General features: G+C 61.2%; 39 protein-coding genes, 3 tRNA genes and 1 pseudogene (2 of these 43 running past the window's edge). 9 read left to right on the forward strand and 34 right to left on the reverse strand.

The features are described from left to right. Together HMPREF2712_RS08450 and HMPREF2712_RS08455 are read left to right on the forward strand one after the other, a co-directional pair. Positions 1–5, forward strand: partial view of an NADP-dependent oxidoreductase gene (locus tag HMPREF2712_RS08450; RefSeq protein WP_070819743.1) — the final stretch only. 943 nt of this gene lie to the left of the window's left edge; only the last 5 of its 948 coding nucleotides appear in the window; its start codon lies off the left edge, out of view; it ends in the stop codon at positions 3–5. A gap of 14 nt (positions 6–19) precedes the next feature. Then, the gene (locus tag HMPREF2712_RS08455) at positions 20–1,144 is read left to right on the forward strand and encodes an alpha/beta hydrolase (RefSeq protein WP_070819744.1); all 1,125 of its coding nucleotides are present in this window, start codon (positions 20–22) and stop codon (positions 1,142–1,144) included. 91 nt (positions 1,145–1,235) lie between these two features. On the opposite strand, the gene HMPREF2712_RS08460 is transcribed toward HMPREF2712_RS08455, so the two are convergent. Beyond that, positions 1,236–1,697 carry a helix-turn-helix domain-containing protein gene (locus HMPREF2712_RS08460; RefSeq protein WP_070629507.1) on the reverse strand — a complete coding sequence of 154 codons (462 nt, stop codon included), beginning with the start codon at positions 1,695–1,697 and terminating at the stop codon, positions 1,236–1,238. A 285-nt stretch (positions 1,698–1,982) separates the two neighbouring features. Between HMPREF2712_RS08460 and hrpA the strand changes: the two genes are divergently transcribed. Beyond that, complete coding sequence (gene hrpA / locus HMPREF2712_RS08465) at positions 1,983–6,479, forward strand: ATP-dependent RNA helicase HrpA (protein WP_070819745.1); 4,497 nt, start codon at positions 1,983–1,985, stop codon at positions 6,477–6,479. A 375-nt stretch (positions 6,480–6,854) separates the two neighbouring features. Here hrpA and HMPREF2712_RS08470 read toward each other — a convergent pair whose 3' ends face one another. The 7 genes from HMPREF2712_RS08470 to glnA all read right to left on the reverse strand — a co-directional run bounded on the left by HMPREF2712_RS08470 (position 6,855) and on the right by glnA (position 15,698). Further along, positions 6,855–8,222 carry a hypothetical protein gene (locus HMPREF2712_RS08470; protein WP_070819746.1) on the reverse strand — a complete coding sequence of 456 codons (1,368 nt, stop codon included), beginning with the start codon at positions 8,220–8,222 and terminating at the stop codon, positions 6,855–6,857. 301 nt (positions 8,223–8,523) lie between these two features. Further along, positions 8,524–9,519, reverse strand: a complete 996-nt coding sequence (locus HMPREF2712_RS08475; protein WP_070819747.1) for an HNH endonuclease — start codon at positions 9,517–9,519, stop codon at positions 8,524–8,526. A 554-nt stretch (positions 9,520–10,073) separates the two neighbouring features. Further along, positions 10,074–10,145 (reverse strand) — tRNA-Val (locus HMPREF2712_RS08480). Between the two features lie 24 nt (positions 10,146–10,169). Further along, positions 10,170–10,240, reverse strand: a tRNA-Cys gene (locus HMPREF2712_RS08485). A gap of 47 nt (positions 10,241–10,287) precedes the next feature. Beyond that, positions 10,288–10,360 (reverse strand) — tRNA-Gly (locus tag HMPREF2712_RS08490). A gap of 402 nt (positions 10,361–10,762) precedes the next feature. Beyond that, positions 10,763–14,116 (reverse strand): bifunctional [glutamine synthetase] adenylyltransferase/[glutamine synthetase]-adenylyl-L-tyrosine phosphorylase, encoded by a 3,354-nt coding sequence (locus HMPREF2712_RS08495; RefSeq protein ID WP_210401026.1) that lies wholly within the window; start codon positions 14,114–14,116, stop codon positions 10,763–10,765. Between the two features lie 241 nt (positions 14,117–14,357). Then, on the reverse strand, positions 14,358–15,698 hold the full coding sequence (gene glnA / locus HMPREF2712_RS08500) for a type I glutamate--ammonia ligase (RefSeq protein ID WP_005507778.1): 1,341 nt from the start codon (positions 15,696–15,698) through the stop codon (positions 14,358–14,360). A 444-nt stretch (positions 15,699–16,142) separates the two neighbouring features. Here glnA and HMPREF2712_RS08505 point away from each other — a divergent pair, with 444 nt between their 5' ends. After that, positions 16,143–17,972, forward strand: coding sequence for a geranylgeranyl pyrophosphate synthase (locus HMPREF2712_RS08505; protein ID WP_070819748.1), 1,830 nt, complete (start codon positions 16,143–16,145; stop codon positions 17,970–17,972). Between the two features lie 66 nt (positions 17,973–18,038). After that, positions 18,039–18,953 carry a 3-methyl-2-oxobutanoate hydroxymethyltransferase gene (gene panB, locus HMPREF2712_RS08510; protein ID WP_070819749.1) on the forward strand — a complete coding sequence of 305 codons (915 nt, stop codon included), beginning with the start codon at positions 18,039–18,041 and terminating at the stop codon, positions 18,951–18,953. Positions 18,954–19,104: 151 nt separating this feature from the next. On the opposite strand, the gene HMPREF2712_RS08515 is transcribed toward panB, so the two are convergent. Next, the gene (locus HMPREF2712_RS08515; protein ID WP_083315065.1) at positions 19,105–19,362 is read right to left on the reverse strand and encodes a hypothetical protein; all 258 of its coding nucleotides are present in this window, start codon (positions 19,360–19,362) and stop codon (positions 19,105–19,107) included. Positions 19,363–19,632: 270 nt separating this feature from the next. Between HMPREF2712_RS08515 and map the strand changes: the two genes are divergently transcribed. Both map and ppgK read left to right on the forward strand, forming a co-directional pair. Beyond that, on the forward strand, positions 19,633–20,544 hold the full coding sequence (gene map / locus HMPREF2712_RS08520) for a type I methionyl aminopeptidase (RefSeq protein ID WP_070819750.1): 912 nt from the start codon (positions 19,633–19,635) through the stop codon (positions 20,542–20,544). A 136-nt stretch (positions 20,545–20,680) separates the two neighbouring features. Then, on the forward strand, positions 20,681–21,532 hold the full coding sequence (gene ppgK, locus HMPREF2712_RS08525; protein WP_070819751.1) for a polyphosphate--glucose phosphotransferase: 852 nt from the start codon (positions 20,681–20,683) through the stop codon (positions 21,530–21,532). Positions 21,533–21,763: 231 nt separating this feature from the next. Here ppgK and nrdR read toward each other — a convergent pair whose 3' ends face one another. From nrdR to dinB, 24 genes and pseudogenes are all read right to left on the reverse strand, one after another. Further along, complete coding sequence (gene nrdR, locus HMPREF2712_RS08530; RefSeq protein ID WP_005506525.1) at positions 21,764–22,219, reverse strand: transcriptional regulator NrdR; 456 nt, start codon at positions 22,217–22,219, stop codon at positions 21,764–21,766. A gap of 175 nt (positions 22,220–22,394) precedes the next feature. After that, positions 22,395–25,937, reverse strand: coding sequence for a DNA polymerase III subunit alpha (gene dnaE / locus HMPREF2712_RS08535; protein WP_070819752.1), 3,543 nt, complete (start codon positions 25,935–25,937; stop codon positions 22,395–22,397). A 109-nt stretch (positions 25,938–26,046) separates the two neighbouring features. Beyond that, positions 26,047–27,033 (reverse strand): RluA family pseudouridine synthase, encoded by a 987-nt coding sequence (locus HMPREF2712_RS08540; RefSeq protein ID WP_005507767.1) that lies wholly within the window; start codon positions 27,031–27,033, stop codon positions 26,047–26,049. A 104-nt stretch (positions 27,034–27,137) separates the two neighbouring features. Next, complete coding sequence (lspA, locus tag HMPREF2712_RS08545) at positions 27,138–27,788, reverse strand: signal peptidase II (protein ID WP_070819753.1); 651 nt, start codon at positions 27,786–27,788, stop codon at positions 27,138–27,140. A 383-nt stretch (positions 27,789–28,171) separates the two neighbouring features. Beyond that, the gene (locus HMPREF2712_RS08550; RefSeq protein WP_070819754.1) at positions 28,172–28,711 is read right to left on the reverse strand and encodes a DivIVA domain-containing protein; all 540 of its coding nucleotides are present in this window, start codon (positions 28,709–28,711) and stop codon (positions 28,172–28,174) included. A gap of 528 nt (positions 28,712–29,239) precedes the next feature. Further along, positions 29,240–29,539, reverse strand: a complete 300-nt coding sequence (locus tag HMPREF2712_RS08555) for a YggT family protein (protein WP_049326900.1) — start codon at positions 29,537–29,539, stop codon at positions 29,240–29,242. A 10-nt stretch (positions 29,540–29,549) separates the two neighbouring features. Further along, a pseudogene (locus HMPREF2712_RS09220) lies at positions 29,550–29,858 on the reverse strand (cell division protein SepF); the annotation flags it as partial. 810 nt (positions 29,859–30,668) lie between these two features. Next, complete coding sequence (locus HMPREF2712_RS08565) at positions 30,669–31,502, reverse strand: YggS family pyridoxal phosphate-dependent enzyme (RefSeq protein WP_070819756.1); 834 nt, start codon at positions 31,500–31,502, stop codon at positions 30,669–30,671. 23 nt (positions 31,503–31,525) lie between these two features. Beyond that, positions 31,526–32,374, reverse strand: a complete 849-nt coding sequence (locus tag HMPREF2712_RS08570) for a purine nucleoside phosphorylase YfiH/LACC1 family protein (RefSeq protein WP_005507756.1) — start codon at positions 32,372–32,374, stop codon at positions 31,526–31,528. A 149-nt stretch (positions 32,375–32,523) separates the two neighbouring features. Beyond that, positions 32,524–33,714, reverse strand: a complete 1,191-nt coding sequence (gene ftsZ / locus HMPREF2712_RS08575) for a cell division protein FtsZ (RefSeq protein WP_005507755.1) — start codon at positions 33,712–33,714, stop codon at positions 32,524–32,526. Between the two features lie 196 nt (positions 33,715–33,910). Then, complete coding sequence (locus HMPREF2712_RS08580) at positions 33,911–35,566, reverse strand: cell division protein FtsQ/DivIB (protein WP_246828703.1); 1,656 nt, start codon at positions 35,564–35,566, stop codon at positions 33,911–33,913. Between the two features lie 9 nt (positions 35,567–35,575). After that, positions 35,576–37,075, reverse strand: a complete 1,500-nt coding sequence (gene murC / locus HMPREF2712_RS08585; protein ID WP_070819758.1) for a UDP-N-acetylmuramate--L-alanine ligase — start codon at positions 37,073–37,075, stop codon at positions 35,576–35,578. Further along, entirely contained in the window at positions 37,075–38,175 is a 1,101-nt protein-coding gene (gene murG, locus HMPREF2712_RS08590; protein ID WP_070819759.1) for an undecaprenyldiphospho-muramoylpentapeptide beta-N-acetylglucosaminyltransferase, read from the reverse strand. The genes murC and murG overlap by 1 nt, the downstream gene beginning before the upstream one ends. A gap of 210 nt (positions 38,176–38,385) precedes the next feature. After that, the gene (locus HMPREF2712_RS08595) at positions 38,386–40,539 is read right to left on the reverse strand and encodes a peptidoglycan glycosyltransferase FtsW (RefSeq protein ID WP_070819760.1); all 2,154 of its coding nucleotides are present in this window, start codon (positions 40,537–40,539) and stop codon (positions 38,386–38,388) included. Between the two features lie 149 nt (positions 40,540–40,688). Continuing rightward, positions 40,689–42,275, reverse strand: a complete 1,587-nt coding sequence (gene murD / locus HMPREF2712_RS08600) for a UDP-N-acetylmuramoyl-L-alanine--D-glutamate ligase (RefSeq protein ID WP_070819761.1) — start codon at positions 42,273–42,275, stop codon at positions 40,689–40,691. Beyond that, entirely contained in the window at positions 42,275–43,480 is a 1,206-nt protein-coding gene (gene mraY / locus HMPREF2712_RS08605) for a phospho-N-acetylmuramoyl-pentapeptide-transferase (protein ID WP_049340736.1), read from the reverse strand. Before mraY ends, murD begins: the two co-directional genes overlap by 1 nt. A gap of 6 nt (positions 43,481–43,486) precedes the next feature. Then, complete coding sequence (murF, locus tag HMPREF2712_RS08610; protein WP_070819762.1) at positions 43,487–45,106, reverse strand: UDP-N-acetylmuramoyl-tripeptide--D-alanyl-D-alanine ligase; 1,620 nt, start codon at positions 45,104–45,106, stop codon at positions 43,487–43,489. Next, entirely contained in the window at positions 45,099–46,844 is a 1,746-nt protein-coding gene (locus HMPREF2712_RS08615) for a Mur ligase family protein (protein WP_070819763.1), read from the reverse strand. Before HMPREF2712_RS08615 ends, murF begins: the two co-directional genes overlap by 8 nt. Positions 46,845–47,012: 168 nt before the next feature. Next, positions 47,013–48,878, reverse strand: coding sequence for a peptidoglycan D,D-transpeptidase FtsI family protein (locus HMPREF2712_RS08620; RefSeq protein ID WP_070819764.1), 1,866 nt, complete (start codon positions 48,876–48,878; stop codon positions 47,013–47,015). Positions 48,879–48,940: 62 nt separating this feature from the next. Beyond that, positions 48,941–49,915: a cell division protein FtsL gene (locus tag HMPREF2712_RS08625; protein ID WP_070819765.1), complete on the reverse strand. Its 975-nt coding sequence runs from the start codon at positions 49,913–49,915 to the stop codon at positions 48,941–48,943. A 20-nt stretch (positions 49,916–49,935) separates the two neighbouring features. Then, a complete protein-coding gene (gene rsmH, locus HMPREF2712_RS08630) occupies positions 49,936–51,000 on the reverse strand; it encodes a 16S rRNA (cytosine(1402)-N(4))-methyltransferase RsmH (RefSeq protein WP_070819766.1) in 1,065 nt (354 codons plus the stop codon). 101 nt (positions 51,001–51,101) lie between these two features. Beyond that, positions 51,102–51,533, reverse strand: a complete 432-nt coding sequence (mraZ, locus tag HMPREF2712_RS08635; protein ID WP_005507741.1) for a division/cell wall cluster transcriptional repressor MraZ — start codon at positions 51,531–51,533, stop codon at positions 51,102–51,104. A gap of 544 nt (positions 51,534–52,077) precedes the next feature. Further along, positions 52,078–52,479, reverse strand: a complete 402-nt coding sequence (locus HMPREF2712_RS08640; RefSeq protein ID WP_005506566.1) for a DUF3040 domain-containing protein — start codon at positions 52,477–52,479, stop codon at positions 52,078–52,080. 172 nt (positions 52,480–52,651) lie between these two features. Further along, positions 52,652–54,046 carry a DNA polymerase IV gene (gene dinB, locus HMPREF2712_RS08645; RefSeq protein ID WP_070819767.1) on the reverse strand — a complete coding sequence of 465 codons (1,395 nt, stop codon included), beginning with the start codon at positions 54,044–54,046 and terminating at the stop codon, positions 52,652–52,654. 185 nt (positions 54,047–54,231) lie between these two features. Here dinB and HMPREF2712_RS08650 point away from each other — a divergent pair, with 185 nt between their 5' ends. Further along, a complete protein-coding gene (locus tag HMPREF2712_RS08650) occupies positions 54,232–55,464 on the forward strand; it encodes a polyprenyl synthetase family protein (protein WP_070819768.1) in 1,233 nt (410 codons plus the stop codon). 126 nt (positions 55,465–55,590) lie between these two features. Here the strand turns inward: HMPREF2712_RS08650 and HMPREF2712_RS08655 are convergent, their stop codons facing one another. Continuing rightward, positions 55,591–55,959: an Rv2175c family DNA-binding protein gene (locus tag HMPREF2712_RS08655; RefSeq protein ID WP_070616602.1), complete on the reverse strand. Its 369-nt coding sequence runs from the start codon at positions 55,957–55,959 to the stop codon at positions 55,591–55,593. Positions 55,960–56,207: 248 nt separating this feature from the next. Between HMPREF2712_RS08655 and HMPREF2712_RS08660 the strand changes: the two genes are divergently transcribed. Then, positions 56,208–57,671, forward strand: partial view of a serine/threonine protein kinase gene (locus HMPREF2712_RS08660; protein WP_246828704.1) — the 5' portion only. The gene runs 237 nt beyond the window's last position; 1,464 of the gene's 1,701 nt are visible here — the first part of the coding sequence; its start codon is at positions 56,208–56,210; its stop codon lies off the right edge, out of view.

The following is a 57,671-nucleotide window of genomic DNA, read 5'->3' on the forward strand; positions in this document are numbered from 1 at the left end:
CCTAACGAGGTGCTGATTCATGCAGATTTCTGAGAGCGCGCCGAAGGTTGAGGGCACCGAGTACTGCTCCGGTTTTTACCGCGAGGCGGGCTTTTACGATGCCCACTCACTACCCGACTACGGCGCGCAGTCACCGGTAACTCGCGAGGCGTTCGCCTACGATTTCTTCCCCAAGACCGGGGATATCTCTTCCCCCGCGCCGCTGCTGGTGTGGGTTCACGGTGGCGCCTGGCGCTTCGGCACCAACCAGGCCCTACGCGACATCATCCTGCGCACCCCTGGCGGGGAGCAGCCCAATACCCAGGCTCTCATGCGCGCCGCTTTTCAGCAGGCAGGCTGGGCGGTTGCGTCCATCAACTACCGGTATTCGCATCAGGCGCTCTTCCCAGGTGCCCTGCACGATGTGAAGGAGGCGGTGCGTTTCTTCCGCGCCCACGCGCACGAGTTCGGCATTGACCCGCAGCGCATTGCGGTAGCGGGTGGAAGCGCGGGCGGGCACCTGAGCATGCTGGTTGCGCATACGGGAGATTCCACCGCTGAGAATTCCGCCGTCGAAAATCATACGAGCGCACCCGAGCACGACGAATACTATGAGGGCAGGGCGGCGAGCGCCTACCCGTCCCATAGTTCGCAGGTGACGGCGGCGGCTTCGTTTTACGGGGTCAGCGATTTGAGGACCATCTTCACCGACCGTCCCCTGGCTGGCTACGCTCTCGACCACCCCGAGGATGACGGCGCCGAATGGCGGCTGTTGGGAAGCACCTACCCGGTCCCCGCAGACGTGTCTACTATCGACGCTTCCAAGGGTGAGCGGGCGGTTCCGAGTGTCTGCATCGAGCGCGCCCAAAAGAACTGGGAGCGTGCGCATCCTATTGATGCGGTACGCCCCCAGAAACGAGTGAATAAGGTCGAAAGTGCCTCTGCACAGGGTGCGAGCGGCGGTGCCACTGCCCTGATGCTCGTGCACGGTATTAGTGATTCGTGTGTGCCGTACCAGCAATCGGTGCGGGTGTATCAGGCGCTGCGCACGCGGCAGGTGCCTACCGATTTGGTGCTGGTTCCGGATGCCGAACACGGGGATTCGCGCTGTTTTAGCCCCGATATTGTTCAGCAGATGCTGCGGTTCTTCAACCGTACTGTTTAGTTCAACCGCGCTGTTCAGTTCAACCGTAGTGTCTGAACCATACTGTCTGATTCAGAGTGATTGACCGGACAGTAATTGACCAGATACAGGTTTAGCGAACGCGGCGGTTCACGTATTCGTGCTCAAGGCGGTAACGCTCGAGGTCATCAAAAGCAACGCGACGGTGCGTGTTAATGCGCTCGAACGGAATATCTCCGCGCTCCAGCAGGCGAACAACGGTCGGGCGGGATACGCCCAGGTAGTCTGCCGCCTCCTGCGTGGTCATGAGGCGGTCCTGGCGAACCACGCAGACATCCTTGCGGTCGGCGAATGCGCGCGCTACGGAGGTGAGGGGTCCGTACATTTCGGGGGAAATCTGTACGCGCTCGCCGTCGCCGGTGACCAGGTAGAGGGTTTCTTCGGCGCTGAGGCGGTCGAAGTGGGTGCGCAGACTCGCGTGAACGAGGGCTTGGAAGAGCTCTTCGCAGCGGTGGTGAATTTCTTCGTACTGTCCGTCTTCGCAGCAATCCAACACTGCAACACGTGTTGCCGGGTACGTCTTTGGTGATGGCATAGTCACTCCTTCGTTACTGTGTTATTCACCACTGTAGCAGTTGAACGAAACTATCGAAAGAAAGTTAAGAAGCGCAGTTAATTCGCATCTACGGTGCATAAAATTCAAATGAATAATTATTAACTCTTTAGATAGCATTTGATGTCGTTTATTGTATCTTAACTGCTCGTTCAGGGTCAGTATTCCACCACCGCCCACCCCGGGGTTCCCGCGAACAAACCCAAATATGACAAACAAAGCACACCCCAAGCCCACCGCGGGCAAGGCGAGTACACTGGATAGGATATGTCTGAGCAGAAATCCACGAAGAAACACGCAGATACTTCTAAGGCCCCCCGCACCGCCCCCACCATGGCGAGCATGGCCGCCGCAATACACGCGGCAAAGGTACGATCCTCCGAAAAAACCGCTGAAAAAGCCGCTGGCAAAACCGCAGATAAAACTACTGAGAACAACGCGGTAAAAAACGGCGCCCCGAAGAAGGGTGCACAGAAGAACAGCGCCCAGAAGAATAACGCAGACCGCAAGAACTCCTCCCGCGGCACCTCCGAACGCAACTCCAACGCCTCCCGCTCCAACCGACGCGCAGGCGCCAACAACCGCACCCGCAAGCAGAGCAACCAGCAGAACCGCCCGGTACCGCGCCGCTACGAGCCGCTCATTCCCGAGATCATCACCTACCCCGAAGAGCTGCCCGTCAGCGAACGCCGCGAAGATATCATGAACGCGATCCGCGACAACCAGGTCGTCATCATCGCGGGTGAAACTGGCTCCGGTAAAACCACCCAGATCCCCAAAATGTGCCTCGACCTGGGCCTGGGAGAGAAGGGCCTCATCGGCCACACCCAGCCGCGCCGCCTCGCCGCACGCTCCGTCGCCGAACGCATCGCCGAAGAACTTGGTCAGAAAATCGGTGAAACCGTCGGCTACCAGGTGCGATTCACCTCCGAAGTCGGCGAACACAGCGCTATCAAGCTCATGACCGACGGCATTCTGCTCGCCGAAATCCAGAACGACAAGCTGCTGCGCCGCTACTCCACCCTCATCATTGACGAAGCGCACGAACGCAGCCTGAACATTGACTTCATCCTCGGCTACCTCAAGCGCATCCTGCCGCAGCGCCCGGACCTGAAGGTCATCATCACCTCCGCGACCATCGACCCGGAGCGTTTCGCGCGCCACTTCTCCCCCAGCTACGTGCCGGGCAAGGGCATCGTCGACGAAAACCTCAGCGCCGAAGAACGCGAAATCGCCGAAGCAATCCTGCCCGACGACGCGCCGCCCATCATTGAGGTGTCCGGCCGAACCTACCCCGTGGAAATCCGCTACCGCCCGCTCGACGAGGAAGACTACCTCAGCGACGACGAAATCGAAGACGACCACGACCCCACCGACGGCATCCTCGACGCCATCAAGGAACTCTCCAAGGAAGCGCCCGGCGACATCCTCATCTTCTTCTCCGGCGAACGCGAAATCCGCGACGCCAAGGACGCCATCGAGGCAATGGTTCTCAAGTCGCCGTGCCTGAACTACGAAGTGCTGCCCCTGTACGCGCGCCTCTCGCTCGCCGAACAGCACCGCGTGTTCTCCCCCGGATCCCGCCCGCGCATCGTGCTCGCCACGAACGTTGCCGAAACCTCGCTGACCGTGCCCGGCATCAAGTACGTCATCGACACCGGCACCGCACGCATCTCCCGCTACTCGGCACGCACCAAGGTTCAGCGTCTGCCCATCGAACGCATCTCGCAGGCAAGCGCCAACCAGCGCTCCGGTCGATGCGGCCGCGTCAGCGACGGCATCGCAATCCGCCTCTACTCCGAGGAAGACTTCAACTCGCGCCCCGAGTTCACCGACCCCGAAATTCTGCGCACCAACCTCGCAGCCGTCATCCTGCAGATGATCGCAATCGGCGTGGTCCGCGAGCCCGGCGACATCTCCCGCTTCCCGTTCGTACAGCCGCCAGCATCCCGCGCCATCAACGACGGCGTGAATCTGCTCCGCGAACTCGGCGCGCTCACCGAACGCCCCCGCGGCCCCCGCAAGGGCCGCGGCAATAGCGCAACCCTCACCGCCATCGGCCGAGCCATGGCGGCATTCCCCGTGGACCCGCGCCTCGCCCGCATGATCATTGAAGGCGGCCGCCGCAACTGCGCCAAGGAAATGATGGTACTCGCCGCCGCCCTGACCATCCAGGACCCTCGCGAACGCCCCGCCGACGTGCGCGCAGAAGCCGACGCGATGCACGCCCGCTTCGTCGACGACACCTCCGACTTCTCCTCCTTCCTGCTGCTCTGGGACTACATCAACGAGCAGCAGGCGGCGCTGTCCTCCTCGCAGCTGCGCAAAATGTGCCACCGCGAGTTCATCAACTACCTGCGCATCCGCGAATGGCAGGACCTCTTCGCCCAGCTACGCGAAATGGGACGCACCGCCAACATTCACGCCAGCGGCGGCAGGGACATCAACGCCTCCGCCCACGAGGTAGACATCCACAAGAGCCTGCTCTCCGGCCTGCTCTCGCACGTAGGCGTCAAGGAAGAACGCGAAAAGGACTCCAAGGGACGCAACCGCGGCCCCCGCGAATACCTCGGCGCACGCGGCACCAAGTTCGCGATCTTCCCCGGCTCCGGCCTGTTCAAAAAGAGCCCCGACTGGGTGCTCTCCGCCGAACTCGTCGAAACCTCCCGCCTGTGGGCGCGCACCAACGCCTCCATCGACCCGCAGTGGATCGAAGAAATCGGCAAGCACCTCATCAGCGTGCAATACTCCGAACCGCACTGGTCCCTCAGCTCCGGCGCGGCAGTCGCCTACGCCAAGGGCACCCTCTTCGGCCTGACCATCTACGCCGACCGCCCCGTACAGTACGCCCGCGTAGACGCCGCCGCAGCCCGCGAACTGTTCATCCAGTCCGCCCTCGTCGAAGGCCAATGGCACACCCAGCACAAGTTCTACCTGCGCAACCAGCGCGCCCTCGCTGAGGTCGAAGAACTCGAAGCACGCCTGCGCCGCCGCGACCTGCGCGTGGACGACTCCGTACTCTTCGCCTTCTACGACGCACGCATCCCCGCCCACGTGACCGACGTGCGCGCCTTCGACAAGTGGTGGAAGCAGGCACGTCTTGAAGACGACAACTACCTGGACTTCAACCCCGAAAAGCTCATCAACGAGGAAGCCGCCGACTACGACGACTCCCAGTTCCCCCGCCAGTGGGTGCAGCGCACCGACAGCGGCGAACTGACCCTCGACCTGCGCTACGAATACGCCCCCACCGCCGGCATCGGAGGGGCCCGCACCGACGCCGCCAAGCGCGACGGCGTAGCAGTCCAGGTACCTATCCTGTTCCTCAACCAGCTGAACCCCGAACCGTTCCGCTGGCAGATCCCCGGCCTGCGCCACGAACTCGTCACCGCGCTCATCAAATCGCTCCCCAAGGCGATTCGACGCAACTTCGTACCTGCACCCGACGTAGCACGCGCCGCCTGCGCCGCACTGGAGGAGGACTACTCCCCCGCCACCGACGAGCTCATCCCCTCCCTTGCACTCGTACTACGCCGCCTGCGCGGCGTCGTTGTCGAGCCCGAAGCCTTTAACTGGGACGCCGTGCCCGAACACCTGAAAATGGGATTCCAGGTGCGCAACGCACGCAACAAAATCCTGGGTGAGGGCAAGGACCTGCGAGCCCTGCAGCAGCAGCTACACAAGGAGATTCGCAGCGCCCTCGCCGACTCGCTCGGCGCATCCGACGACACCATGGCAAAAATGGTGGCGCTCACCCAGGGTGGTTCGGGCAACTCAGGCGGTTCGGGCAACTCGGGCAACTCTGCGGCTTCTGCCAAGAAGGGCGCGAAGAGCCCGGGTACCCTTGCCAACGCGGATGCATCCGGCGGAGTACGCGAAATCAGTGGCCTCACCGAATTCCCCGCCGACCTCTTCCCCAACGGAGAAATCCCCCGCAAGGTACAGCGCATCATCGCCACCCAGGCAGTCAACGGATACCCCGCCCTCGTCGACGAAGAAACCAGCGTAGGTCTGCGCATCTTCCCCACCGAAGCCGAACAGCTCCATGCACAGCGCCGCGGCATCATCCGCCTGCTCCAGCTGCAAGTGCCCTCGCCCGTACGCTACGTGAGCGAACACCTCTCCCACAAGGAGAAAATCGTCTTCACGCAGAACCCGCACGGCTCCATCGACGAACTCATTCGCGACTGCACCGTCGCGGCACTCGACCACCTCGTGCCGCACACCCCCATCTTCACGCACGCCGAATACAGCGAACTCTATGAGCACGTGCGTGCCGAACTCATCGAAACGGTCTTCGACGTCACTAAGCTCGTCGCCGAAATCCTCTCCGAAGCCACCGCGCTGAAGAAGGCAATCAAGAAGGCAACCTCGCTGACGACCATGCACGCCGTCTCCGACGTGAAGGCACAGATGGAGAACCTCGTCTACCCCGGATTCGTGGCGAAAACCGGCTACGACCAGCTGGTTCACATCCCGCGCTACCTCAAGGCCGCCCAGGTGCGCCTGACGAAGCTCGGCCCGAACCTGCACCGCGACAACCAGCTCATGCTCACCGTGCAGGACCTGGAAGACTCCTACGATAACGCGGTCAAGTCGCTACCGGCAGGCACCATCGTGCCGGATACGCTCCGCCGCGTGAACTGGATGATTGAGGAGCTGCGCGTCAGCTTCTTCGCCCAGGAGCTTGGTACCGCCTACACGGTGTCTGAGAAGCGCATTGCAAAGGCTCAGCGTGAGGCGCTGGACGCTATCAAGCGTTAGATTTTGAGCTTGCGGACGGCGGTGTTCGTCCTCGCTCTTACTCAGGTGTAGGTGCGCCGCATGTTTCCTCCGCGCCTACGCAGGGGCACCCGTCACCCGGACGCTCCGTCCTCTCCTTGCTTCGCTGCGGAGAGCGTCCGGGTTGACACCCTGAGGGCGCTTCCGGAAAACACGGCTGCACCTGCAGCACAAGCAAAGATCCCCCACACGAGGTAATCGTGTGGGGGCTCTTTGCCGTTCACAGCGCAAGCTAAGCCGGGAACCTAGCGCGGAAAGGCGGTGTCCTCCGTAGCGACATCAGGGTGCCCGAGCTCTGCGAGGGCGGGTGCCCCTGTAGGAGCGAGGACGAACACCGCCTCTCAGCGGGAGAAGCGTTTAGGCGGCAGCCTCGCAGAAGGTCACCGTCACCGAACCGTTACCGCGGTCGTGCATCCACTGCGGCGCGTTCTCGGCCGAGGCGATGGCGCCGTCGCTCACCGACGGGGCGAGGTACGAGCCGCCCGCGCCACCTGCGCCGCCCTGCATCGTGTAGCCGATACCCTGACGCACGCCGGTCGGGCTGTTCAGCCACTTCTGAGTCAGCACAATCGAGGAGACAGACTGTGCCGCACCGGAACCGCCACCACCGTAGCCTGCACCGCCACCACCGGACACCACGGACTGGTAGCCGTTGAAGTTCTGCGCGTACGCGCCCTCGTCGTTGTAGACGTCCAGGTCCCAGCTGCGGTCCTCGTAGGTGCCCTTCTCGTGCACGCTGGCGGGGTTCTCATCCAGCTGGTAGGAGTACGCACCCGCACCGTCGCCGCCGTTGCCCGCGAAGCCGCTCGTGCCCGCGTTACCGGCGACGAACTGGCTGAATAGCACCTGGTTGTTGGTGGTTTCAAAGCCGATGATGGGGCCGCTTGCCGGCAGAGTGCCTGCCGCGCCGCCTGCACCGCCCACGCCCGCCGCGCCGCCGGAACCGGAGTTGTAGGTCAGGACCTTGGAGCGTTCAGCGTTATAGATTTCGTAGCCGGGGGTGCCGTTGGAGCCTGCCGCCGCGGAGGCGCTACCCGCCGCGTCGAACTGCGGGGATGCGTCCGAACCGAGGGGCGCCACACCGGCGTCGATCTGGCCGTTGAAGTTGGAGTACCAGGGGTCTGCGTAGGACACGCCGGAGGTGGTCATGCCCGCGCCGCCACCGCCGCCAGCCACAGCGATTACGGTGCCGTCGATGAGTAGTGCGGAGGAGCCGCCGCCGGATGCAGCGTACGCCTGAGTCTTGGAGTTTGCCGGGGCCGCGTACTTGGCGTCGACCTGCGCGGTGATGGTGGCTGGGATAGTGTAGGCGGGTACGGAGCCGCCGTTGCCGTATCCTTCACCACCGGCGGTGGGGGTGAGGGAGCCGTCACCGATACCGCCTGCCGCGGCGATGATCTGCACGGTGGAGCCGGGAGTGACGGGGATGATGCCGCTGACCTTCGCGCCGGAGCCGGCGGGGGTCATGCGGTTGTTGGTGCCGCCTGCGCCGCCGACCAGTTCGAAGCGGAGCTTGTGGACGTTGTCGGGCACGGCAAAGCTCTGCACGGTCTTGGTGCCTTCATCGGTGCCGGAGATGTTGTACGCCGGGCTAGCTGCCAGGATGCAGTCGTTCGTAGCGGCGACGGACGCTGCGTAGGAGGGGATGGTTGCGGAGGCGGCGACGACGGGTGCCGCCCAGGCTGCACCGGCGACGAGCTTGCGGCGGGTCAGGGATGTAGACATGGTATGCCCTTTATTCAGGTGGGGTGATGTGTTTGCGGTGCGACTTTATTTGAAACCAGGCGAGCCTCGATTTGCTTGCTGTGGAAAGAAAATCAGCGCCGAGGAAAAGAATACCCTGAACCTCAGCTTTAACATAAATCCCTGGCTAGCGCACGGCCTGCGAGCTTTTGGACGCCTCGCGCCGCTCCCTTCCTTCGCTCCTGCAGGGGAACCCGCCACGCCCGGACGCTCCGCCGCTCCTTGCTTCGCTGCGGAGAGCGCCCGGGCGGGCACCCTGATGTCGCTTTCGGAAGGTGCGGCTTTATGCGAGCCACAGGTTCCGTCCGCGCACGCAACGCCAGCAGAGGGTCTGCAGATTATCGGGCTCGTTATTGCCGCCTTCGGATAGCAGGACCTTGTGGACGACCTCTAGGATGAGGATTCGTTCACGCATGATGGAGTTGCCGCATCCGGGGTTTTGGCAGGTGTAGTTGTCGCGTTCTTTGATGCGTTGGCGTAGCTGGGCGGTCATGAGGGTGCGTTCGCCGCCTTCGGGCCATGCCCAGCGGATTTTGCGTTCGAGGGTTTCGGAGAGCGCGTCGAGGGTTGGGGTGTCGAGGGTGACGGTGACGGCGCGGTTTTCTTTGCCGCCGGGTGAGGTGTATTCGAAGCGGTAGATGGGGTACGGCACGGTCAGCCCCACGTGGCAGACGTTGAGTTTGTTCCAGAACTCGTCGGCGTAGATCTTGGTGATGAACTGGGGCGGGTTGATGTGTGCGATCATGTCGTCTTCGCGGCGTCGCACGTTGTCGACGGCGGTTTCGAGGCGCGCGATATCGTCGGAGAGGCGCTGCACGTCTTTGAGGGTTTGCAGGTCGGCTTCGATGTGGAAGTATTTGGTGAGGCTGCCGATGGGGTCCCGCTCGGCTTCGAGAACGACCTGTTCGGATGCCTTGTAGACGTGAGGGTGGCGTTCTTCGGGTTTCTTCTGCAGCAGCGTCTTCCAGGTTTTGGGCTGCTGAACCTCGACGGTGGCGAGGTGGCTGTACATGCCGTTGGTGGAGGTGCCGAGTTCGTAGATTCCGTGCGTGTAGATGTCGTGTACGTAGCTGGCGATTTCGTTGTATTCGCTGGCGAGTGTGGCGGTGCGTTGGCGGTGCGTCTGGAATTCGGGGGATGCGAAGTACCGGTTTTTGCGGATGGTCAGGACAATGCCCACGATGACTACGATGATGACGACGCCGAGGATGACGTACCAGAGGGAGAAGGCGAAGCATACGGCGAAGAAGACGCCGAACCCTTTGAGGAAGGATTTCACGGGTGTTCCTTTGCGATACGGCGGTGTATCTGTGAGTGTAGATTTCCTCCATTAGGGTATCGGAGGTAGGTTCGGCTGACAAAGCCGACTCGGCGGAGCCAGCAAAAGATTGAGATGGCGACAGCCCCTCCCCCTCCAGTTCGTTATACCGGTATCGCGCACCCAAGCCCGCACCTACTGACCCGAGGTCGAGTGTTTTACCTACGAGGCGGAGGGATGGTGTCCTCCGTCGTGACATCGGGGACGCGGAGCGGGGCGAGCGTCACAAAACAGGCTTGGCAGAGCCAGCAAAAGGTTGAGAAGGCGACAGCCCCCTCCCCCTCCAGTTCGTTATGCCGGTATCGCGCACCCAAGCCCTGAACTTACGAATCTGAGGCTGAGTGTCTTACATAGGAAACAGAGGGATGGTGTCCTCCGTCGTGACATCAGGGTGCCCGAAGCGAAGCGAGGGCGGGTCCCCTGTAGGAACAAGGAGGGCACCATCCCTCCGCAAACCAAGAAAATGAAAACATAAACACAAAAGCCCTTAGCTCGAAAGCTAAGGGCTTTATCTGTGCGCGATACTGGGATCGAACCAGTGACCTCTTCCGTGTCAGGGAAGCGCGCTACCGCTGCGCCAATCGCGCTCACAAAACAATTGTTTTGTTGCGAGGTGAGGACGGGATTCGAACCCGCGTACACGGCTTTGCAGGCCGCTGCCTAACCACTCGACCACCTCACCGCATACGCTCCACAAGGGAACGCGTTCGAACTCTTGGAGTCCTTACGAGCGGTTGACGAGACTTGAACTCGCGACATCCACCTTGGCAAGGTGGTGCTCTACCAACTGAGCTACAACCGCATATCAGCGTATTCAATTTGAATCATTCCGTTGGAGTTTTTCGCTCCGTCGTGCTGACAGGTAAATACTATACGGGGTTTTTGAGTGTTTGCCAAATCCTTTGTAGATCATCTTGTGTTCCGCGTGTTTCCGGGGCAGAACGGGGTATTTGGGCTCGTTTTTGAGGTGTGTGAGCAAAATTTATTTTCATGGTGCCGGTCACATTTTTGGGGTTTTGGGGTGGTTACTGTTCCCGTGAACGTGGCGGCGGGCGCACGATGTCCGCTGAGTGTCCGCAAAATTTTTCACAAGGACACGAAAAAGGAGGGGCGAGGATCCAGGCTCCCTGCCCCTCCCCTATGAAATTCGCATCAGAAATCCGCACCGGCAAATACGCCAGGCTCATATTTTTCTGGAATCTTTTTAGAGCTCTTCGAAGAAGAGGCGTTCGTAGACTTTGCGGGCGTTGCGGGTTTGGCGCAGGTAGTCCTCTTCGAGGGCGCGTGCGCTACCGGCGGGGTATCCGCACCAGCGGGCGATTGCTTCCAAGTCGGCGCGTCCCGAGGGTAGGGTGTCGGATTGGCGCACGCCGCGCAGTACGTTGCCGCCGCGAATCTTTGTGGCGAGTAGCCAGGCGCCACTGAGGATTTCAGCGTCCGCAGCTTCGACCAGCCCCGCCTCAACCGCGGCGTTCAGCGCCTTCAGGGTGGAGGTGGTGCGCAGCCCCGGCACGGCGTGCGCGTGGCGTAGCTGTACGAGCTGGACTAGCCATTCCACGTCGGAGAGTCCGCCGCGGCCGAGCTTGAGCTGGCGAGTGCGGTCGGCACCGTGCGGCATGCGTTCGTTTTCAACGCGCGCCTTCATGCGGCGAATCTGCTGCACCTGTTCGGGCGCGAAGGCTACCGGGTAGCGGTACGGGTCGATGAGCTCCACGAAAGCGCGTCCGAGCGCCTCGTCGCCGGCGATGGGGCGGGCGCGGGTGAGCGCCTGGAACTCCCAGGTTTCCGCCCAGCGTTCGTAGTAGGAGCGGTAGGAGTCCAGCGAGCGCACGATAGCGCCCTGCTTGCCTTCGGGGCGCAGGTCGGCGTCCACTTCGAGGGGCCGTTCGGCGCGAATGGCGGGTTTGACGGGCTGTTTGAGGAGCGTCAGGGTACGGTTGACGATGCGTGCCGCCTGTTCCTGTGCTGCGTCTTCGTCGGCCCCATCGAGGGGTTCGTGGACGAACATGACGTCCGCGTCGGAGCCGAAGCCGTTCTCGGCGCCGCCGAGGCGGCCCATGCCGATGACGGCGATACGGGTGAGTAGCTTCTCCCCCACTGTCGCCTCAGCTTCGGCGGGTTTGGCGCCTTCCGGTGCCGCTTGGAGTTCACGCAGGGCAATCTGCAGCGCCGCACCGATCGTACACTCGTCGATGGCGGCAAGACCGGCGCAGGTGTCCTCAACATCGACGATGCCCAGGGTCCAGCCCATGGCGGTGCGCAGGGTTTCTCGGCGGCGCAGGTAGCGTACGGCGCGCATCGCCTCTGCGGCGTCCTCATGGCGTGCCAGCAGGGAGGAAATCTCTGAGACGAGCGCTTCCTCCCCCAGCGGTTTGAGGTCGGCGACCTTGTCCAGCCAGGCGATGGAGGCGGAGGCATCCTCGAGCAGGTCGGTCATGAGGCGCGAGCTGGAGAGTAGCTGGCTGAGGCGTTCGGCGGCTGCGGGTGAGTCGCGGAGCATGCGCAGGTACCAGCTGGTGCTGCCGAGCGATTCGGAGACGATGCGGAATCCGAGCAGGCCGGCGTCCGCGTCCACGCCGCGGGCGAACCAGCCCAGTAGCACGGGCATGAGGTGCCGCTGAATGTCTGCGCTACGGGAAAGTCCCGTGGTGAGTGCCTTGATGTGGCGCATGGCGCCGCGCGGGTCGCGATAGCCGAGGGCTGCGAGGCGGTCCTGTGCCGCCTGTTCGCTGAGCACCACTTCGTCGCGGCTGAGCGTGGAGACGGCGGCGAGCAGCGGACGGAAGAAGATCCGCTCGTGCAGAGAACGGACATTCCGTTTGATTTTCTGCCACGCCTTGAGCATCTGCTCGGCGGAGAGCGTGCCGTTGCGTTCCGGGGAGAGGATTGAGCGGGCGAGGGCGCGCTGTTCGGCGTCCTTCTCGGGCATCAGATGGGTGCGGCGCAGCTGCTGCAGTTGGATGCGGTGCTCGAGCACGCGCAGCTTCTTGTAGTCGCGGCTGAACGCTTCGGCGTCGGTGCGGCTAATGTAGCTGACGGCGGTCAGCGCCGCGAGGGAATCCACGGTGGATTTGGTGCGTACGGCGGGGTCGGTTCGACCGTGCACGAGCTGCAGCAGCTGCACGGTGAACTCGATATCGCGCAGGCCGCCCGGGCCCAGCTTAATCTGGCGGTCCACCTGGTTCGAGGGAATATTGTCGGTCACCCGGGCGCGCATCGCCTGCACGGATTCCACAAAGGATTCACGGGCGGCGGACTCCCACACGAAGGGGTCAATGGCGCGGGCGTAGCGGGCACCCAGCTGCGCCGAACCGGCGATGGGGCGCGCCTTGAGCAGCGCCTGGAACTCCCAGTTTTCCGCCCAGCGCTTGTAGTACTGAACGTAGGATTCAACGGTGCGAACGAGCGGGCCGTCCTTGCCCTCGGGGCGCAGGTTCGCGTCGACCTCCCAGAGGGCGGGTTCGGGTGCGGGGCCCATGATGGCGCGGGTGAGAGCGTGCACGAGCTCCGTGCCGATGGTGGAACATTCGTTCTCGGTGAGCTTGAGCGGTGCGCTCTCCCCCTCTGCCCCGGCATGAGGCGCGGCGCCAGCGGCGGCGGGTTCCACGGGCGCAACCACGTACACCACGTCAACGTCAGAGATGTAGTTCAGCTCGCGGGCACCGCACTTGCCCATGCCGATAATTGCCAAGTCCAGGGCGTCTACGGCTTCGCCTCGGCGAGGAGCCGCCAGGCCGGGGCCCAGCCCCTCCGCCACTTCGGTGCGCGCAATGGCGAGCGCACCCTCCAGCGCGGCGGCAGCCAAATCGGCGAGGTGACGACCGATGGTGGGCATCATTTCGACCGGGTCTTCGCAGCACACGTCGAGCAGGGCGATGCGCGCCAGGGCGGCGCGGTAGGCGACGCGCAGGGTCACGTAGCCGTCTTTGCCGGTCTGTTCGGCGGTAGCGCGCGGACGCTCCGCGTGGGGGTCGGCACCGAGGGCTGTGAGTATGTCGCGGCGGTAGGGGGTGTCCAGCGGTGCGATGGGGGTCAGGAATTCCCCGTCGGTTTCCGGCAGAATCGACGCCGGGTACTGGGAGCGAATCAGCGCGCTCTCAGCCGGGTACACCTGCGTGTCGAAGAGCGGGTCAATGTGTTCGGGGCGGCGGTAGAGAAAATCGCCAATCGCCTGGGATGCGCCGAGTATGCGGTACATGCCGAATTCTTCCTCGCCGAGGTTGGCGCGTTCGGCGACCGCCGGGTGCTTCTCGATGAGGCGCACGAGGGCGGGCAGAGCAATATCCGGTGAGGGGGCGAGGCGCAGCCCGGCAAAGAGCGCATCCTGCGAGACGTGCTTCAGTTCGGGGGCGTTGAGCCAGCGTTCTGCCTTGGACGGATCGTGGAAGCCGGTGGCGATCATGCGGGTGCGCAGACGTAGCTGGGCTTTGCGTTCGGCTTCGGCGCGTTGTTCGTCGTCGAGTGCGTCGGGGGCGATGTCGGTGAGCGGTTTGGGTTCTTTGGCGGGGTCGATAATGCGGATGAGCCCGGTGGCCGGGTAGTGGGAGCTGTCAGTCATAGCATGAGAACCGTGGGTAGAGAACTAGGTTAGAGAACTGTGGGTGGAGAGTAGATCCGGGGTGGAGAGTATAAATTTCGCCAGCAAAATCGGCGGCTAAAAATCGGTGGTGAACGGTGCAGCCGATAGGTGCATTTGATAGACCTGTGGGCGGTACCCGCCGGCATGTTACCGGTAGCGGGTACCGCCCTGAGGCTGTCAGCGCTCACTCATCCTATGAGGTGGTGAGAGGGTCCAGCCGTTAGAGGATTCCGAGGTTGTGCTTGAGCTCGTACGGGGTCACCTGAGCCTGGTACTGGTCCCAGTCGGCGCGCTTATTGCGCAGGAACTGCTCGAAGACCTGCTCGCCCAGAACCTCCGCCATGAACTCGGATTCTTCGGTGATATTGATGGCTTCACGCAGGGACGCGGGTAGCGGGTTGTAGCCCATGGCGCGGCGTTCGGCGTTGGTCATGGCGGCGAGGTCTTCGGTCACGGCGGGCATGAGCGGGTATTCGTTTTCGATGCCCTTCAGACCTGCGGCGAGAATCACCGCGTAGGCGAGGTACGGGTTCGACGCCGAGTCCAGGCCGCGGTACTCGATGCGTGCGGACTGCATCTTGTTCGGCTTGTACAGGGGCACGCGCACGAGGGCGGAGCGGTTGTTGTGGCCCCAGGAGACGTAGGAGGGTGCCTCGCCGCCACCCCAGAGGCGCTTGTAGGAGTTGATGAACTGGTTGGTGACCGCGGTGAATTCGGGGGCGTGCTTGAGCACACCGGCAATGAAGTGGCGTGCGGTCTTGGACAGCTGGTATTCGGCACCGGCTTCAAAGAATGCGTTGGTGTCGCCTTCGAAGAGGGAGAAGTGGGTGTGCATGCCGCTGCCGGCGTACTTGGTGAAGGGTTTGGGCATGAAGGTTGCGTACATGCCGAGCGAGTAGGCGACTTCCTTGATGACGGTGCGGAAGGTCATGACGTTGTCGGCGGTCTGCAAGGCGTCGGCGTGGCGCAGGTCGATTTCGTTCTGTCCGGGGCCGGTTTCGTGGTGGCTGAATTCGACGGAGATGCCGACTTCTTCGAGCATGGTCACTGCCTTGCGGCGGAAGTCCTGCACGATGCCGCCGGGGGTGTGGTCGAAGTAGGATTCGTGATCCACGGGCACGGGGAATCCGTCGGCGCCGAGCTTGGAGGATTCGAGCAGGTAGAACTCAATTTCGGGCGAGGTGTAGCAGGTGAAGCCCATCTCCGCGGCCTTGTTGAGCACGCGCTTGAGCACGCCGCGGGTGTCGGATGCGCTAATCTCACCGTCGGGGGTGAGCACGTCACAGAACATGCGGGAGGTGATGTCTTCCTCACCGCGCCAGGGCAGAATCTGGAAGGTGGAGGGGTCGGGCTGCAGGAGCATGTCGGACTCGTAGACGCGGGAGAAGCCCTCGATGGAGGAGCCGTCAAATCCCAGGCCCTCGTCGAAGGCGCTTTCTACTTCAGCCGGTGCGAGCGCAACGGATTTGAGGGTGCCGACCACGTCGGTGAACCAGAGGCGGATGAAGCGGATGTCGCGCTCTTCGATGGTGCGCAGTACGAATTCCTGTTGGCGGTCCATGAGTTGCCCTCTCGGTGCGGGCGCGCATCCGCGTGGTACCCGTCTGTGGGCGGCGGAGGCGCGCTAAATTTGCTGCCGAGGTGAAGAAGACCCTGTTGTGGAAGGTCCTGCATGTCCCTTGGGGGTTCCAAGGGGTTGCGGCGGGTTGTGTACCAGCGGTGCTGGCGCCTCCTTGCCCCGGCGTGTGTCCTGTTGTTATCTAGCCTATCGGGTTCTGCTGTGCGTCGCGCGGGTGGGAGGTTTCGTTTGTGTAAATTCTCGCTTGTGTCTCGCTCGTGCGCCTCGGTAGTTCAGGTTCTGGGCGGTGCTGGGGCCGCTCCCCTGCTCTTTTCCCCTGCCCTCTGATCCCCCGTTTTTCTGCGGTGCGGGTCTAGGTTGTGCCCAGATAGTCGGCAGATGACGGTTCGCGGGGCGTGTACGGGTGCGCCTTGAGATAATGGGAGCATGCTACATTCCATTCTTCTTTCCTCGACCGTACAGCTTCCGCTGGCGCAGATTCCCCTTGCGACCAGCATCGTGGCGGCTGATCCCACCGGTTTAGAGTGGCTGCTAATCATTGCGGCACCGGTTGTTTTCTGCGTTGTGTACCTAGCGTGCATTATGGCGATTGCGGCGTTTGGTCCGCTGGTCATGAGGAACAACAAGTCTGGCGGCACGACCTACCTGCTGGACCGCCCCTCCCGCGTTGCATTTAGGACTCGCACCGTGGCGTTGTGGGCGCTGGTTGGTGCGTTTGTGGAGCTTCTTTGGCTCGGTTATACGGGCCGTGTGGGCTCTATTGCGGTCATTCCGATTCTTCTGTTTACGTGGTCGTGGAAGTTCGCGTTCTTCTTCCTGCCGCTGCAGCTGATTCGTGCCTGGTATGTGCACGCAAGCCGCGGCAAGTATGATGCGCTGTCGGCTGAGGGCGCTCAGCGCCGTGAAAAGCTGAACCGTAAGAGCGCTTACGAAGTGTCGAAGATGATGCAGCGTAACCCGCAGCAATTCGCCATGAGCAAGGAGCTGCATAATCTGGCGCGCGGTCAGAAGATCGCGGGCGTGCGTCCGTTCCAGAACCTTGATGAGGCAGGCAAGAAGCGCCGCACGAACTATACGGTGGAGTTGGCTGTGGCGCTCATGCAGGCGCGTGCCATGAACCCCGGCAAGCTTCCGTCGGAGGCGTTCGGTGAGAGCATCCTGGGTATGGGCGTTGGCATTGCTTCTGATCGGGCGGTGGAGCAGACCTGGCTGACTCTGTGCACGGAGCGTGTCAACGCGCCGGATGCACCGAATTACCCGGATTCGCTGTACCCGGTTGCGGCTCGTTTTTCGCTGTTTACCACGATGTCGCTGTTGCATCCGGTGATGGGTCGCCCCTATTCACCTTTCACAGCGCCGGATGCTCGTCGTTTCGTCCCCCGTGATTTCTCGGCGGATACTGTGCTGTTGAAGACTGAGGAGCTGGGCAAGAAGGCTCTGGCGCAGAGCGCGATTTTCCGTCAGATTCATGAGCGTCTTTTGCCGTTGCATCGGCAGCAGCCTCAGCTGGTGGATGGCCGCGCCCTGGCGTATTGCGGTGCCCTGCTGGTAAGCGTGGCGAAGGCGGAGGCGGAGAGCCAGCGGTTGACGCACCAGATTCTGGCGGCGGCGGCTTCTGAGCGTGGCATCCTGTCTTTTGGCGTGTTCTCGCAGGTGTCTGAGGATTATCAGTGCGTTCAGCGTCTGCTGAATCTGATGGTGAAGGCGACCGCCGACGTTGAGCGTTTCATCAACGCGGTGGAGGCGCTGGTGCAGATGCATTCTGGTCCGGTTCAGCCTTCCGGCATTGCGTACGAGAAGGTGCAGATGGAGTACATCGCTGCTCTTCTGGACGTTATTGTCTTCTCTTCGCACGCCCCGCTTGCCGGCTCCATTCAGGCGTCTTACGCCCTGCTGAAGGCAGACTATGAGGCGTTTACGTTCAACACCACCGATGAGCTGAGCCGTAGCTACTGGCTGCAGTACGCGAAGAACGCGGTGAACGCCTGCGATACGGGCCTGTCTCAAGGCTATGAGGGTTTCTTCGATAACGATGCGGCACTGCCGGCGTGGGAGTCCTACGCGGAGGACGTCGTGAAGGAAGTCTGCACCTATTCGATCATGCAGCTGTACTGGGATGCTCTGGTGCAGCAGGCGCTCATTCAGCGCGATTTGCCGCGTGAGTTTAGTGATGCTTCTTCCGCTGTTCCGGAGCTGATGAATAAGAACGCCGCTGCGTCGTTCCCGACCTACTACATTAACCTCATCTGGAACTAGGCATAGTTGTTCCCTCGTGGTGAGCGGTACGCCAGGTTGGAGCCGTGCAGGGTTAGAATAGTCAGCATGACTACTGAGCGTTCTTCCGAGATCTCTTCGCCCTACGCGGCACAGCCTGCCGCTACCTCTGCGGCGGCTCCCGCGACTGCTTCTGCATCGAAGCCTTTTGACCTGGACACCGTCAAGAAGGTGCGTACCGTTCACCTGGCACAGGCTAAGGCGACCGGTCAGAAGTTCTCCATGCTGACCTGTTATGACGCTCTGACGGCGCAGATTTTTGATCGCGCCGGCATCGACATGCTGCTGGTAGGCGATTCAGCGGCGAATGTGGTGCTCGGCTACGAGTCCACCCTAACCATTACCCTGGATGAGATGATTCCGCTGGTTGCGGCGGTTTCTCGCGGTGCGTCCCGCGCCATGGTGGTTGCTGATCTGCCGTTTGGTTCCTATGAGCAGTCCCCGCAGCAGGCGGTGGCGAGCGCTGTTCGCCTGATGAAGGAGGGCGGCGCGCACGCGGTCAAGATTGAGGCTGATGCGTCGATGGCTGAGTGGGTTCGTGCCCTGGTGCGTACCGGTATTCCGGTAGTGGCGCATGTTGGTTTCACCCCGCAGTCGGAGCATGCCCTGGGCGGTTTCCGTGTGCAGGGTCGCGGCGATGCGTCTGAGCGTGTTCGTGAGGATGCGGTGGCGCTGGCTGAGGCTGGCGCGTTCTGCGTGCTCATGGAGATGGTGACTACCCAGACTGCGCAGCTGGTGGATGAGGCTGTGGGCGCTGTGCCGACCATTGGTATTGGTGCCTCGAATATGACCACCGGTCAGGTGCTGGTGTGGCAGGACATGATGGGCGTTCGTTCCGGTCGCGTGCCGCGTTTTGTGAAGCAGTTTGCGCAGGTCGGCCAGGTCATGGAGGACGCTGCGCGTGCTTATCGTGAGCAGGTTCGTTCGGGTGAGTTCCCGGCGGCTGAGCACACTTTTGAGTAGGCTTTAGGCTGAGAAGAAAGCTTGAGAAGAAAGACCCCCGTATCCGGTGCTCCGGGTGCGGGGGTCTTTCGTCTCAGACTGTATATCTGTTGGGCGGCGTGCGCCTTGAACGTGGCTGAGGGCGTTGGGCAAGGCTGAGGGTGCTCGTTCTTTAGAGCCAGCCGCCGTCCTTTTCCCAGGCGTCGTTGCGTTCGCGGGCGCGGTCCATGGCGTGTGCCGCCTCCTCGTAGGTTTTGAAGGGGCCCCACAGGGAGGTGACGGCGCTCTGCTGGCCGCGTTCAACCTGACCGGTTTTGAGGTTGTACCAGTACTCTTCGGGGTGCGGGCTGGTGGCTTCGGTCGCGGAGTTCAGGGTCTTTTCAACCGCCGATTCGATGGCTTCGCTCAGGTGGTTTTTCTTCTCACTCATGGGTTCTCCTTCGACGGTGAGGGGTTGGTGTTTCTAGCTTCTCACGCGCGTAGGTTCGTGGCAATGAGGCGGGCGGAGCTTCTCACGGCGTTTCCCCTCCACGGTCTTCCGCCTCTGCCTTCCACTCCGGCTTTCCGCCCGCGCAGTTTTTGCCTCTAGCGTGCATGAAATTTTATTCACAATCTGGGAAAAAGGTACGGCTTGTGTATCCGCCGCTTTTTAGCGCCTGAGCAAGGGACACAACCCGCCCACGCCCGGTAAGATGAAACTATGTCTTCAACCAAAACGAATACTTCGCACAATCTTCCCGCAGAGCCCGGTCGAGCACCCGTGGGTTGTCTGACCCCCGGACGCATCACCCCCATGCGCCCGGTCCCCTCGCACATTGTTCGCCCCGAGTACGTGGGTAAGCCCACCGCCAACGAGGGTAACGACTCGAACATGTACACCCCCGAGGAAGTTGAGAAGGTTCGCGCAGCCGGCAAGATTGCGGCAGGCGCCATCGTTGAAGCATCCAAGATTTGCGTACCCGGCACCACCACCGACGAGATTGACGTGCTGGTCCACGAGTACATTTGCGACCACGGCGCGTACCCCTCCACCGTGGATTACCGCGGCTACCCCAAGTCCGTGTGCACCTCCCTGAACGAGGTCATCTGCCACGGTATCCCTGACTCCACCGTGCTGGAGGACGGCGACATCCTCAACCTGGACGTCACCGCATACCTGGACGGCATGCACGGCGACACCAACAAGACCCTGCTCGTCGGCAACGTGGACGAAGAGTCCCGCCTGCTGGTTGAGCGCACCGAGGAGTCACTGAACCGCGCGATTAAGGCTGTGAAGCCAGGCCGCCAGATCAACGTGATTGGTCGCGTCATTGAGAAGTATGCGGCACGTTTCGGTTACGGCGTGGTTCGCGACTACACCGGTCACGGTGTGGGTCGTGAGTTCCACTCGGGCCTCATCATCCCCCACTACGATGCGGCACCCGCCTACGACACCGAGATTCGCGAGGGTATGATCTTCACGATCGAGCCCATGCTGACCCTCGGCACCATCGAATGGGACCTGTGGGATGACGACTGGACCGTGGTCACCCGCGACCGCAAGCGCACCGCGCAGTTCGAGCACACCCTCGTGGTGACAGCTGACGGCGCGGACATCCTGACTCTGCCCTAATCCGCAGCCCTCTGGGTTTCCTGCCTGTGCAGGTACGAGCCCAGCCCCTCACTTTTTATATCAATTCACCCACTGACAAGCCCGCCCACTCCACTAGGTTACACGGCAGTAGGCGGGGCGAAAGAGAGAGAAAACCATGAGCGAATACGCAGAACCCGGCGTCATCAACGAGCTGCCCGCCCCCACCCCCAAGGACCTGCAGATTGGTGTGGACATTGGAGGCACCGGCATTAAGGGCGGCATCGTCGACCTGCGCACCGGTAACCTCGTGTCCGACCGTTTCCGCATTGACACCCCCAAGCCCGCAACCCCCGAGGCTGTGGCTGATGTTGTACGCCGCGTAGTCGACGAGCTGCAGGGCCGCGACCTGGCACCGGACCCCGAGTCCGCTGTCGGCATCGACTTCCCCGCAGTGGTGAAGAACGGCATGGTCTTCTCCGCAGCGAACGTGGACGACTCCTGGATTAACACCGACCTGGAACAGGTCATGAGCGAGGCTCTGGGCGGCCGCACCGTCTACGGCCTCAACGACGCTGACGCAGCCGGTCTGGCTGAGGCAACCTACGGCCAGGGTCGTAACCGTGACGGCCTGATCGCTGTCATCACCCTGGGCACCGGCATTGGCTCCGCCCTCATCAACGACGGCGTGCTGATCCCGAACACCGAGCTGGGCCACCTGGAGATCGACGGCCACAACGCCGAGTCTCAGGCTTCCGCTCGTGCCCGCGAGGTGCACGAGCTGTCCTGGAAGAAGTACGGCAAGCGCCTGTACCGCTACTTCGAGCACGTTCAGATGCTCTTCTCTCCCGACCTGTTCATCATCGGCGGCGGCATCTCCAAGAACCCGGAGAAGTTCATGCCCTACTTTGAGGACCAGATTCGTACCCCCATGGTCATGGCTGCCCTGCGTAACAACGCGGGTATTGTGGGTGCGGCACTGTGGGCTGGCGGCATGCTGCCCGAGCGTAAGCGCCGCGGCGAAGCGTAAGGTTTTCCTGAACCTGCTTGACCCGCGGCCGCGTAAGCGCCGCGGCGAAGCGTAAGGGCTTGCTTCCTGCTGTCCGCCTCGGATAGCGCTTCACATACGTACGAAGGGACCGCCTTCCGAATCATTCGGAAGGCGGTCCCTTCTGTATGCCGCCGCTCATGTAGCGGCGGCTGAGCTCATTAGCTACTGGGTTAGCTAGTGGCTGTGCTAGTCAGTTACTGTGCTAGCTAGTTACTGGGCGATGCGGTCCTCACGCAGACGCGCAATCGCCTCCTCAAAGTCCTCAAGGTTCTCAAACGCCTGGTACACGCTCGCAAAACGCAGGTAGGCGACCGCGTCCAGCTTCGACAGCGGCTCCAGGATGGTCAGACCCACCTCGTGCGCGTTAATCTCCGCCAGACCGCGAGCACGAATCAGCTCCTCAACCTCCTGGGCGAGCTTCGCCAAATCGTCCTCACCCACGGGGCGGCCCTGGCATGCCTTACGCACGCCCGCGGCAATCTTCGAACGGTCAAAAGGCTCGGTCACGCCGGAACGCTTAATCACCGAAATGGTGGTGGTTTCAACGGTCGTGAAGCGGCGAGCGCAGGAGGTGCACTGGCGGCGGCGGCGAATTGCGGCGCCGTCATCGGTGGTGCGGGAATCCACCACGCGCGAGTCGGTGTGCTTGCAATAGGGGCAGTACATTGTTTCTCCTTGGCTGGGCGCTAGCGCCCGCGTATACAGCGCTCAAGAATATTTATACCTATTCTACCGTGATATACAGCGGATACACCGTATGTTGTGAGTGAATATACGCTCAGGGTGGACTCTGCTATGCAGAATCCACCCTGTCATTCCCCTCAGCGGGGGTTGTGCGTTGTTAGCGTCGAATGCAGCTCGGACCGAAAATCGTCTTGATTTCACCGAAGAGGCTCGGGTTCGGTTCCACACGCACACTAGCGTCCAGAAGCACCAGTTGCTCCTTATCGCGGGTGCGGATGAGCATGCGCACATCCGCGGTGCCCTTGTGGTCGCGCAGGGTCTCCTTCAGCTCCTTCAGGTTCGCCTCGGTTACCAGGTACTCGGGTACCACGATGGTGATGGGTGCGGCGCGGCCGTCATCGCTGATTTCCAGGATCTGCAGTTCCTGCGCGCTCATGTTCACGCTGCCGTCGTCGCGGCGCTGCACGCGGCCACGAATCGAGCAGATGAGGTCGTCCGCCAGGGCGGCGCCCATCGTCTCGTAGGCGCGGGAGAAGAACATGACCGTAATGGTTGCGCCCGAGGGGTCTTCCAGCTCCACGGAGGCGTACTGGTTACCGCTGGACTTGGCGATACGGCGCGAAACGCCGGTGAGCATACCCGCAACGGTGACGGTTTCGCCGTCGCGCACGTGCGAGTCTTCACCAATGATGTCGTGCACCGAATGGCTTGCGGCATCCGAAAGCGCACGCTCCAGGCCACGCAGCGGGTGGTCCGAAACGTACAGGCCCAGCATGTCACGCTCAAAGTTCAGCTTCTCGCGGCGTTCCCAATCCGGAACCTCCGGGATGGTCACGGTCAGCTCATCACCCAGAGCATCGTCCATACCGAGGGAGCCGAAGAGGTCGAACTGACCCGCCGCTTCCTTACGCTTGACCGCCACGGCCGCGTCCACTGCCGCCTCGTGGATGAGGGACAGCGAACGGCGGGTGTGGCCCAGGTCGTCGAAAGCGCCTGCCTTAATGAGCGACTCGATGGTGCGCTTATTGCACACCTGCAGCGGCACCTTCTTCAGGAAGTCGTTGAAGGACTCGTAGCGGCCCTTCTCCTCGCGGGCGGCAATCATGCCTTCGACCACGTTCGCACCCACGTTACGAATCGCGCCCATACCGAAGCGGATATCGTCACCGACAGGGGCGAAGGTCAGGGTGGATTCGTTCACATCCGGCGCGAGCACGGTAATGCCCATGGCGCGGCACTCATTCAGGTACAGCGCGAGCTTGTCCTTGTTATCGCCCACGCTGGTCAGCAGCGCAGCCATGTACTCCTGCGGGTAATGCGCCTTCAGGTACGCCGTCCAGTACGACACCAGACCGTACGCAGCCGTGTGCGCCTTGTTGAACGCGTAGTCAGAGAACGGCAGCAGAATATCCCAGAGCGCCTTAATAGCGCCCTCAGAGTAGCCGTTAGAAATCATGCCGTCGTGGAAGGTAGCGTACTGCTTATCCAGCTCCGCCTTCTTCTTCTTACCCATCGCACGGCGCAGCAGGTCTGCCTCACCCAGAGTGTAGTTCGCGACCTTCTGAGCAATTGCCATAACCTGCTCCTGATACACAATCAGGCCGTAGGTGGTGTCCAGAATGTCCTTCAGCGGCTCTTCCAGCTCGGGGTGGATCGGCTCGATCTCCTGCTTACCGTTCTTACGCAGAGCGTAGTTGGTGTGCGAGTTCGCGCCCATCGGGCCTGGACGGTACAGCGCCAACACTGCCGAAATGTGCTCGAACTCCTCGGGCTCCATGAGCTTGAGCAGCGAGCGCATCGGGCCGCCGTCGAGTTGGAACACGCCGAGGGTGTCGCCGCGTGCCAGCAGACGGTACGATTCCGGATCGTCCAAAGACAGGGATTCCAGGTCCAGGTCGATGCCTCGGTTGACCTTAATGTTCTCCACCGCATCGGAGATGATGGTGAGGTTACGCAGACCCAGGAAGTCCATTTTGATCAGGCCCAGGCCCTCACAGGTGGGGTAATCGAACTGGGTAATGACCTGGCCGTCAGCCTCGCGGCGCATCACGGGAATCACATCCACCAGATTCTTGCTGGACATAATCACGCCCGCGGCGTGCACGCCCCACTGACGCTTCAGGCCCTCCAGGCCCTTCGCAGTCTCGAACACCTGGCCGTAAATCTTATCGACCGGGTCCTCAATGAGGGCGCGCAAATCTGCGGCCTCGGCGTAGCGCTTATCCTCTTCGTTGTACACGTTCGCCAGAGCAATGTTCTTGCCCATGACGTCCGGCGGCATCGCCTTGGTCAGGCGCTCGCCCACCGAGTACGGCTGGTCCATCACGCGGGAGGCGTCCTTGAGCGCCTGCTTCGCCTTAATGGTGCCGAAGGTGACAATCTGCGCGACCTTGTCCTCGCCGTACTTATCGGTCACGTAGTCGATGACCTCGCCGCGGCGACGATCGTCGAAGTCCACATCGAAGTCGGGCATGGAGACACGGTCGGGGTTGAGGAATCGCTCGAAAATCAGGTCGTGGTCGAGCGGGTTCAGCTCGGTAATGCGCATCGCGTACGCTACCATCGAGCCTGCACCGGAGCCACGGCCGGGGCCCACGCGAATACCGTTGCGCTTTGCCCAGTTGATGAAGTCGGCGACCACGAGGAAGTAGCCGGGGAAGCCCATGGAGGTAATAACCCCCACCTCGTACTCCGCCTGCTTGCGCACAACATCAGGGATACCCTGCGGGAAGCGATAGTGCAGGCCCTTTTCAACTTCCTTCACGAACCAGGATTCCTCGTTTTCGCCCTCGGGCACGGGGAAGTTCGGCATGTAGTTCGCCTTGGTGTTGAACTCCACGTTGCAGCGTTCAGCGATTTCGAGGGTGTTCTCGCAGGCACCGGGAATGTCACCAAAAATGGAGTACATTTCCTCGGGCGAGCGCAGGTAGAAGTTATCCGCGTCGAACTTGAAGCGCTTGGGGTCGGTCAGGGTCGAGCCGGACTGCACGCACAGCAGCGCCGCGTGGGCGGTGTGGTCTTCCTGGCGGGTGTAGTGCAGGTCGTTGGTCGCCACGTAGGGCAGGTTCAGCTGCTTGGCGAGGCGGTGCAAATCCTCCTGCACGTTGCGTTCAATGTCGAGGCCGTGGTCCATGACCTCGCAGTAGAAGTTGTCCTTGCCGAAGATATCGCGGAAGTCGCTCGCCGCCTGAATTGCTTCGTCGAACTGGCCCAGGCGCAGGCGCGTCTGGATCTCGCCGGAGGGGCAGCCGGTGGTCGCAATCAGGCCCTTCGAGTAGGTCTGCAGCACCTCGCGGTCCATACGGGGCTTGTACAGCTGACCTTCCAGCGACGCAATCGAGGAGGCGCGGAACAGGTTGTGCATGCCCTCGGTGGTTTCAGCCCACATGGTCATGTGGGTGTACGCGCCACCACCGGAGACGTCATCACGGGAGCCGTCGCCCCAGCGCACACGCGAACGGTCGGTGCGGTGCGTGCCGGGGGTCAGGTACGCCTCCACACCAATGATGGGCTTGATGTCGTGCGCTTTAGCCTGGCGCCAGAAGTCGAAGGCACCAAAGAGGAAGCCGTGGTCACTGGTCGCCATGGACTTCATGCCGAGTTCTTTAGCGTGGGTGAACAGGTCACCCAGACGCGCGGCACCGTCGAGCATGGAGTACTCGGTGTGCACATGCAGGTGCGTAAATTCTTTGGTTGCCACGGGAATCTCCTGGAGGTGTGGGTTGGAGGATGGGCGGTGAATGTGAAGCTGTGTGCGGCGGCCCGCGGGCGGCTCTACCTAGCTGGGCTGTCTAGCAGAGCCGAGCTGTCTAGCCGAGCTGAACCTTACCCTCACGCAGAGCGGTCAGCGCGTAGGACAGGTCGAGCGGGTACTCGCTGGTGAAGGTCACGCGCTCACCGGTGCCGGGGTGGTCGAAGCCCAGGCGGTGCGCGTGCAGCCACTGGCGAGTCAGACCCAGTTCGGCGCTAAAGCGCGGGTCAGCGCCGTAGGTCAGGTCACCGCAGCAGGGGTGGCGCAGCGCGGAGAAGTGCACACGAATCTGGTGAGTACGTCCGGTTTCCAGGTGCACCTCTACCAGGGATGCGGGGCCGAAGGCTTCGAGCACATCGTAGTGGGTGATGGAGTTGCGTCCGTCTTCAACCACGGCGAACTTCCATTCGTTGCCGGGGTGGCGGCCGATGGGTGCGTCGATGGTGCCGCGCAGAGGGTCGGGCAGGCCCTGCACGAGGGTGTGGTAGACCTTGTCCACGGTGCGTTCCTTGAAGGCTCGCTTGAGTTCGGTGTAGGCGCGTTCGCTGCGGGCTACGACCATCAGGCCGCTGGTGCCCACGTCCAGGCGGTGCACAATGCCCTGGCGTTCTGCCGCGCCGGAGGTAGCAACCGAAATGCCCTCGCCCATGAGCGCGGAGATGACGGTGGGGCCGTGCCAGCCGGGTGAGGGGTGTGCCGCCACGCCTGCGGGCTTGTCCACCACAACGATGTCGTCGTCCAGGTGCACGATGCGGAAGCCGTCCACCTTCTCGGGGCGGATGTCCGCCAGATCGCGCGGTGCGGGTGCATCCACGACGACCTCGTCCCCTGCGGACAGCTTGTAGGACTTGCCGATTTTCACGGTCTTGCCGTTGTTGGTCACGGTCACGTGGCCGTCACGAATCCACCCGGAGGTGCGGGTGCGCGGCGCATCGAGGGCACCGGCGAGCGCGGCGTCCAGGCGCATACCGGCGAGCGCGCCTTCAACGGTGAATTCGGCGCGGATGCGTGCCGTATCTTCGGCGGCGTTGGTGGTTTCGCTCATGCGGCTCTCCTTCGGGTGGTGTTTGCTTAGGTTTTCTGTGTGAGGGGTCGTCTGTGTGAGAATGGCTATAGGCACGTGTAATGGCGATGTAGCCGGGCAGGGAGCTACTTGGAGTTCTTCTCTGCCGCGTTCTTATCGCCAGCCGGGGCATCGCCATCAGGGGTTTCGTCAGCGGGCGCCTGCACACGGGTTCCGTTGAGGTTCAGGCCCTTGAAGTTCAGCAGAACGATGAACGCCATGCACACGCAGATTGCGGAGTCTGCAATATTGAAAATCGCGAAGTTCGGTACGGAAATAAAGTCGACCACGTGACCGGAACCGAAGCCGGGTTCACGGAAGAGACGGTCAAAAAGGTTGCCGCAGATACCGCCGAGCAGACCGCCCAGCGCGAGGGTCCAGGACAGGGCGCGGGTGCGGCGCAGCAGGTACAGCACCACGGCTGCGGCGGCAACCATGACGAGGGTGAAGACCCAGGTGACGTTCTCACCCATGCTGAATGCGGCACCGGAGTTACGGATCGAGTACCACCACAGCAGCCCGTCAATAACGGTGATGCGCTCCCCCAACTGCATCTGGGTGACGACCAGGTATTTGGTGCCCTGGTCGATAGCGAACACGACGGCGGCAAGCACGAGCGCGAGGATCCCCGCGGAGCGAGCCGAAAGGATGCGCACGCGGCGACCAGTAGATTCTTCGGCGGCGTTATCGCTAGCCTGTGCGACTGAGGATTCAGCAGTCTTGGGGGTGTTGGTCATAGCTCTCCTCTAGTCTGTGCCGGTTGCTGCGGTCTGTTCCGGTTGTGGCGCCTACGGTGCGCCGGCCCTATGGCGCGGAGGCCCCATGGTACGGAGGCCCCATGTTACGGAGGCGGAGTGCGCTCGCGTTCGATAGTGCCCCTCTAGCTTAGCAAATCGGGGTAGTGCATCGAGTATTCGGTGGTGATGTGGCGGGTGCTCTCCCCCGCTTCGCATGCTGGGTTCTTGGGGGTTCTTGGCTCCTGCCGGGCGGGCATGAGAATACCGCCCGGTTCTCTCGATCTTCCCCGGTGAATAGCGGTGGAAGAGAAAGAATCCGGGCGGCATACGCTTCAAAGCGTCGTTAACTTAGCAGCGTCGTTAGCTTATTTAAGCATGCTGATTTATGCGGAAGCCTCGATGGACTTGAGGTTCTTCAGCTCCTGAACCTGTGCGTCCAGGTGCTGCAGCAGCTTGGAGCGGTAGCGGCTCTCGAAGCCGCGCAGAGCCTCAACAGCGATCTCCAGCTCTTCCTTCTCGTCGGTGAGGCGAGAGAGAACCTCTTCGCGCTGCTGCTGAGCTTCGCTCACCATAGCGTCTGCCTTCCTCTCTGCCTCTTCGAGCAGTTCAGCCTTAGCCTTCTCGCCCTGTGCCACATAGTCGTCGTGAACCTTCTGTGCCATGGCGAGCAGTGCCGCCGCGTCCTGAGGTGCAGCTGATGCCGCCGAGGACTGTGCGGGTGCTACAGTCGCTGCCGGGGAATCGGGTGCGTTTGCAGAGAGCTGCTCAACCTGACGCTCCAGAGCGTCACGCTCGGAGTAGAGTGCGCGCAGTTCGACGACGAGCTCGTCCAGGAAGTCGTCGACCTCGTTGCGGTCGTAACCGGACTCTTCGGTTACGATCTTGAAGCTCTTAGTGATCAGGTCTTCGGGGGTGATTGCCATGGGCTTCTCCTCTGGGTATCCCTACGGTGTTTGGTGGTGAAGATGAGTGCCGCGGATTCACCAGCCAGATAGGTCGTGGCCCCAATATTTCAGGGTCCCGATGGTTCGGGGCATGGCTATTCCGCTATGCAGTCGTTGGCACCAATTCTACTATTCTTTGGTTTCTGCGCCTGGTTATACGTCGGTTGAACCGTAAAATATTCGCTCTGCGCTAGGGTGGGATTCACCACGTCTAATATCCGCCCTAGTCCCCGCTATCGCCCTTGTATTTTCTGCCCTGTGGTGCATTTTGAGAAGGTTTTCGAGAAGGCATTGTGACGCTCCCCTGGCAGAACCCAAGCACAGAGCCCAGGCAGAGCCTAAGTGCAGAACCCAGATAGATCCTAAGCGCAGAACACAGGCACAGAACACAGGTATAGAACCTAAGCACAGAAAACCCCCGCTCTGCACTCAACCCGTGAACGGGTCAGGCAGGCGGGGGTCTATCGTTTGTGCTCGTCAGCTGTCGTCTCTTAGCGAGGCAGACGTTTAAGAGAAGGCCGCGGTCATCCGCATCATGATGCTCAGCAGCAAAGACAACAGAACAATCAGAATCAGGAAGCCGGTATCCAACGCAACGTTACCCACACGAACCGGCGGAATCAGGCGGCGCAGCTGGTTCATCGGCCAGTCAGTCACCGCATACACGCCGCTGGCGAAGAGCAAAACAATGCCCTTGGGTCGCCACTCGGGAGCGAACATGCGCACCCAGTCAAAGAGCATGCGCAACAGCATCGCAATGTAGAGAACGTAGACAACGATCGTAATGAGGGCGAAAATATAACCCATCTATCAGTCCTTAGCCCTGGTCGAAGGGGAATTCGCCGTCGGTCTCAAAGCCGGCGGGAACCTCGGAGTTAGCCACGCCCAGAACCTCCAGGTTGGAGGGGGTCAGCAGGAACACCTTAGCGGTGACGCGCTCAATGCGGCCCTCCAGTGCGAATGCCAGACCGGATGCGAAGTCCACCAGGCGCTTTGCGTCTGCGTCAGGCATTTCTTCCACGTTCATAATCACGGGGATGTTCTCGCGGAATGCCTCACCAATGATCTTTGCGTCATTGTAGGAGCGGGGGTGGATAGTGGTGATGCGACGCAATTCGTCCTCTTCTTCCTCGTAACCGTAGGTGTATCCGTTGGTTTCTTCGGGCTCGTAGCCCTGGTCGTAGTAGCCGTCGTTGGAGTACGTATCGGCGTACTGCTCGGTGTATTCGGTATTCGGCACCGGGGTGTCCTCCCAATTGTCTGCGCTGGCGTCGTCCCAAGTCTGTTCGGTTTCTGCCAGATCAGCTGTGGTTTCAGGTGTATGAGCGGTGGCGTATGCCGCTGCATCTACGGTTGCTCGTCCGTCGGCAGATTCTTCTGCGTCCAGATACTCGGTTTCTGTACCGTCATCGTAGCTATCAGCCTGCAGGTACTCTTCCTGTTCAGTATAGGCGGGTTCGTCCTGCAGATGGTAGGTTTCGCTCTGCGACTCGGCATCGCTGTACTGTGCCGAGCCGGGCAGTGCTGAGAGCCTGTTGGCGCTGTCGGTCTTCTGTGCTGTAGCAGCCTGCCCTGCGGAGGCGTTTGCCTCCCGGCGGGTTTCAGCCTGCACAGCCTGCGGGGATTCTTCCGGCGTCGTCTCAGCGTCCTGGTATCGTTCCAGGCCGAGGAAACCCGCCAGACGGCTTTGTTTCGCCATGATTCTCTCGCTGTTCTTTCACGTTGGTGGTGTACAGGTTCTGCCGTAGTGCGTCATCAGAAGGTGTGTGCGTAACGGTACGCCATGCACCGGCATGTATATATTACCAGCGCCCACCCCGCGCAGGCGGTCAAGGGCACCGATGATTATGCCGCCGGTCCGTACCGAAAGTAGCTCAGCACTCGAAAGTAGCCCAGCGCTCGAAAAGGCTACGCACGGCGCGTAGCTTAAGCGAGGCTAAAGCGCCGGGCGCTTACCCATGATGTCGCTACCCACGCGCACGCAGGTCGAGCCCCAACGCACCGCCGCCTCCAAATCCCCGCTCATACCGGCGGAAATCTCGGTCGCGTGCGGCACCTGCTCACGCACCAGCGACGCCAAACCGTAGAGCTTCTCAAACGCCGCATCCGGGTTCATACCCAGCGGCGCCACCGCCATCACGCCACCGCAGCGCAGATGCTCGTGGTTCTCGATGCGTTCCACCAGCTCCAGCAGCTCGGAGGCGCTCGTACCGCCGCGTGCGCCCTCGGCAGCATGGCCAGCTGTCGCGACCTCCGCCAGGGACACCTGCACCAGGCAGGTCAGCGCGCCATACTCCGCCGCCGCGGGTGCGGGCACCTCCCCCGCCTCGAAGCGGGAGAGCTGGTTCGCGTACGCCTTCGCCAGCGCGTCCGCCAGGGAGGGGCGGTCCACCGAATGCACGCTGGAGGCGTACTTGACCACAGACTTCGCCTTGTTCGTCTGCAACTGGCCAATAAACGCCCAGTGCGGGGGCTGCACCTCACGCTGGGCGCAGTATGCGGCGAGCTCGCGAGCCTTCGCGCTCGCCTCCTGGTCGCGGTTCTCACCGAAGAGGGTCACTCCCCCATCCAGCAGCGCCGCCGCGTCGGAGGCGGGGAAGAACTTCGTGACCGTCACCAGCTGCACCGGGGCGCTCGCCTCGGTACGCACTGCGCTGTGGTCCTGCTCCGCGGTGCGGATACGCTCAAGCACACGGCGGTAGTTCTGCAACAGCTGCTCGGCGCGTTCGGGAGTGTACTGCAGGTTCTCTTCTACGTTCATTTCAGGCATCTTCTTTCCTCCAGCGGCTCTATCTAGGCGGCAGGCTCTGCCGCCTTCTCGATCCACACCAGACCCGCGATACGGCCCGGCTTCTCACCGCGGTTCGTGAACCCGCGATGCGAATACACCTCGGGCTCCTCAAACGTGCACTGCGCACAGTCCATGCTCACCTGCACGCCAGCCTCCTCCAGCACGGCGCGGGCACCGGCGGGCAGGTCCAGGCCGGGGGTCTGCTGGCTGGTCACCGAATGCACCTGCGGAATCAGTTCGGTGGATTCGGTGCGCATCGCCTCGGGCACCTCGTAACAGCTACCGCAGATGCTCGGACCCAGCCAGGCGGTAATTTTCTCCGCGCCGAGCTGACGCATCCGCTGCACGGTCTGCTGGAGCACGCCGTCAAGCAGGCCGCGGCGGCCAGCGTGAGCCACCGCCAGGATCGGTTGCCAGTTCGCGACCCGCTCACCCACCAGCACCACGGGAATGCAGTCCGCCACCATAATCGCCAGGGGCACGCCCTCACTGCTAATCGCCGCATCGGCGACCGGGGAGTTCTCCAGCACCGCGCGGGCACGCTCAACCGTACGCTCCTCGGGTGCACCGGGTGCGTAGGATTCCACTTCATAGTCTTCCGGGTAGGCAATCTGCACGCCATGCACCTGGTTCAGGTAGAAGAACGGCTCGGTACCCAGCGCCTCCTCCAGCGCGGCACGGTGGTTGAGGGTGCGCACCAGGGAGGCATCCATACCGCCGCCGAGCTCATCGTCCACATGCAGGCCCAGGTTGCCCGCTGCACGGGAGGTGAAACCCACCCGCACACGCCAGGGGCCCAGGGTGCGGGTATCGGCAGAGGCAAGCAGCGAAGTTTTGGGGTTATCGCTCATCTTCTATTCCTTCATCAGATGTCAGCGGGTATAACGGCGGGTATAGCAAAGGGGAGCAGAGAACAGCACAATGTGCGTGTTTCTCAGCTCCCCTATAGCTTCATAAGACTCTCAGCCGTGCAACGCTTAGGCGTTCACAGCCGGGCAGACTACTTCAGGAAGTCAGGGACGTCCAGGGTGTCGCGGCGAGCCGGAGCTTCCTCCACAACCGGGGGAAGGTCAACGTCGAAGCCAGCAGCGCCGGTGGAAGCCGGAGCAGCAGCGGGTGCGTTGTAGCCGTAGCCGTTAGCAGCCGGAGCAGCCGCAGCGGTGGAACCGCCGAAGGATGCCTGGGTGCGCTGAGCCTGAGTAGCCGCAGCAGTGGAAGCGTTGGAGTTGGTCTCCGGGTTCACTGCGTCGAAGCCAGCAGCAATCACGGTCACGCGAGCCTCATCGCCCAGTGCGTCGTCAATAACCGCACCGAAGATGATGTTTGCGTCGGGGTGAGCAACTTCCTGAACCAGGCGTGCAGCCTCGTTAATCTCGAACAGACCCAGGTCGGAGCCACCCTGAATGGACAGCAGAACGCCGTGTGCACCGTCGATGGATGCTTCCAGCAGCGGCGAAGCGATAGCCAGCTCAGCTGCCTTCACGGCACGGTCCTCACCGGATGCCGAGCCGATACCCATCAGAGCCGAACCAGCACCCTGCATGACGGACTTAACGTCAGCGAAGTCAAGGTTGATCAGGCCGGGGGTGGTGATCAGGTCGGTAATGCCCTGCACACCGGAGAGCAGAACCTGGTCAGCGGACTTGAATGCGTCCAGCATGGAGACGTTGCGATCCGAAATCGACAGCAGTCGGTCATTCGGAATAACGATCAGGGTATCAACCTCATCGCGCAGAGCAGCGATACCGGTCTCAGCCTGGTTGGAGCGGCGACGGCCTTCGAAGGTGAAGGGGCGGGTCACCACACCAATGGTCAGAGCGCCGAGGGAGCGGGCAATACGTGCCACGACGGGTGCGCCACCGGTACCGGTGCCACCACCCTCACCTGCGGTCACAAAGACCATGTCTGCGCCCTTGAGGACTTCCTCAATTTCCTGCGCGTGATCCTCGGCTGCCTGACGGCCAACCTCGGGGTTTGCGCCCGCGCCAAGACCGCGGGTCAGCTCACGACCAACGTCCAGCTTAACGTCTGCATCGGACATCAGCAGAGCCTGAGCGTCAGTGTTGATAGCAATGAACTCAACGCCGCGCAGACCAACCTCAATCATGCGGTTGACTGCGTTGACGCCACCGCCGCCGATACCAACGACCTTGATGACTGCCAAGTAGTTCTGGGGAGTTCCAGCGTCCATGTATTCCTCGATTGTTCCGTGTTCCAGCTTCGGAAGACCCGCAGCTTAATCTAAGCCTGAAGGTTTCCTCTAAAGAATGACTTTATCTGCTAGGATACCAAACTGTTTTTGTCGGTTCCTAGTCACACAGCGCAATTACCCCCTCTTTTTGCGGATTTCACACAAAAAGGGAGGATAAAGCGCCTGATTGGTTCCCCTAACGGGTCACCGGTACGCGCGGGGCAGACACGTCATAGACGGTCACCTTCTGCGTTTGTGCCTCGGAGGAGGTCTCCTCCTGAGCACGCTTAGCAATAGCCTGGCGCAGGGAGAGCAGGACCTTAGCCTTCAACTCGCTCTCTTCAGCGGTTCCCCACTGCACCGTAGTATTATCCCTCAAGGTTAGAGTGATACTTGAGGTTGACGTAGCGCCGGCTTCCTTAACCTGAGCTAGAAGCTCAGAGGGCATCGCCGAAAGCGCGGTAGAAATAGTGTGGAACTCAGCCGAAGTCTGCGGGTCATCACCGCTGAAACGAACCAGCGGCACCGATGTATCGGGCTGAGTTGCCGACTCCAGAAGGCTCACACCATCACTATCAACAGTATGGTACGTATCGCCCTGCTTCACAACCGCAACCGCGGTACGCTCCTTCAGAGTCACCACCAGCTCATGCGGCGGACGGCTCTCCACCTGCACGCTACGAATCACGTTATCCTGCCCGATCAGCTCACGCACCTTCTTCTCATCGATGCGAGTGAGCGGAACGCCGCGCAGAGGCTCAAGCTTCTGCTCCACCTGGGTGGTTTCCAGCAGGGACGCGCCGCGCACCGTAATCTTCTGAGTCGCCAACAGGGGCGAGAAGAAGACCAGCACCACATACAGCACCGCGATAATAGCCAGCGCCGAGGCAGTGTACAGCAGCTTACGGGCACGAGTCAGAGGCGCACGCTCCTTACGGGGGCGCTCCTCAGCACGTAGACCGTCCAGGCCCGGATCCTGACGCAGACGCTCACGCTGAGCCTGACGGCTCGCACGCTCACGCTCCTTCTCAATCTCCGCGGCACGCTGTTGCTCACGCTCGGCACGCCAACGACCAAAACGACTCGTGGGGCGAGGCTCTTCAGCTGCCTTCTCCCCCGCCTTATCAGCGCTCTCTTCAGCCTTCTGAGCGGCAGACTCTTCGCGAGATTCAACAGAATCGGCAGAAGACTTCTTACCAGAACTCTTCTGAGCAGCCTTCTGATCGGCTACTTCCTTTTCTGCGCTCTTCACCGACTGCGAGGATGCAGTCTGAGCAGAGGCACCCTTGGCGGCTGATGTCTTCGACGAAGAATCCTCAAACGCCTCAACATCAAACAGCTCAGGCGCGTGCTCAACCTCAGACACGGTACGACCGGTCATCAGCGCAGAACGCACCGAATCCTTCAAAGACTGCGCCGAAGAATGAACCGCCGCCGCGCTCTTGGAAGCCGAAGAATCAGCACCGTTCTGGGCGTGCGACTTATGCACCACCGGCTTACGCGGTATGTGTCGAACGGAGCTCGAAGACTGGGTAGCGGCAGACTGCGCACCAGCAGGCTGAGCAGAAGCCTCCGAGGATGCAGCCTCGACAGGCTTCACGGCGTCCGCAGACTTCATAGCTTCCGAGGGCTTTGCAGTCCCAGTAGCTTCTGCGTTCTTCACAACCTGAGGCTGGGTGGCCTGCGGCTGAGTCAGCTGAGACTGCGCAGATTCAGCCTGCACAGACTCAGATTTCTTAGCCTCAACCTGCGCATTCTCAGCTACCTGCTGGGCGCGCAAACGAGCACGCGAACGCGGAGCCTTCGGCGCGCGCGAGGAGGAATGCCCCTCCGAAGAGAGACCAGAACTCATCGGCACAGCCTAAGCCTCCGACTTCTTCGACTCGCCACCGTGACGGATTTCCAGGGACTCCAGCAGACGCGCACCCAAAGCGGTCACATCGCCAGCGCCAACGGTCATCACAATATCGCCGTCCTGAGCGCACGCCACAATATCCTCAATTGCACTCTCAGCGGTAGCGTAACGAACCTCAGAGAAACCAGCACCGGTAATCAGCTCACTGGTCACACCCTCAATCGGCAGCTCACGAGCCGGGTAAATATCCAGCACATGAGCACGATCAGACATCGACAGGGCCTGCGCAAACTCCTTCGCGAACTCGCGAGTACGCGAGAACAGGTGCGGCTGGAAAATCACGTACAGGTTATGGCCATCAGCCACGGTACGACCGGTCTGCAAAGCACGGAACACCTCGGTCGGGTGGTGCGCGTAGTCGTCAAAGACCTTCACGCCGGCAACCTCACCGCGCAGGGTGAAACGGCGGTCAGCACCCACGAAATCAGCCAGCGCGCGAGCAATATCAGCAGCCTCGTAACCAGAAATCAGAGCCGAAGCAAAAGCCGCAGAAGCATTCAGCTGGTTGTGGATACCGGGCACCTTCAGAGCAATATCCTGCTCACCCTCATAACGCTCGCCAAGGCATTCAAACGACCAAGACAGGTGCGACGACGAGGACTCACCAGCGCTGGTGATCTCGCTAATGCGCAGGTCAGCATCCGCCGACTCACCGTAAGTCACCACGGGCACACCCGCCGCACGAGAACGAGCCGCCAAAGCCGCCGCGCCCGCATCATCAGCGCAAGTCACCACAACACCGTTAGGAGCCAGCGAACCCACAAAACGGTTGAACGCCTCAAAGACACGCTCATCCGTCTCATAGAAATCCAGGTGGTCCGGCTCAACATTCGTCACCACAGCAATAGCCGGGCGGTAACGCACAAACGAGCCGTCCGACTCATCAGCCTCAGCCACAAAAATCGACTCCGGGCCCTGAGCACCCAGGTGAGCGTTCGTGCCGCGACCAGCAATCACAGTACCCACCGCAAACGACGGGTCAGCCCCCAGCTGATCAAACATCACAGAAATCATGGAACTGGTCGTGCTCTTACCGTGAGTACCGGCAACAGCAACCACCTGAGCCTCACCCATCACAGCGGCAAGCGCCTCAGAACGATGCAGCACACGCAGACCCTGCGCACGAGCGGCAACAAGCTCCGGGTTATCCTCACGAATTGCAGTAGAAATCACCACGGTATCAACATCCACAATGTTCTCAGCCTGCTGAGGAACACCCACACGAGCACCCGCAGCACGCAAAGACTCAACAGTAGCCGACTCCGCACGATCAGAACCGCTCACCGTCACACCAGCCTGCAGCATCAGAGCGGCAATAGCGCTCATACCCGCGCCACCAATACCGATGAAGTGCACACGGCCCAACTCGCTCATCTTCGCGCGCTCAGGGAACGGCGGGTTCAGCGGTGCCGGCAACACCATCTCAAGATTCATCAATTCAGTCATTACTTCTCAGCTGCTTTCAATACTGCTTCAGCCATAACGCGTGCCGCGTCACGGATACCAAGTTCATACGCCGCAGCGCCCATGCGCTCCAGCTCCTCCGGGTTCGCCATAAGAGCCGGAATCTCACGGGCAAACCACTCACCGGTGACCTCTGCATCCTTCACCAGCAGAGCCGCAGACGCCTCCACCAGAGAACGAGCATTCAGAGCCTGCTCACCATTACCAATAGGAAGCGGCACAAAAATCGCGGGAACACCCACCGCAGCAACCTCACTGACGGTCGCCGCGCCCGAACGCACCAGCAGAAGATCAGCGGCAGCGTACACATCCTGCATGCCGTTGCTGAACTCAATCTGACGGTAATTCGGGGCGTTCAACAACTCGCCGTTCTCATCCAGAACAGCCTTACCCTTGCCGGTAATATGCAGAATCTGGAAGTCCCACTCCGCAAAGTGGTCACGGCACGCCGCCACCGCATTATTCAGGCTCAACGCACCCAGCGAACCGCCGGTCACAATCACGGTCGGCTTCTGCGGGTCCAGACCCAGGTTACGGCGAGCCTTCGAACGGTGCGCCTCACGGTTCAGGTAGGCAATCTCATCCTTCATCGGCATGCCCACCAGGGTTGCACGCGGGAAAGGAGTATTAGGGAACGCCACACCGGTGAACTTAGCGAACGTACCGCCCAGGCGGTTTGCCAAACCGGGCTTCGCATTCGCCTCATGAATCACCACGGGAATCTTAGCGCTCAACGCCGACAGATACGCCGGCGGGCACACGTAGCCGCCCACGCCAACAACCACGTCTGCATCTGCTTCTTTGAGGATGCGGCGGGTCTTCGACAGGCCACCAAAGAACTTAGCGGGGAAAGCCAAAGCGGCACGGTTAATGCTACGAGGGAACGCTGCACGAGGAATGAACTCAATATCGAAACCAGCTGCCGGAACCAGCTCGGCTTCCATCTTATCCGCAGTGCCCAGCATCAGAATCTTAGCGTTCGGCTCAAGATCACGAACCGCACGCGCAATCGCGAGCATCGGATTAATATGACCGGCGGTGCCACCACCGGCGAAGACTATAGAGGGCGCCTTCTTCGTCATAGGTCTTTCTCCCAACACATCGGTACAGCATCATTTTACGCTATCGCACCTGTTCAAAAGAGCGCCCCCGCCATTGAGCTACAACTCAACAGCGAGGGCTTTATCTTATATTCAGCACATATTCATCACGGGTAGAGGTGCGAACCGCAGCTCACTTCCCCGATTGCCAGCCCCCGATATGCAGGCTTCGCGGAGCGGGTTCCGCGGGGTTTAGCCCTGCTTGCGGGTGCCGCGCTGAGCCGAGTTCCGAGCCGCGCCCTGAGCCGGACGCGGTGCCTGCTGAGCGCTGTTCTTCGGAGCACCCTTGGCCTGAGTACCCTTTGCCTGGGTGCCCTGTCGCGGCGCTGCCTGACGTTGAGCGCCCTGTCGAGGATTACCCTGTCGCTGGGCTCGACGCTGACGGTCCTCAGGATGCAGCGGCTGCAGACCCGCAGGTAGCGAACCCGACGGACGGTGCTGTGCGCTACGGGGCTGAGTAGCACGAGGCTGCTGCACTCGCCTCTGAGCAGCAGGTTTCTGAGCAGCAGGCTGCTGAGCGGTACGGGGCTGAGCAGTACGAGGCTGAGCAGGCTTACCCTGTGCCGCTCGAGCAGAGGCAGTACTCTTCTGGGCAACACGAGCCTGCTGACCGGTACGAGGCTGAGCGGGAGCCTTCTGCGGAGCTGCCTTCTTCGGTGCAGGCTTCTGCGAGGCCTTCTGTTTCTGAGCTTCAGCCTTCTGCTCCGCCTTCACACGGGCAGCTTCCTCACGAGCCAGACGTGCCTCCTCACGAGCACGACGAGCCTCTTCTCGAGCCTGCGCCGCCTCCCGGCGAGCCTGTTCCTCCTCGCGACGAGCCTGCTCCCGAGCCTGGCGCTCCTGCTCCTTCCGCTGCTCACGAGCTATACGAGACAACTCACGCTGCTGATCCGGCGCAAAACCCAACCAGCGGCGCAACGTACTCTCCGGACCGAAAACAACCTTCAAAGGATTATGTTCCTTCAACAGGTGACCACCGGCAGCCGCACGAGCAGCCTCTTCCTGATTCAGCACATCCTGCAACGGCGTACGACGCTGCCATTCAGCATTCGCACGACGAACCTCACGCGCACTCTGGGTCTCAATATTCGACGGTTTCGTCGCGCCACGCAACGGAGTCTGCCGCGCAAACGCCAACAACAAACCCGCCGCAAACAACGAGGACAACAGCGACGAACCACCATAGGAGACAAACGGCAAAGGCACACCAATCACCGGCAAAATACGGGACACCATGCCCATATTGATAATCGCCTGAGAGGTCAACCAAATCATGATGCCGCCCGTAGCCAAACGCACCAGCGGATCAGTAGTACGCAGCATAATACGAACCGCGCAATACACCAGGCCCACATACAGCAGCAGAACCGCCAGCGTACCCAGCAGACCCAGCTCCTCACCAATAATGGCGAAAATATAGTCGTTATGCGCCTCAGCCAGGTAGTTGTACTTCTGGCGCGACTGGCCCAGACCAACACCCAAGAAGCCACCGGTCGTCAGCGCCACCTCACCAGAATTCGCCTGGTCACAGTTAGCGTTCGTGCACGAACCCCAAATACCGAAAATACGAGCCACACGGTTCGCGCTACTGAGAACACCCACCAGCGCCAACACCGCAAACGCGCCGCCAATCTTCAGTAGCGAGCTGCGAGAAGCACCCGCCAGCCACATCATGCCCACAAAGATGAAGCCATACACCATGGCGGTACCCATGTCACCGCCGAGCATAATCAGCAGCACCAGGGCACCCACACCATAAATCGAGGGGAATAACGTACGCCAAATACTGCGAGAAATATCGCCGTGACGGCTGTACACCCACGCCAGCCACATAATAATCGCAAGCTTCGAAAACTCCGACGGCTGGATCTGTCCGATGCCGGGGATCTTCAACCAGTTACGGTTACCGTTCACCTCAACGCCGACAACCACCACAGCAAGCTGCATGACCAAAGCGGTAGCCAGCATCGCATACACCACAAACTTCTTGTGGTAAACGCCCACCGGAATACGCGTAATACCCGCCATCGCAAGCACGCCAAGGACCAAGAACATGATCTGAGACGAAACCTGCGAGAACGGCGACTGGCCCTGCGAAATCATCGTGACGCTCGAAGCCGACAACACCATAATGCAGCCAAAAATAGCCAGACCCAGGGTCGTCACCAGCAACATCACCGGCACATCCCACAGGTCAGCTTTCAAACCACGACGGTACAGCCTATCGGCACGAGTACGGAACGGCGCAGAGAAATCCTCCAAACCGGCTCGCAAAGACGCCCAACGACCACTCGCGGTCGAACGCGCCGAAGAAGCCGAACGCTCCGAAGATGCGCTGGTACTCACATGCCCTCCTATAGGCCTCAACTGCCACGGATCCGTCGTGGCGAATACACGAAAAAGGTTCAGGGGTGGGACACCATTACCATCCCACCCCCGAGAAGAACCCGCAGAAAGCACCCCGGTCACCCAAGACGCCCCCTGCAGGCAATGTCCTAAGAGTCTGCCAGCTGGGCGGCAACAGCGTTCGCAAACGCATCACCGCGCACCGCATAATTCTTGAACTGGTCCATCGAAGCAGACGCGGGAGCCATCAGCACGGTATCCCCCGGATGCGCCAGCTCAGCAGCCTTCGCAACGGCCGCGTTCATCACGGCAATACCGTCCGAAGAATCAGCCACAGCGGCGGTCATATTGTAGGTCGGAACCTGCGGAGCGTGGTTAGCCAATGCCGACTTCAACGCCGCAGTATCGGTACCGATAATCAGCACAGCCTTCAGACGCTGCGCGTGGGCAGCAATCAGCTCATCGTACTCAACGCCCTTCGACAGGCCGCCAGCAATCCACACCAGCGAGGGATAGCCGCTCATCGACGCGTTCGCGGCGTGAGGATTCGTAGCCTTCGAATCGTTCACCCACATGATGTCGTTCGCGTAGCCCACCAGCTGGTTGCGGTGCGCACCGGTCTTGAAAGAACGCAGGCCCGCGCCCACAGCCTTCGGGTCAATATCAGCCGCACGGCACAGCGCCGCAGCCGCCAGAGCGTTCTCCACGGTGTGCTTCGCAGGCATCTTACCGGGAGCCGGAGCCAAATCCTCCAGAACCGCCAGCTCATACGCCTCGTTGTAACGGTTCTTCAAGAAGGCGCGGTCCACCATGATGTCCTCAGCCAGGCCGAGCATCGACACGGCCGGCATCTCAGTGGAGCTGAAGCCAATCGCGCGAGCGCCCTCAATAACGTCCGCATTCTCGACCATGCGCAGGGTGTCTACGTGGTCGGTGTTGAAGATGCAGGCAACCTGAGTGTGCTCGTACACGCGAGCCTTATCAGCCTTGTAGCCATCGAAGGAGCCGTGCCAGTCCACGTGGTCCTCAGCAATGTTCAGAACTACCGAAGCGTACGGGGACATCGAATGGGTCCAGTGCAGCTGGAAGCTGGACAGCTCCACCGCGAAGAACTCATAGGGCTCATCATCGGCAATGGCGTACACGATGGGCATGCCCACGTTGCCTACCTGAATAGCCTTCTTGCCGGCAGCCTTCAGGATGGAATCAACCATACCCACGGTAGTGGTCTTACCATTCGTACCGGTCAGGCACAGCCACTTGGGGGTCGGCAGGCCACTACGCTCGTTTAAACGCCATGCCAGCTCAACATCGCCCCAAATCTGGATACGGCGCTCATAAGCGTCCAGCATCACCGGGTGGTCGGGACGCACACCCGGAGAGGTCACCACGAGCTCGGGTTCCTGACCGTCCACCAGGGGCAGGGCACGCATGTGCTCGGGACCGAACAGGCCCTCAACCGGGCCGTACGCGTTCTTGTAAATCTCGATGCGCTCACGCTTCTCCGGAGTATCCGCGCCGTCGATGACAACGATCTTCGCGCCCAGCTGGGCAAGCACGTCGGTCACAGCGTCGCCGCTGGTGCCCATACCCACCACGACCACGCGCAGGTTAGCCCAGGGCGCACCCCAGTGGGTCAGCTCCGCGAGGCGCTCGTTCTCATACACCGGGTTCACCGCAATAGCGGCGGCGTTCGCTTCAATGCGAGCTGTATCCGGCTGTTCATTAGTTGACATTAGTGAATCACTCCAGAAGTCTGCGAGAACCAGTCACCGAAGAACAGCGCCAGGGCAACGAGCACGCAGAGGGCGTTAACAACCCAGAGGCGGAACACGGAGTTCACTTCGCCGCTGCTGACGGTACCGGGGGCAATGCCTCGCTTATCAATTGAGTACATGCCGTTGACGCCGACCTTCTCCATGTGATGGTGGAAGGGGGTCATACGGAAGTAACGGTGCGCATGCAGGGGCTTCTCCCCCGCTGCGACCGAACGCTTACGGCTGGTCTTGAACACGAACTTCTGCACGATCACAGAGAACACTTCCAGCACGGGAATCAGAGCGATGACCAGCAGAAGCAGCTCGGTGCGGGTAAACAGCGCGAAGGCAACCATTGCGCCGCCGAGCGCCAGAGAACCGGAGTCGCCCATGAAGATCTGTGCCTTCGACACGTTCCACCAGAGGAAGCCAGCCAGCGAACCCACCAGGGAAGCAGCAATCAGCGCCAGCGAGCCGGGGTCGCGCACATCGTAGCAGGCAGTGCCAGCGCCAGCGGAGCAGGCGTGCACGTACTGCCAGATGCTGATGGTCAGGTAGCCGGAGAAGATGGTCATCATGATGCCGCCAGCCAGGCCGTCCAGACCATCGGTGAAGTTCACCGCGTTCGTACCGGACAGGGAGATGAGGGTAATCCAACCAACCAACAGGATGGAGCCGAAGACCGCGCCCGCCGCGAACAGGTCAATGGGCAGGTCACGTACGAAAGAGATAGCGGTCGACGCCGGACGTGCACCCGACTCATTCGGAAACTGGAACGCCAGGTACGCAAAGGGCAGGGTAACACCCAGAAGACCAATGGTCTTCTGCTTCTCGGTCAGACCCTCGTTGCCCTTATTGCGGAACTTCATGATGTCGTCCGCCGCGCCCACACCGAGCATGCCCAGGGTGAAGGCGATGGTCAGCCACGCGGTAGCAGTCGGTACCGGCGCGGTACCGAAGAGCAGGGCGCTCACCGCCAGGGTCAAGAAGTAGGCGAGAATCGCCGCGGGGATGAAAATCAGACCCGCCATGGTGGGGGTGCCCGCCTTATGCTGGTGGGCTGCAGGGCCTTCCTCACGGATGAGCTGGCCAAGCTTCAGAGACTTCATCTTCTTGATGAACACCGGCAGCGCGGTGAGGGAGATGAGGAATCCGAAGATTCCAGCAATCAGCACGGTAATCATAAAGCGCTACCCTTCGTTCGTGGTCTGTTCGGTCGAAGTACGGTCGCCGTTAGCGGCACCGTCCAGGTGAGCGGCAAGGTGGTCGCTCAAATCTGTGGTTTCAACAAAGTCACCGGCAGAAAGCCAGGTCGGTGCCTGCTCTTCCTCAACGCCAAAGGTGTACTCAGCGAAAGCAACCTGGTCACCCAGAATGCCCAGCTTCGCGCCGTTCGAGGACTTGAAAAGCACAATGTCGCCGGGGCGAACCTCGGCGCGCAGAATCTGCTCTGCCTCTTCCGGGGTCTTCACCCAGGTCGCCTCATTACCCCAGGAGCCTTCCAGGTGAGCCGCATTGTAGGTGGGCTTCGTCTCGTCGCCCACAGCAATCAGCTTGGAAATGTTCATGCGCACCACAAGACGGCCGATGCGGTCGTGCTCCTCCACGGAGGCGTCCCCGAGCTCCAGCATGGCGCCCAGAACAGCCCAGGTGCGGTGCGGCTGACCAGTCGCAGGGTCAACGGTGCGGCCCAGCTGTGCCAGAGTGCGCAGTGCAGCCGCCATCGACTCAGGGTTCGCGTTGTAGGCGTCGTTAATGACGGTCACGCCGTCGGCACGGTCGGTGCGCGCCATACGCCACTTCGAAGCTGCCGCTGTCTTATTGAGCGCGCGAGCAATCTTCTCACCGGAAATACCGCTGTTGTAGGCGACAGTCGCCGCAGCCAGCAGGTTGTGCACGTGGTGCTCACCAATCAGCTGCGAGGAAATCTCGTACTCGCTACCGTCAGGCAGGCGCAGAGTGAACTCGGGGCAACCGGCATCGGTGGTGCGCAGGTTCAGCGCCGCCACGTAGCGTTCGTAGGGCTGACCGTTCGCGTCGGTCTTCTCACCCACGCCGAAGTAGGTAATGGGGGCAACCGAGCGCGATGCCATGCGCAGCACGCGCTCATCGTCAGCGTTCAGAGCCAGGGAGCCAGTCGGCTGAACACCCTCAGCCAGCTCACCCTTAGTGCGCTCAATATTGTCCACGCCGCCGAACTCGCCAGCGTGCGCAGTACCAACCTTCAGGATTGCGCCGTGATCAGGGTGCGCAATATTCGCCAGGTACTCGATGTTACCCACGTGGTCGGCACCCATCTCAATGACCAGGTAGCGGGTGGACTCATCCGCACGGAACACCGTCAGAGGCACACCCACCTCGCTGTTGTAGGAACCAACCGGTGCAACGGTCGGACCCTCCGGGGTGAAAATGGCGGCAAGGAGGTCCTTGGTGGTGGTCTTACCGGCAGAACCGGTAATACCGACAACGGTCAGCTCACCCTGAGCACGCATCTGCTCAATGGAGTAGCGCGCCAAATCGCCCATCGCCAGCACCACATCGGGCACCTGGATGCTCGGGTAGGGCACGCCCTGCTCGTCGAGTACTTCACGCTCGACCAGTGCCAGGGTCGCGCCCCTCTCAAACGCCATGGGGATGAACCTGTGACCGTCAGTGACCGCGCCGGGCTTCGCCACGAACAGGGTACCGGTCTGCACCTCACGGGAGTCGGTAGTGGCGAAGTCTGCGTGCACCTGCTCCTCACGGCCCTCCAGGCCGATAGCGGTGCCGCCGGTTGCCTCAATAATCTGGGCGGCGCTGAGCTTAATCATTCTTCACCATACCTTCAGCGGTTTCAGAGTCACTTTCATCGAGCATGCGCTGGTAGTCAGGCAGAATCTCGAAACCGTGCGCACGCAGGGCACGGGCGGTTTCAACACGGTCGTCCAGGGCGATATCCACGCCGTCAACATCCTGTTCGGTTTCGTGGCCGCGGCCAGCAATCAGGATGGCGTCGTGCTCGCCCGCCAGGGCAATTGCCGCATCAATAGCGGCGGCACGCGGAGAAATATTCAGGATCTGGGTGGCTCGGCGGTTCTCAGCCTTCTGCGCGCCCTCCTCAACGGCGGCACGAATCGGCTCGGGCGCCTCACCGTGCGGATCGTCATCAGTCACAATGACGATATCTGCGTACTGTGCCGCAATTGCACCCATGATGGGGCGCTTGAGCTGGTCACGCTCACCGGTCGCGCCGAAAACAATCATGACCTTGCCGTCGCCGGGGCGGTCCATTGCCTCCAGGGCGCGGGTCAGACCGTCCGGGTTGTGTGCAAAGTCCACAATCGCGTGCGGAGCCAAAGAAATCAGCTGCATACGACCCGGCACCACCGGAGTCAGAGCCGAACCAGACGCCAGCTCGGGTAGCAGACGCTCACGCTCAGCAGCGTCCGTGTCCAGGTACGCCATGAGAGCCGCCAGCGCAGCATTCGAAACGTTAAAATCAGCAGGCAAACCGGTGTAGCATTCAACGCTCTCACCGGCACCATTCGCCACATGGAAGCGGTGACCCAGACCCTCACGCTGGACCTTCACCACAGCCCAGTCGCGGGCACCAAACTCTGCGGGCACCTCAGCCAGGCCAGCACCGCGGGCAGTCACCAGACGGTGAACCTGCTCGGCACCCATCTGCTCACACGCAGCGGCGAACATCTTCTCGCCCCACTCGTCATCAGCAGTAATCACCGCAAGCTCAGCACGCTCAGGGGTGAACAGCTGAGCCTTCGACTCAAAGTAATGCTCCATGGTGCCGTGCAGGTCCAGGTGGTCCTGGGTCAGGTTCGTGAAGCCAGCAACCGCGTACTTCACGCCGTCCACACGGTGGTAATCAATCGCGTGCGAGGACACCTCCATCGCCGCGCAACGTACCTGATGCTGACCCATAATTGTCAGCAGCGAATGCACGTGAGGAGACTCCGGGGTGGTCATCTTCGAAGGAACAGACACACCATCAATCAGAATCTGAATAGTGCCAATCAGACCGGTCTTCACGCCCAAGCCAGTGCGGAACACCGACTCCAGCATATAAGTGGAAGTAGTCTTACCGTTCGTACCGGTCACAGCATAACGGTGGGTAGCGGGGAACGAAGCCGAACCATAAATCAGCGCAGCCAACGGACCGACATACTCGCGCAGGTTCTCAGTCACCAGGACAGGCACCGGCGCCTCACCCAGCAGCTGCGCACCGGCAGCATCCGTCAAAATAGCGGAAGCACCCAGCTTCAACGCAGCCTCAGCAAACTGCGCACCGTGCACCTTCGCACCGGGCAGAGCCACGTACAGGTCCTGTGGGCGAACGCCTCGGGAGTCCATGCTGATACCGGTGACCTCAACAGAATCACCGGATTCAGAACCCTGAACGCCACTAGCCGGCTGGGCACTCACCTGAGCACCCAATCCCTGCAGATATTCGCGAAGGTGCGCCAAACTCACCGGGCGCACAGCATTCGGGCGCAGAGTCTGAGCGTCGCCGCCCAGCAGGTTCTGGCCGGGTGCGTGAGATGCGGTATCCATCGTCCTTCTTTCCTCTCCGCTGTCCGAAGCGGTGAGCTCTGTATGGTCAATGCGCTCAAGGCACACAGGGTCATTCAATATTCTACGGTCTTTAGGCTTCGACAGGTGTTCAGTACCGGCGCTTCTTCATCACGAATCAGCTACCGGGCGCCTCTCCCCCGCTCGCCTTTAGCTCGTCTTATTGGGGCTGTCCTCAGCAAAAAGCGGAATCAACTCCGGTTCACCGGTAGAACGAGGCACATTATAGGTGTGCAGAGTCTTCTCCATAATCTTGGAGAACTCAGCCGTCGTACCGTTCGTACCCACCGTACCCTCAGGACGCTGCATGGTCACCGCCACCAAGAACTGCGGGTTCTCAATCGGCGCCACACCAATAAAGGACGTCGTGTTGCCGTCGTAGCCGCCCTTCTCACTCGGAGTTTCCGCAGTACCGGTCTTACCGCCCACGCGGTAGCCGGTCACCTTCGCCGGACGGGCGTGGCCTTGCTCCACCACATTCTCCATGAGGGTCAGGCAGGAGGCGGCAGTTTGCTCGCTGACCATGCGTTCGCCAGGCTCTACGGCACGCTTATGTTCGGTGCCGTCCGCATCAATGATCGCGTCCACAATGCGCGGCTTCAGACGAACGCCCTTATTGCCCAGCGCCTGGAAAATCATGGCGGTCTGCAGCGGAGTCTGCGCAACACCCTGACCGAACAGCACAGTGTACTGCTGACGGCCATCCCAATCACGCCAATCAGCAATCAGGCCCTGCTCCTCACCGGTCAACTCAATGCCGGTAAACTCGCCGACGCCGTACTTCTTCAACCAGTTGTAGCGCTCTTCCTTGCTGAGCTTCTGACCGACCAGCACCGTACCGGTGTTCATCGAGTCATGAATAATGCCCGAGAAAGTACGCCGCTGCGCCCCGTGCTCAAACGCATCCTTAAAGGTCTGGCCGTCAATCGTGAGGGTCGCGGGCACGTCATACACGCTCGTCGGGGTGGTCAGGCCCTGCTCAATCAGCGCCGAAGCAGTTAGCATCTTCTCGGTCGAACCGGGCTCCACGTTCTGCGAAATAGCGCGCGGAGTCATATCCGCCGCATCCTTAATGGTTGCCGCACCCGGGTCCATCGTAGAGGAATCAGCGAGAGCCAAAATGGAGCCGTCACGCACATCCATAACAATGGCGGTACACCATTCAGCTTTCAGCTCCTCGGCGCGGGCACGCACCACCTGCTGCGCAAAATACTGCACATCACGGTTAATGGTCAGACGAATATTCTTACCGTCCACCGCCAGGCGCTGCTCTTCCTTCGCCACGGGGATACGCACACCATCAGCACTAATCTCGTAGGTGCGCTCACCGGGGGTACCGGCAAGCTCCTTCTCAAAGACACGCTCAATGCCCACGGAGTAGTTACGGGACACCGTGCCACCCTTGCCGTTGCCGTCAGCCTCTTCAACAATGTTGTACTTGCCGACCACGGAGCCACCCACACTACCGTTGGGGTACAGGCGCTGAGAGAACGCCTCACCGTAGATGAAGGGCGCACCCAGGGCATCAATCTTATTGAAAATTTCCGGGGTGATATTTGCTTTGATCACCGAGTACTTGGAGGTGCCGTCCAGCTTGGACTTGATGAACTCGTCGGTAATGCCCGGGTCAACGGTCTTGAGAATATCGACCATCTCGTACACCAGCTGGTTGGGGGTGACCTCAACCTTCTGGGTGCGATCCTCGTTGTAGCGTTTGAAGGTCGCCACGGCGCTCTGGTCAGCAGTCAGGTTATAACGCTGCACAGTACGCGCCATGACGTTGCCGTTGATATCGAGAATCTGACCGCGCACAGCAGGCAGCACCTGGGAGCGCAAACGCTTCTGACGGGACGCATTCGCCACCGCACCGGGATCAAAGCCCTGGCGGATAAACAGATTCGCACCAATGACGCCCAGAGCACAGGTGGCAGCGGCGCCGGCGACAAAGCCACGGCGGGTCAGATCCGGCTGACCGGATGCCGATTCGTTCGCGTTCTTACGCGCGTCGGAGCTCATGCGGTGGTCCTTTCGCTGGTCTAGTCTATCGGTGATGCTACGCATCCTGTGGTCAATATTGTTTATCGTGCAGCTTGGCTTGCTGCGGGCTGCTGAGCGGCGCTCGGTGCGGTAGCAGAGCTAGCCGAGGCACTCGGTGCAGGCTGGGTCGGGTTAGCCTGCTGAGCTGAGTTAGTTTGCTGAGCAGGGCTCGCCGAGGCGCTTGCAGATGCCTTAGCCGCCGCGCTCGCCTGGCCGTGGCGCTGCTGAACGGACTTGTCCGCATCCACGATGCCCTTGGCGTAGCTTTCGTTCGAGCCAGCCGCCGGAGGCGAAATCAGGTTCTCCTGCTTGCTTCCCTCAACACCGGTCGGGCTTGCCACCGGAGCAGGGGTGCCCTCAATCGTGGAAGACTGCAGGTTCAGGGTCGCCTGCGAAGAGCTCACAAACATGCCCAGGGTACTGGCGCGTATCGCTAAATCCTGCGGAGCTTCCTTGAAGCCGATCTCCTGTTGCAGCGCCTGGTTTTCCTGCACAAGCTGCTGCTCCTGCGCACGCAAATCCACCATGTCGTACTGGCGGGTCACAATCAGCACATTGAGCAGCAGAATAAAGACCAGGGTCAGCGGGATTGCCGCAAAAACAGCGAGCATGGTGGGCGGGCTGAGCTTACGAGCTCGGCGGCGCACGGTCGAGAGCGGGTGACGCGACTTCGGCTTCTCCTCGCGGGGCTCTTCGGTGCGGGCTGCCGCACGGACGCTCGAGGGTACACGGCTCGCGTTCGTTGAGGTGCGCTTACCGCCGTGCGAAGCAGCGGTGCTGGCGGGGCGGACCACCGACTGGGAGGCGGTGACCGGCTCCAGACGTGCGGTGCGGGTGCGGCCGGAGTGTGCTCGGGTGGAGGCGCGGCTCGCCCCGGTAGAGCCGCCAGTAGAGGATGCGCGGGTAGAGCCAACGGCGCCGGGGGTGCCGGCGGCAGGGCGCGAGGAACCGGCGCGTCGACTCCGCGGGGCGCCCTGGGTGCGGGTGGGGCGCTGGGATGCGTGCTGGGTGCTCACTCTTCTTCGCTTTCTGTCTTCTACTTGGCGGGGATGCGGATCTTCTCGGCGGCGCGCAGCTTGGCGCTGGCGGCGCGAGAGTTCTGTTCAATTTCCTCGTCGGTAGGCGGTTCGGCGCCGCGGGTAATGATTTTGACGGTGGGCTTGTGCTCTTCAAGTTCTACCGGGAAGCCCTTGGGTGCCTTGGAGGTTGCCTCCGCGGTCAGTGCCCTCTTGACGATTTTGTCTTCGAGGCTGTGGTAGCTCATGGCGACAAATCGGCCGCCGAGGTTGAGCGCCTCCAGGGCTGCCGGTACGGCGCGTTCGAGGGCTTCCAGTTCGTGGTTCACTTCGATACGCAACGCCTGGAAGGTGCGCTTGGCGGGGTGTCCACCGGTGCGCTGCGCGGCGACGGGCACAGCCTTCTGGATAATGCGTACGAGCTCACCGGTGGTTTCCAGGGGCGCGTTGGCGCGGGCGGTGCAGATGGCGCGGGCGATACGCGATGCGAACTTCTCTTCGCCCCAGTTGCGGATAATGCGGCGCAGCTGGTCTTCGCTGTATTCGTTGACGACGATGCGGGCGGTGAGCTCGTCTTCGGAGTTCATGCGCATGTCCAGGGGAGCGTCGTAGGAGTAGGCGAAGCCGCGGGTGCGTTCGTCCAGCTGCATGGAGGAGACACCCAGGTCCATCAGGATGCCGTCGATGCCCTGCACGCCGGCAGCTTCCATGGCGCGGTCAATCTCATCGTAGACGGCGTGGACGGGTACGAAGCGGTCACCGAAGCGTGCCAGACGCTCACCGGCGATGGCGTGTGCCTGCAGGTCGCGGTCAATGCCGATCAGCACAAGGTTTTCGAAGCGTTCAAGCAGCGCCTCGGAGTGACCACCCATACCGAGGGTGCCGTCAATAACGTAGGCGGTGCCGCGCTCCTCGACGGCGCGTTCAATGCCGGGTGCCAGCAGGTTAATGCAGCGGTCCAGCATGACGGGCACGTGGCGTTCGCTGGCTTCACGCTGGGAGAGGTTCTCAATGGATGCGCCGGGGGCCTTGGCGGCAGTACCGGAGTCGGTCGTACCGGTTTCGGGGGCGTGTTCTACGCTCATGGGTGCTCCTGTGAGAGTTTGTCCTGCGGGAAGGCTTACGGAAGAGTGGTGCGGGTGCTAGAGATGCCGGGGCGGTAGCCGTCGCGTCGGCGGGATGCCGGTTAGAGCAGCGGGCTGAACGGGTCCTCGTCGAGGGAGGCGAATTCAGCTTCGGTGCGGGCGAGGTATTCCTCCCAGGCGGCGGCATCCCAGATTTCTGCGCGGGTACCGGATCCGATGACGACGAGGTTGTCGGTCAGTCCTGCGTATTGGCGCAGTATCGGTGGGATGGTGATGCGTCCCTGCTTGTCGGGCAGTTCGTCTGAGGCTCCTGAGAGGAAGACTCGCAGGAAGTCTCGGGCGGCTCGTCCGGGCAGGGGCGCAGTGCGCATCCGCTCGTGGATGCGTTCAAATTCTGCGGCGGGGAAAACGTACAGGCATCGTTCTTGACCGCGGGTCAGAACGAGGCCTGCTGAGAGTTCCTCACGGAATTTGGCGGGAAGGATGATGCGTCCTTTGGCGTCCATTCGTGGTGAGTAGGTACCTAAGAACATTCACTTCACCTCCCCGATGTGTGCCGTTGTGCTGAAGCCTGCGGGAGCGTGGTTGCTCCACGAATCCTGTAGGTGCCGGTGGCGGGGTGTGCCGGGCCGGCGCCTCCGCCGTTTGTTTGAGGGCACGGCGATAGGACTGACTTTCAGCTTTCCCCTCCACTTTACCCCACTTTCCACCACCTACCCCACCCGGCAGAGTATCTTTTAGTGTTTTTATGCTCTCTTCTGCATTTTTAACGCTGGCGCACAGCTTCTACACAGTTTCGGACGCATCCGCTCAGCGAGCCGCCTTCATCATGTTTGCCATGCCCTGGCTCAAGCACAGACTCAATGACGGGGCAAACTTCAGGAATCGGCGTGATCCGTCTACCAGCTTTCATAAAGCATCCACGCTTCACTATTTCAGGCATAGAAAAAGCGGAAGGTAAGAGAATTCTTACCTTCCGCCTGTGAAGTCTTGATGAAGTCTTAAGACCCTAGAGAGTACGGATGCTCAGCCACGAGAAATACTAGCCGTGAGAAAAACTATTGCACCAAAGCAGTACTAGAACTGGCCGTTATTGCGTTCGTCCCAGCGGTCCTCCAGACGATTCATGAAGGAGGAACGCTCCTTCTGCTCACGCTGACGCACGCGAGCTGCGCCCTCTGCCTTACCGCCGAGGAAGGAGTCGACCGGGGTCTTCTTGCTGGTGGTCGCAAAGTACACGCCACCGGCAGCAAAGAGGAAGCCGAATACGCCCAGCCAGATCATATTAGATGCGACCGCACCGATAATGATGCCCAGGCCGATAAGAACGAAGAGAATACCGAGAGCCAGGTGGCGAGCGCTAAAGACCGGCGCGGTATTGCCAGTTGAGGACATGGAGGAGGCAAAGTGCGGATCCTCATTGCTCATGAGTTCTTCGAGCTGGTCCAGAACCTTCTGTTCACGCTCGGACAGTGCCATCGTTTTCTCCTTTGAGGTGTCGCTATTCAAGATGACGTCGGTATCAGCCGGGTTAGCTAGTGCATCAGGTGGCGCGGTGGGCGCTTCTTCCCGCTGTATGTCTCCGGTCGTATGTTTCCCATCGTACCGCGCGGAGTGGGGTTGGCGCATTCTTTTTCCGGACAGAAGCTCTTTATGACCTCTTTTCGTCAATACTCTTCTCCGGCACCGCCACCCCGGAGGCTGGTTTGAGGCTTTCCTGCGAGTACTTGCGATGAATGGCGTCCATGACGTGCTCAACCTCGGACCATCTGCCGCTCTTCACGAGGCGGGCACCAGACCCCGAGTGAGCGCCAGCTCCCGAGCGAGTACCGTTCTGCGGGCTATTGTCCACTCCCCCGCCGCCTCGTTGTGCGGAGGCGGTTTGTGCGGAGGCAGTTTGTGCGGACCGTGGGTTTGCCCCGCTCTCGATGGAGTCGAAGAGGGTTTGTTGCACTCCGTCTTCTGCGCGGGCGAGCTTTTCGGCGCGCACTCCGATGAGTCGCAGGGCGCGGGGTACCGCCTGCCCTACCACGATTTCATCTGCTCGCAGGGCTTCCAACACCAGGGAGGCGATCTGCATGCCGGAGTCCACGGGCACGTTCAGGGCAATAGCGCGGGTGTGCGTTTCGAAGGTGCTGTAGCGAATTTTGAGGCTGAGCCCTCCGGCGAGTTTCCCCGAGGATCGCAGGCGCTTTCCCAGCTTGAGACTCAGCTCCCGAATAGCAGCGCTCACCTCCTGGGCATCGGTCGTATCCGTCTCGAAGGTGTGCTCGCCACCCATGCTTTTCTCTTCGCGCTCGGTGATCACGGGGCGTTCGTCAATACCGCGTGCCATGGCCCAGAGGTGCTCGCCCTGGGCAGTGCCGAAGCGTTCTTTGAGCCAATCCAGGCTCATGGACCTCATCTGGACGATGGTGTGAATACCGTATCGGGAGAGCTGCTCGGTACTTTTGACACCCACTCCCCACAGGTCGGAGACTTTTCTCGGGTCAAGAAATTCTTGAACGCGCTCGGGTGGAATGACCCACAGCCCATTCGGTTTACTACCGGTGGACGCCATTTTGGCGAGCAGCTTATTGGGCGCAACCCCCGCAGAGGAGGGCAGGGATAGCTCCTGCGCGATGCGGTCGCGAGCGCGCTGCGCCAGGGCGACGGGGTCTTGGCCGTGCAGATAAGCGCCGGTGAGGTCCACGAAGGCTTCATCCACGCTGACCTGCTCAACGTAGGGGCTCAGATCGTTCAAGATTGCCATGACGGCGCGGGAGTAGTGCCGGTAGTCGCCGCGCAGCGGCAGGACGGTGGCGTTGGGACTGAGGTTCCGGGCGCGACTGAGCGGCATACCGGAGCGCACTCCGTGGGCGCGCGCCTCATAGGAGGCTGAGCATACGACCGATCGGGGACCCAGGGGCGCCACGATAATGGGCTCGCCGCGCAGAGCGGGGTTTTCGAGGAGTTCGACGTTGACGAAGAAGGCGTCCATGTCCAGGTGCATAATGACGCGGCCGTTCCTTGCGCCGCTGTTCTTGCCGGTTCGCGTCTGCCCCATGTCGCCTCCTCTCATAGCTTCTACGCCCACCTACCAAAAATATAGCACATTTCTACGAACAATAGGGGCAATATATCGTAAACGTGTTCGTAAATGCGTTCTCTTGGGCTTTTCTCCACTAAGCTAGAAGAAGTGCACACCGCACGGCATCAGGACCGTACATAGCGACCATCAGCGAGGATAGTATGACTCCCCCTTCTCCTTCCGGAGCACCCACTCCCCAGGCGACCGAGAGCCTCACCGTAGCGGCACCGAATATCCCGGCGGATTCTGCGCACCTCGCCGAGCGTATTGCTGAAGAGCAGCGAGCCTACCTGCACGCTTTTGACACTCTCATGGCTGAGTTTTTTATCCGCCAGCGCGAGCTGCTCGAGGGCATTTCTTCTGAGACTCTACCCCTGCTGGAGGCTATTGAGTCCCTCTCCACCGGCGGCAAGCGCCTGCGTGCCCTGCTGAGCTACTGGGGTTGGCGAGGTGCCGGCGGCGCACCCGTAACCGAGAACCGCGCGTCCTGGTCTATTGTGAAGGCCGGCATGGCGGTGGAGCTGTTCCAGACCTCCGCGCTGATTCACGACGACATTATTGACCGCTCCGATACCCGCCGCGGCGCTCCCTCCGTGCACAAGCGTTTTGAGGCTGCGCACGAGCAGAATAGTTGGCGCGGTGATGCTTTCAACTACGGTCTGACCGGCGGTATTCTTGCCGGCGATCTGACCCTGGCGTGGTCTGCCGAGGTTTTCGCATCCCTGGGTGAGGGAGCGATTTATGGCGCCCCTGCGCGCACTATTTTTGACCGGATGCGCACCGAAGTTCTGGCGGGTCAGTACCTGGACGTCTACTCCGAGGTTCTCGAAACCGAGGACGCTCAGGCAGCTCTGCAGCGTGCCCTGAACGTGATTCGTTTCAAGTCCGCCAAGTACTCGTGCGAGCACCCCTTCACGATTGGTGGTGCTCTGGCTCTGCAGGCTGCCGCGCTGGAGAACGGCACCGGTGCCGTGAGCGAGCAGCACCCGGTACTTGCCGGTTACCGTGCGTTCGGCCTGCCGCTGGGTGAGGGCTTCCAGCTGCGTGATGACGAGCTGGGCGTCTTCGGCCAGCCCGAGGTAACCGGTAAGCCTGCTGGCGATGACCTGCGTGAGGGTAAGCGTACCGTGCTGGTGGCGCTCACCTCCGCTGTCCTCAACGAGCAGGACGCGGCGCTTCTGCACAATAGCTTGGGCAACCCCGAGCTGAGCGATGAGCAGGTGGAGCGCATCCGCGATCTGATGGTTTCTTCGGGCGCTTTCGCCAAGCATGAGCAGCTGATTGAGCAGAAGTCTCAGGCTGTGTTTGAGGCGCTGGAGGCGATGAACCTGGACGAGCTGACGCATGCGGCACTGACCGATATCGTGGGCCGTGCACTGCGTCGCAAGGCATAGATGCCCTGCGTCGTAAGGCGTAGAGGTTCAACACAGTTAGAACGTTAAACAAGTTGAGGCGGCATACCGAAGTATGCCGCCTCAACCTATTTAGCTATAGTTCTGAGCCGCTATTACCAAGCCAGATTACCAAGCCAGTGCCTGCGCACGGCGACGGATCTCGGTCTTACGACCGTCAATCAGTGCGTCGATGGGGCGGCCGGGCAGGGAGTCGTCGCTGGTGTACAGCCACACGATAGCTTCTTCATCGCTGAAGCCGGAATCCTTCAGGACAGCGAGGGTGCCCTTGAGGGATTCGAGTACTCGCGAACCGTTCAGGAATAGTGCGGGTACCTTGCGCACGTTGGTTTCCGGGTCGCGCAGCGCGATGAGCGTACCGTCAGAAATCAGGTTGTGAACGCGGGTCACCTTCAGGTCGAGGGCCTGCGCAATTTCAGGGATAGTTACCCAATCGCCGACGAGGGCGAAGGTCTGAGCAATATTTTCGTTAGTCACCTTTTAAGAGTGCCAGAGCTGGCACGTATTTACCACTTTTGACCCGCCGCAGGTTCGCTGCCCCTCCCGGGTTCTTTCGTTCTTGTACTTTGCCCGTTGTTCTTGCGGTGGAGTCGGGTCCACCGGCACTTTGTAAGAATTCGCTGAGTGTTCACCTGCTCGGCGCCCTTTGGCATCGCTTCCGCCCAGGTGGGCGGGCTAAAATGTTGAGACGTATGAATACTCCCAGCCCACGCCGGATTTCTCCCGTGAACCCTCGTTCTTCTGCAAATACTCCTGTTCCTCCCGCCACTCGTCCCGCTGCCCCGGATACCGCTATTGGTTCTTCGCAGTGGCTCAGTGGCGCCATTATTGAGGGTCACTACCAGGTGGGTTCGCTTATTGGCCGCGGCGGCATGAGCGAGGTGTATTATGCGCTGGACCTGTGGTCGAATAACCCGGTCGCGCTCAAGGTTCTCTCCCCCGCTCTGGCTGAGGATGCAGCGAACCGTCAGAAGTTCCACCGTGAGGAGCGCTCGATGCGCCAGGTGGGCGGCGGCGGGCATACGGTGGGTGTGATTTCGTCGGGTACCGAATATTTTTCGGGTCAGATGGTCATGTATATCGTGCTCGAGTACGTGCACGGTTGTACGCTGAGCCAGCTGCTACGTGTACGTAATGCTCTATCCCTGGGTGAGGCTCTGGATATCCTCATTCCGGTCGTGGAGGCGCTCTCCGAGGTGCACGCTAACCGCTACCTGCACGGCGATATTAAGCCGGGCAATATTCTTCTCGACGCTAACGGCCAGGTGAAGCTGACGGACTTCGGTCTTTCCCGCCGTGACGATCAGGTGGATGCGGGCGCCCCCATGGGCACCCCCGCCTACGTGGCGCCGGAGGTTCTTGATCCGAAGGTGAAGGTCGGAGCTCAGGCTGATATTTTTGCGCTCGGCGTGATGATGTACCGCATGCTTTCAGGTCGTCTGCCCTTTGTGGGTCTGGAGAATGACCAGCAGGTGCTCTACCACAACGCGAATATTGAGATGCCCGCGCTGACCGATGTCGCACTGGGTGCGGACCGCGATATTGCGGGGCTGATTTCGTGGTGTACCCGCAAGCAGCCTCACGCCCGCCCCGAGGATGCGACCGAACTATTCACGGCCCTGCTGGAGATTTCTGAGTCGCTGGGTGAGTCTGAGCGTGCTTGGCGCGCCCCCTCGTGCCCGGAGCCGGAGCTTCCCCTTTGGGAAGCTGTTGCCGATATTGCGGAGCGTAGCGGTGCCGCGCAGATGGTGCGTAACACCCCGATTAGTGCTTTTAGCGATGCCCGCGATCTGCTCGCCTACGATGTGTACTCCCCCGACAGCCTCGTGTACGATGCCTCGGCAGCGGGTCAGGGCGTGCACCTTGCCGACGTGGATGCTGAGGACTCCGTGCTCAACCGCCAGGGCATTCCGCCTCTGGTGAGTTCCGCCTCCGATAATGACGATTCTGACGCTGATCAGAATCAGGAAGGCTCAAAGGGCAAATCCGGCAAGCGTGGTCTGGGCTCATTCATGAGCCGTCGTACCGCCACGGCGAAGGGCCCGCTGACTCAGTCCGTTGGTATTGGCCCGCAGACGGAGCAGGAGTTCATCTCAGCTCATGGCGAGTACGCCCCAATCCATGCGGAGCGTTCGTTGAGCCCCTCGGGTGCGCGTCGTTCGAAGTCTAAGGGAGCGGCGAGCGCGTCG

This window comes from Rothia sp. HMSC064F07 (assembly GCF_001837265.1).
GTDB classification, from domain to species: domain Bacteria; phylum Actinomycetota; class Actinomycetes; order Actinomycetales; family Micrococcaceae; genus Rothia; species Rothia mucilaginosa.

What these genes read in the sequence shown, in the direction of transcription:
- HMPREF2712_RS08515 (WP_083315065.1), bottom strand. Translation starts at nt 19,362, where the DNA reads ATGAGTGAGAAGAAAAACCACCTGAGCGAAGCCATCGAATCGGCGGTT.
- HMPREF2712_RS08460 (WP_070629507.1), bottom strand. Translation starts at nt 1,697, where the DNA reads ATGCCATCACCAAAGACGTACCCGGCAACACGTGTTGCAGTGTTGGAT.
- lspA (WP_070819753.1), bottom strand. Translation starts at nt 27,788, where the DNA reads ATGACCAACACCCCCAAGACTGCTGAATCCTCAGTCGCACAGGCTAGC.
- HMPREF2712_RS08615 (WP_070819763.1), bottom strand. Translation starts at nt 46,844, where the DNA reads ATGGATACCGCATCTCACGCACCCGGCCAGAACCTGCTGGGCGGCGAC.
- HMPREF2712_RS08620 (WP_070819764.1), bottom strand. Translation starts at nt 48,878, where the DNA reads ATGAGCTCCGACGCGCGTAAGAACGCGAACGAATCGGCATCCGGTCAG.
- HMPREF2712_RS08580 (WP_246828703.1), bottom strand. Translation starts at nt 35,566, where the DNA reads ATGAGTTCTGGTCTCTCTTCGGAGGGGCATTCCTCCTCGCGCGCGCCG.
- ppgK (WP_070819751.1), top strand. Translation starts at nt 20,681, where the DNA reads ATGAGCGAATACGCAGAACCCGGCGTCATCAACGAGCTGCCCGCCCCC.
- HMPREF2712_RS08555 (WP_049326900.1), bottom strand. Translation starts at nt 29,539, where the DNA reads ATGGGTTATATTTTCGCCCTCATTACGATCGTTGTCTACGTTCTCTAC.
- HMPREF2712_RS08640 (WP_005506566.1), bottom strand. Translation starts at nt 52,479, where the DNA reads ATGGCACTGTCCGAGCGTGAACAGAAGGTTCTGGACCAGCTCGAAGAA.
- glnA (WP_005507778.1), bottom strand. Translation starts at nt 15,698, where the DNA reads ATGGACCGCCAACAGGAATTCGTACTGCGCACCATCGAAGAGCGCGAC.
- mraZ (WP_005507741.1), bottom strand. Translation starts at nt 51,533, where the DNA reads ATGTTCTTAGGTACCTACTCACCACGAATGGACGCCAAAGGACGCATC.
- HMPREF2712_RS08505 (WP_070819748.1), top strand. Translation starts at nt 16,143, where the DNA reads ATGCTACATTCCATTCTTCTTTCCTCGACCGTACAGCTTCCGCTGGCG.
- map (WP_070819750.1), top strand. Translation starts at nt 19,633, where the DNA reads ATGTCTTCAACCAAAACGAATACTTCGCACAATCTTCCCGCAGAGCCC.
- HMPREF2712_RS08470 (WP_070819746.1), bottom strand. Translation starts at nt 8,222, where the DNA reads ATGTCTACATCCCTGACCCGCCGCAAGCTCGTCGCCGGTGCAGCCTGG.
- nrdR (WP_005506525.1), bottom strand. Translation starts at nt 22,219, where the DNA reads ATGTACTGCCCCTATTGCAAGCACACCGACTCGCGCGTGGTGGATTCC.
- HMPREF2712_RS08650 (WP_070819768.1), top strand. Translation starts at nt 54,232, where the DNA reads ATGACTCCCCCTTCTCCTTCCGGAGCACCCACTCCCCAGGCGACCGAG.
- murG (WP_070819759.1), bottom strand. Translation starts at nt 38,175, where the DNA reads ATGACGAAGAAGGCGCCCTCTATAGTCTTCGCCGGTGGTGGCACCGCC.
- rsmH (WP_070819766.1), bottom strand. Translation starts at nt 51,000, where the DNA reads ATGAGCGTAGAACACGCCCCCGAAACCGGTACGACCGACTCCGGTACT.
- dinB (WP_070819767.1), bottom strand. Translation starts at nt 54,046, where the DNA reads ATGGGGCAGACGCGAACCGGCAAGAACAGCGGCGCAAGGAACGGCCGC.
- hrpA (WP_070819745.1), top strand. Translation starts at nt 1,983, where the DNA reads ATGTCTGAGCAGAAATCCACGAAGAAACACGCAGATACTTCTAAGGCC.
- murD (WP_070819761.1), bottom strand. Translation starts at nt 42,275, where the DNA reads ATGTCAACTAATGAACAGCCGGATACAGCTCGCATTGAAGCGAACGCC.
- murC (WP_070819758.1), bottom strand. Translation starts at nt 37,075, where the DNA reads ATGACTGAATTGATGAATCTTGAGATGGTGTTGCCGGCACCGCTGAAC.
- HMPREF2712_RS08455 (WP_070819744.1), top strand. Translation starts at nt 20, where the DNA reads ATGCAGATTTCTGAGAGCGCGCCGAAGGTTGAGGGCACCGAGTACTGC.
- ftsZ (WP_005507755.1), bottom strand. Translation starts at nt 33,714, where the DNA reads ATGGACGCTGGAACTCCCCAGAACTACTTGGCAGTCATCAAGGTCGTT.
- HMPREF2712_RS08570 (WP_005507756.1), bottom strand. Translation starts at nt 32,374, where the DNA reads ATGAGCGATAACCCCAAAACTTCGCTGCTTGCCTCTGCCGATACCCGC.
- HMPREF2712_RS08550 (WP_070819754.1), bottom strand. Translation starts at nt 28,711, where the DNA reads ATGGCAATCACCCCCGAAGACCTGATCACTAAGAGCTTCAAGATCGTA.
- HMPREF2712_RS08540 (WP_005507767.1), bottom strand. Translation starts at nt 27,033, where the DNA reads ATGAGCGAAACCACCAACGCCGCCGAAGATACGGCACGCATCCGCGCC.
- HMPREF2712_RS08495 (WP_210401026.1), bottom strand. Translation starts at nt 14,116, where the DNA reads ATGACTGACAGCTCCCACTACCCGGCCACCGGGCTCATCCGCATTATC.
- panB (WP_070819749.1), top strand. Translation starts at nt 18,039, where the DNA reads ATGACTACTGAGCGTTCTTCCGAGATCTCTTCGCCCTACGCGGCACAG.
- HMPREF2712_RS08565 (WP_070819756.1), bottom strand. Translation starts at nt 31,502, where the DNA reads ATGCCTGAAATGAACGTAGAAGAGAACCTGCAGTACACTCCCGAACGC.
- mraY (WP_049340736.1), bottom strand. Translation starts at nt 43,480, where the DNA reads ATGATTACCGTGCTGATTGCTGGAATCTTCGGATTCCTCATCTCCCTC.
- murF (WP_070819762.1), bottom strand. Translation starts at nt 45,106, where the DNA reads ATGATTAAGCTCAGCGCCGCCCAGATTATTGAGGCAACCGGCGGCACC.